Raw genomic sequence first — 56,481 nt, 5'->3', positions numbered from 1 at the left:
CTTCATCGGGCTCGGAACGTCGCCCTTGAGGCGGATGCGCTCGCGCTTGAGCTTGGGATCGGGCACCGGCACCGCCGATAACAGCGCCCTCGTGTAGGGATGCTGCGGATTGCGGTAGAGGTCGCTGGCCTTGGCGAGCTCGACGATACGGCCAAGATACATCACCGCGACCCGGTCGGAGATGTGCTCGACCACCGACAAATCGTGCGCAACGAAGAGATAGGTGAGGTTCAGCTCCGCCTGGAGATCTTCCAGCAAGTTGATGACCTGCGCCTGGATCGAGACGTCGAGCGCAGACACCGGTTCGTCGCAGACGATCAGTTTCGGCTCGACCGCGAGCGCACGCGCGATCACGATGCGCTGGCGCTGACCGCCGGAGAATTCATGCGGATAGCGGCGCATGTGCTCGGCCTTGAGCCCGACCTTCACCAGCAGGCTCGCGACGCGATCCTCACGCTCCTTGGCGGATGAGCCGAGCTTATGGATGACGAGGGCTTCGCCGAGGATGGCGCCGACCGTCATGCGCGGATTGAGGGAGGCGAACGGGTCCTGGAACACAAGCTGCATGTTCCGCCGCATCGCGCGCAAATCGTTGCCGCCGAGCTGGCGGACATCCTGACCGTCGAACACGACCTCGCCGTCGGTCGGTTCGATCAGGCGCAGCACGCAGCGTCCCGTCGTCGACTTTCCGCAGCCGGATTCGCCGACGAGGCCGAGCGTCTCGCCGCGGTTGACCGAGAACGAGACCCCATCGACGGCATAAACGCTGCCGACCTGGCGCGACAACAGGCCGCCATGCACGGGAAAATATTTCTTCAGGCCGCTGACGCGGAGCAGGGGCTCGGTCATGCTGCGCCTCCCAACTGCGTATCTCCCAGATGACAGGCCATACGGTGGCCGGGCGCGATCTCGCGCAGCAGCGGCTCCCTCTCGGTGCAGACGCTCATGGCGTGGCGGCAGCGCGGAGCGAAGCGGCAGCCGACCGGCGGATTGATCAGGATCGGCACCGAGCCGCCGATCGCCTCCAGCCGCACCTTGTGCTCGCTGGCGAGATCGATGCGCGGGATCGAGCGGATCAGTCCCTGGGTATAGGGATGGCCGGGATTGCCAAAGAGGTCGTCGACGGGCGCCTCCTCCACCACCTTGCCGGCATACATCACGACGACGCGTTGCGCGGTCTCGGCGACGACGCCCATGGCATGGGTGATCAGCATCACCGCCATGCCGAAGCGTTCCTTCATGTCCTGGAGCAGGTCGAGGATCTGCGCCTGAATAGTGACGTCGAGGGCCGTGGTGGGCTCGTCGGCGATGATCAGTTTCGGCTTGCAGGCGAGAGCCATCGCGATCATCACACGCTGGCGCATGCCGCCGGAGAACTGATGCGGATAGTTGTGCACGCGGCCTTCGGCGTTGGGAATCTGCACCAGCTTGAGCATCTCGATGGTGCGATCGAGCGCCTGTTTCCTGGTGACATTCTCATGGCGGCGCAGGCTTTCGGCGATCTGCTCGCCGATGGTCAGCACCGGATTGAGCGAGGTCATCGGCTCCTGGAAGATGAAGCCGATCTCCTTGGCGCGGATCTCGTCGAGCTGACTGCTCGTCAGCGGCACGAGATCGCGGCCCTCGAAGATGATCTCGCCTGCCGCGATGCGGCCCGGCGGCATCGCGATCAGCTTCAGGATCGACATCGCGGTGACGGTCTTGCCGCAACCGGATTCGCCGACGACGCAGAGCGTCTCGCCGCGGTTGATGGAGATGTCGACACCGTCGACCGCCTGGAGGATGCCGTCGTCGGTGGAGAAGTGGGTTTTCAGTCCCTTGATCTCGAGCAGCGGCGCCATCAGATCACCCGCCGCGCATCGAGCGCGTCACGCAGGCCGTCGCCGATAAAATTGATGGCGACCACTGCGATGAAGATCGCGCCGCCCGGGAACAGCGCCCAGTGCGGGCCGATGTCGAGAAAGTCTTTCGCGTCATAAAGCAGCCGGCCCCAGGTCGGCGTATCCGGCGGGAAGCCGAGGCCGAGGAAGGACAGCGTCGATTCCGCGATGATGGCTGCGGCCACGTCGATGGTGCCGGCGATGATCACCGGACCGAGCGCATTGGGCAGGATATGGCGCACCACCTGCCGTACCGGGCTGGCTCCGAGAGCGCGCGCGGCTTCGACGAATTCCTTCTCGCGGATCGACAGGAACTGGGCGCGAACGAGGCGGGCGACCGGCATCCAGCGCAAGCCACCGATCACGAGCACGATCAGGATGAAAATGCCGCCCTCGGGGCCGAACGCTGCCTTCAGCCCGTCGCGGAAGAGATAGATCAGCAGCAGCAGCAGGGGCAATTGCGGCAGCGACAAAAAGAGATCGGTGAGCCACATCAGCCCATGGCCGAGCGCGCCGCGCGACATGCCGGCGAGCGCGCCGATCAGCACACCGACAAAGACCGAGACCAGCATCGCGGCGAGACCGACCGCGAGCGAGATGCGCCCGCCATAGATCATGCGGGCGAGGATATCCTGCCCGAGATCGTCGGTGCCAAAGGGATGGGCCAGCGACGGCCCCTGCATGCCCGCCACGATGTCGATGTCGTCGATCTTGACCCGCCAGATAAAGGGGCCGACCACCACCGCCAGGATCAGAACGAGGAGCAGGAACGCGCTGACCACGGCAAGCTTGTGGCGGCTATAGCGCCGCCACGTCTCGCGCCAGGGCGAGTAGACGCGCCGCTCAGCGGAGGGAGATGCGAGGGTCAAGCCAGCCATAAAGAACGTCCGCGATGAGATTGAACAGCACGACCAGGCACGCAAAGACGAAGGTGACGGCCATCACCACCGGCGTGTCGTTGGAAAGGATGGAGGAGATCAGCAGCGAGCCGATGCCGGGGATGCGGAAGATCTGCTCGGTGACGATGGCGCCGCCGAACACCGCCGGGATTTGCAACGCAATCAACGTGACGACCGGGATCATCGCGTTGCGCATCACATGCTTGATGATCACCCGCCTCTGGCCGATGCCCTTGGCGCGCGCGGTGGTGACGTAGTCGAGCCGGATCACGTCGAGCATCGCCGAGCGCACGAAACGCGTCATCGACGCAGCCTGGAACAGGCCGAGCACCGCCACCGGCATGATCGCCTGACGGATCATCTCCAGCACCCAGTGAATCCCCGTGCCCTTGATGTCGGTCGTGTAGACGAAAGGCAGCCAGTCCAGCGTGACCGAGAAGATCAGGATGAACAGGATGCCGGTGAAGAAGGTCGGCAGCGAGAAGCCGACAAAGGCGAGCGTGTTGGCGACCTGGTCGAACAGCGAATAAGGTTTCGTCGCGGCGTAGACCCCGACCGGGATCGCGATCAGGAGCGCAAGGATCTGCGCCGAGCCGATCACGTACAGCGTCGTTGGCAGTCGCTGGAGAATGAGCGTGTCCACGTTCATCCGGCTGACGAAGGAGAAACCCCAGTCGCCGTGCAGCATGGCGTTGAGCCAGTGCAGGTAACGAAGGTAGATCGGATCGTCGAGGCCGAACTTCGCCCGAAGCGCGAGAGCGACTTCGGGCGGCACGTTCGGATTGGTCGCTAGCTCGGAGAAGGGATCGCCCGGGGCGAGTGCGAGCACGACGAACAGCACGAGCGAAATTCCGAGCAGGCTCGGAATCGCGATCAGGAGGCGACGCAGGACATACTGGCTCATGAAGAAGGACCGCTCTAGGCGTGCGTGATCATTCTTCGCGGTACCAGTCGAACAAATTGTCGGTCTCGTTGGCCCAGCCGGAAACGACCGGGCGCAGATTGTTGGCGGCCGCCTCGACCTTCAGACGGTGCTGCACCGGGATGAAAACGATGTCGTGGTACATGAGATCATTGGCCTTGATGTAGAGCGCCGCGCGCTTGACCGGATCCATTTCGCCGTCGGCGGCCAGGATGGTCGCGTCGTACTCCTTGTTGACCCAGCGCGGGAAGTTGGTGCCCTGCCACTTGTTCTCCTTGGTGGCGACGAGGTTCGAAAGGTAACGACGCATGTGCTGCGACGGATCGGGCTGGCTCAGCGGGATCTGGAACATCTCCATGTCGGCGTAGAACTTGGAATAGGTGTCGGGATTGCCGACGTCGGAGGAGAAGAACACGGAGGCGACGACCGATTTCAGCTCGACGTCGATACCCGCCTTCTGGCAGGCCTGCTTGACGATGGCCTGCGTCTTCTGGCGCGGCCCGTTGATCGCGGTCTGGTAGAGGAGCTTCAGCTTCTTGCCGTCCTTCTCGCGGATGCCGTCGGCGCCCGGCTTCCAGCCGGCGTCGTCGAGGATCTTCGAGGCCTTCTCGACGCTGAACTCCCACGAGGTGTTCTTGGACACGAATTTTTCGGGCCCGTTGAGGAAGTTGGCGGTGGTGCGGCCGGCGCGGCCGTAGATGGCCTTCTTGACCGATTCGCGATCGATCAGCAGCGAGAGCGCCTTGCGCACCGCTGGATCAGAAAACAGCGGGTGCTTGGTCTTTATCGAGGAGCGTTCGCCATCGACCTCGGTGTTGGGATCGGTGAAGTTCAGCGCGATGAATTCGGTGTCGCCGCCGACGGCGTAGACGGTTTTTCCCTTGCCGCCCTTCTCCAGGCGCAGCAGCACGTCGTCCTCGACCTGAATGTTCCAGCCGAAATCATATTCGCCAGTCTGGATCACCGCGCGCGCGGCAGAGACGGCGTCGCCGCCGCCCTTCATCTCGATCGAATCGAAATAGGGGCGGTTGGCCATGTGATAATCGGGATTGATCACGCCGCGGACAAGATCGCCCGGCTTGAACTCGACGAACTTGTAGGGGCCGGTACCGACCGGCGAGAGGTTGGTCGGCGCCTCCCGCGACTTGGACCCCATATAGTCCTTGAACAGATGTTTCGGGATGATGGTATTGGGAGCCCCGACAAAAGCGTCGGCCCAGAACGGCGTCGGCTTGTTGAACAGGATGCGGACCGTGAGGTCGTCCACCTTCTCGACGGTGATGTCGCGGAGCGTCGCGATGGTCAGTGCGGAGGTCGCCGGATCCTTGGCATATTCCCAGTTGAAGACGACGTCGTCGGCCGTGAACGGCGTGCCGTCATGCCATTTGACGCCGGGCTTGAGTTTCCAGGTCACCGACTTGCCGTCGGCGGCGAGGCCACCGTTCTGGATCGAGGGAATTTCGGCGGCCAGGACCAGCTTCATGTTGCCGTCGGGATCCCAACAGGCGAGCGGCTCGTAGAACAGACGCGCGCCGTCCTGGTCCTTGGTGCCGGTGGCGAAATGCGGATTGAGCAGGGTCGGCCCCTGCCACCACAGCAGCTTGAGCGCGCCACCGCCGCCGCGCTTGGTCGGCTTGTAGGTCGAGGCGCCCTCGGCCATGGCGACGCCGCCAAGGGCGAGAATCTGGTTGGCCAAAGGCGCGGTGAGACCCACGGCGGCAAGACGCTGAATGAAGCCGCGGCGATCCATCCGCCCGTCCTTCACGTCACCGATCATCGAACGCAGTTGTTTATCCAGCATGGTTGTCCCCGTCTGGTTCCCGTATGGATGCAGGCGGTCGCGCGAGGCGACCACCGGGCTTGGCTGGCGGTAGATGGCACACCGAATGGGGTGCGCGTCAACTGCGACCGTGTGTATGCAAACGGTCTTCTGACTGTCTGTTGGGCAAAACCATATTCCGCAGCCCATCCGATCGGCAATCCAGCATCAAAACACGCTGAATTCCGCGCTGCACTGCAGAAAATTTGATCGCCGCATCAGACGAAGTATCGAGGCGAAATTCTACGCCACGGACATGTCGAGCGGCGGCGCGACGTGGTCTGGCAGCGGACAGACGTAAGGCGTCTTGGCTGTCCGCTTCTGGAGGTCAGCCGTGGCAGCCTTGATCAGCTCCGGGTCCGTCAGCGCCTTGATACCGATGCCGGCCATCGCCTTGGCGGCCTGCACCATGGCCTTGTGCGCATGCGCGCTCTTGCCCTGCGCGACCACCTGCCAGGTGTGGAAGGGCGTACCGATTGCAACCGTGGGTGCGTGGACCTGCACGGTCGGCACCACCCAGCTCACGTCGCCGACGTCGGTCGAGCCGACCAGCGGATTGCGCTTGGCATCCAGTGGCACCAGGAAGTCAGCCAGCGGCCGGTCGGTCGGCTCCATGCCGATCGCGTAATAGACCGACTCGATGTCCTTGTCGCTCAGCGTTGCGCGGATCTCCGTGGCAAAGCCCTTGTCTACGTCGTCGAAATGCGGCGGTCCGAGCTCTTCCATGACCCGATGCAGCGCCTGCTCCAGCGGCGTGTTCGGCAGGATGTTGGAGACCGCGGAGATGATCTTCATCTCGACCTTGGTCTCGGTCATCAGCGCCGCGCCGTCCGCGATCTTGCTCACGCGTCCGACCAGCTCGTTCATGCCGGGCAGATCACGGGCGCGGATCGAATAGCGCACGCGCGCATGCGCCTGCACCACGTTCGGGGCGATGCCGCCGGTGTCGAGCAGCGCGTAGTGCACGCGCGCGTCGCTCGGCATGTGCTCGCGCATATAGTTCACGCCGACATTCATCAGCTCCACGGCGTCGAGCGCGGAGCGGCCGAGATGCGGCGAGGCCGCCGCATGCGAGGTACGGCCGGTGAAGATGAAATCGGCGCGGGTGTTGGCGAGTGACGGCGTCACCGCGACTTCCCAGAAGCTGTGCGGATGCCAGGTGATGGCGATGTCGGCGTCTTCGAATGCACCGGAGCGCACCATGAAGGCTTTTGCCGCGCCGCCCTCCTCCGCGGGGCAGCCGTAATAGCGCACGCGGCCCGGCACCTTGTTCTCGGCAAGCCAGTCCTTCACCGCCGTCGCGGCGAGGAGAGCTGCGGAACCCAGCAGATTGTGACCGCAGCCATGGCCGTGGCCGCCAGTCTCGACCGGACGATGCTCCGCGACGCCGGCCTCCTGGCTCAGGCCCGGGAGCGCGTCATATTCCCCCATGAAGGCAATGACCGGTCCGCCCTCGCCCCATTCGCCCATCACCGCGGTCGGAATGCCCGCGACCTGCTCGGTGATGCGGAAACCCTGATGACGCAACTCGGCGAGATGCTCGGCGGCGGATCGCGCCTCGGTGTAGCAGACTTCGGGCATGCCCCAGACCTTGTCGCTGAGGTCGATGAAACGTGCCTTGATCGTGTCGATGCCACGCCAGATGTCGCTGCGGTTGTCCATGCTTCGGCCCCGTGATCCCTCGGTCAAACGAAGCGGCAATGGTTAGCAGCTTCATTGTACCGCGCCTAGCACCTCGCCGGACAGCAGCCATGCGGCCAATGCCGGAGGCCCGCTCGACCGACCGTGCATCAAGCCTTCCCGCGCCTTTCAAAGATTTCATCCGGTGCCTCGGGAATAGTTGGGGAACGAGGCTTTCAAGACGGCCTCCTCCGGCCTAAATTATCCGTGCTTCGCGCGTCGTTCCGCTAATCGGCGGCGCGATGCTCTCAGCCAGGAGAACTCCATGCCCGCCCTGACCGAATGGAGAGTGCCACCGGCCAATCAGCCGCGTGCGAGCGATTACGGTTTCGATCTCGACCGCGCGCTCGCCTCCGTCGTCGGCCTGCATGCCATCATCCCGCCGGACGCCTTCAGCGCCGAGACACTGGGGACTGAACGCGCCGGCAACGGCGTCGTGATCGACGACGGGCTGGTGCTCACCATCGGCTACCTCATCACCGAAGCAGAGTCGGTGTGGCTGCATGTCGGAGACGGGCGCGTAGTGGAGGGACATGTGCTCGGCTTCGATGCCGTCACCGGCTTTGGCCTGGTGCAGGCGCTCGGCCAGCTCGATGTCGCCCCCTTGCCGCTCGGGATCTCGGCCGAGACCCGGCTCGGCGACCGCGTCGTGGTCGGCGGCGCCGGCGGACGCACGCGTTCGGTCGCGAGCCAGATCGTGGCCAAGCAGGAATTCGCCGGCTACTGGGAATATCTGCTGGACGAGGCCATCTTCACCCATCCCGCGCACCCGAATTGGGGCGGCACGGCGCTCCTCAACGAGCGCGGCGAGCTGATCGGCATCGGCTCGCTGCAGCTCGAACGCGAGCGCGAGGCCAAGGCCGAGCACGTCAACATGATCGTGCCGATCGACCTGTTGAAACCGATCCTGGACGATCTGCGCAAATTCGGCCGCGTCAACAAGCCGGCACGGCCGTGGCTCGGACTGTTTTCGACCGAGATCGACAACCGCGTGGTTGTGATCGGGATCTCCGCCAATGGTCCCGCCGCCCGTGCCGAGCTCAAGACCGGCGACGTCATCCTCGCGGTCGACGGCGAGAAGGTCACGAGCCAAACCGGCTTCTACAAGAAGCTGTGGGGCCTCGGCGCTGCCGGCGTCGACGTGCCGCTGACGGTACATCATGAAGGCGTCACCTTCGACGTCACGGTGACCTCGACCGATCGCTACAAGCTCTTGAAGGCGCCGAAGCTGCACTGACGATCAGAACTGACGCAAGGAAGCGACGATGAGCGAGGCCGTCGTTGACGATATCGTGGCCGTGCTGCCGCCGCTGCTCAATGCGCTGGAGGCGCTCGCCTTTTTTCAGCGCAACCTGCACCCGCCGGCCTTCGGCTCCGTGATGAATGCGATTGGCGCTCCCGACGAGGCGTTGCAAACGGCGCGCGCGGCAATCCGAGAATGGCCGGAGGAGTTCACCGGACTGCGCGAGCGGCTCGATCGTGCCTGCGACGAGACGCTCGCCGCCTTTGCCGGCCTGCGCGAGGTCGAACGTGGCAATGGCGACCTCGTCGCGGTCTTCCGCGCACTACGTCATGTGCCGCGCGCGCAGGAGGCACTCTATCCGCTGGCCGTGCGGTTTCCGCCGGTCAGCAGTTTCTTCCTCAACGCCGCGAATCGCGAGAATGCCGACCTGTTGTCGCGGCTCGAAGCCGGCGCGGACGCGCACACCGGCATCATCCACGATCACAACGAGCCCGGCAGCCGCGGTGGCTTTTCGGTCTACGTGCCCGAATATTATACGCCCGATCGCGCCATGCCGCTGGTGATGGCGTTGCACGGCGGCAGCGGCAACGGCCGCGGTTTCCTGTGGAGCTGGCTGCGCGATGCCCGCAGTCTTGGTGCGATCCTGGTGGCGCCGACCGCGACCGGCCCAACCTGGGCGCTGATGGGTGACGATTCCGACACGCCCAACCTCATGCGCATTCTCGAAACCGTGCGCAGCCGCTGGACCATCGACGCCTCGCGCATGCTGCTCACCGGCATGAGCGACGGCGGCACCTTCTGCTATGTCACCGGCCTCGACGGCGCCTCGCCCTTCACGCATCTCGCGCCGGTGTCGGCGACCTTCCATCCGCTGAGGGTCGAAATGGCTGACGCTGCGCGTCTGCAGCGCCTGCCGATCTTCATCGCGCACGGCAAGCTCGACTGGATGTTTCCGGTGCAGACCGCGCGGCAGACGCAGGCGGCCCTCGCCGCCGCCGGCGCCGACGTCACCTATCGCGAGATCGACGACCTCAGCCACACCTATCCTCGCGAGATCAACGCGGAGCTGGTGCAGTGGCTGAATGGAGAATGAACAACCTCTCCTTCCCTGCGCCCTACTGCCGCGGAACAATCGATCCGGGCCGACGTTATCGCCCGTCATCGGAGGTTTCGCCATGCGGATGTTTCTTGGAATGATTTTGGGCGCGCTGCTGCTTGCCTGCGGCGTGTATGTCTATGACTCCATGCAGACGTCGTCGGTTGCTCATGGCGAGGTCGCGACGACCAATCGCACCATCGTAAACTGGGATGTCGCCAAAGCCGATTGGGACGCGCTGCGCGATCGCGCGCACAAGGACTGGGTCCGCATCTCCTCCAAGTAACGATGTGGTATCATGAATGAGGCGCCGTCGCGGGTCCGCGGCGGCGCCTTCGTATTGCGCGGTGAATATCGCTCGGCTCAGTTCATCTTGGCCTTGCGGGCGTCGGCGATGACCTGCTCGAACTCGTTCATGCTGAGCACGCCGGGCACGCGGTATTTGCCGACGATGAAGGACGGCGTGCCGCGGAAACCGAAGGCTTCGGCCTGCTCGTTGTTGCGCTTGAGCACGGCGTCGATGTCCTTGGCGTGATCGGCGAGATCGCGCTTCAACCGATCCATGTCGACGCCGGCCGCCGCGAGCAGTTCGTTGATGCGCGGCTCCGTCAGGCGCGAGCTGACGCCCATCATGGCGTCATGGGCCTGGTGGTATTTGTCCTGGAATTTCGCCGCCAGCGCGGTCCGCGCGGCCGTGACCGAAACCGGACCGAGAATCGGCCAGTCCTTCATCACCAGCCGGACCTTGCCGTCGTCCTGGATGACCTGACGCAACTCGGGCTCGAGCTTGCGGCAATAGGGGCAGTTATAGTCGGACCATTCGATGATGCTGATATTCCCGTCGGGATTGCCGGCCACGGGAACGTCGGGATCGCGCAGCACCTTGGCTTCGGTCAGCACCTCGTCTTCGTCGGTTGCCGCCCGCGCCGCGGTGATCCCACCGGCGACAAGGGCGCCCGCTCCAATCAGCGTCAGCGCCGCGCGCCGCGTCGGCACAAGGCTCTTATTCCTGAATCCAGCCATATCTCGTTCCATTTCGGTCCCATTTCCGTGGATACGGTCCGAGACTGGGAATTGTTACAGGTCATATAGAGTGTCGCGGCGCCGATGTCATCGCCACGCTATGCCGGTATCGGGGCCGGCGCTTGGGAAGCGGCAACGCGGGGCAGCATTGCCATCAGCGTGCCGGTCATCGTGGCGATCAACGTGACCTTGCCCTCGTGCTCGGCAAACGCCCTGGCCTCGCAAAAGGTCAGCGTGCGGCCGGGCTTGACCACCTCTGCCTTGAAGACGAAACGCTCGCCCCGTGCCGGCGCGAGCAGCGTAGTCTTGAACTCGACGGTGAGGATATCGGCCTCGCGCGGCATCAGGGTGAAGGCGGCGACACCACAGGCATTGTCGAGGCCTGCGGTAATGATGCCGGCGTGGACAAAGCCGTTCTGCTGTGTGAGGGCCGGCGAATGCAGCATGGCTAATTCAGCCTCGCCCGGCGCAAGGCGGACGATCACGATACCGAGCGTGTGCATCGCCGGCTGGCCGTCGAACATGGCGATGCCAGCCGCGCGATAGCCCGGGTTCTTCGGCTCATATGCAGCCATGGCTCAGGCCTCCGCCTTCTCGGCGAGGTGCCTCAAGGCCACCTCGCGGATGGCATCCGTGAACGGCACCGATTTGCGCTGGCTCCGGTCCATGTGCACGCCCGTGATCTCGCAGAACGCGGCGATCTCGCCGGTCTCGGCATTGGTCATGTCGTGCCGGAAGCGGATCGATTTGTCGCGGATCTCAAGCAGATGGCTGCGGATCTCGACGATGTCGCCGGCGCGCAGCTCGCGCTTATAGGTGATGTTCTGCTGCACGGCGGCCATGCCGCGGCCGGAGCCGCGCAGATAGCTCGGCGTCAGCCCGAGGCGAGCGAACAGATTCCAGTTGGCCTCGTCGAATTTGCCGACATACCACATGATGTTCATATGGCCGACGTGATCGCACTGCCATGGATAGACCGTGCCGCGATAGGTCGCCTCCTGCTCCATCGCAATTCTCCCTGGCCTTTTCTGCCTTTGATTGTCGATACGGTAGCGTATCAACCTCCTCCCGCGTTAGCAATACGGCACCGTATCAAGAATCGGCGAGGCTGCCTGCATGAGTGACGGCAAAGGCGATGTCTGGGTCGAGGCAGGGCTCACCGAGCTCGCCCGATCGGGAGTCGAGGGGGTTCGGGTCGAGGTGCTCGCCAAGAATCTGGGCGTCACCAAGGGCGGCTTCTACCGCCGCTTCGCCGACCGTGCCGCACTGCTCGGTGCCATGCTGGAACGCTGGCGCGAGGGGCGCTCAACGGCGATCGCGCAGCAAACGAGTCTCGATGGCCAAGAGCCCCGTGAACGGCTGCGGGCGGTGATCCAGCTCTATTCGGAGCGGCTCAATCCGGACGGGATGGCAATCGAGCTTGCGATCCGGCAATGGGCTCGCTCGGACGAGGGCGCCGCGGCAGCGGTGGCGAACGTGGACGCCGCGCGGCTGAAGCACGTCGCCGAACTCTATCGCGCGACCGGCCTCGATACCGAGGCAGCCGAAGCGCAGGCCTTCCTGTTCTACTGCTTCATCTTCGGCCAGAGCCTGCTGTTCGTCGAGCGCGGCCCGCGCAAGCGATCGCAGCTCGTGGCAAAATCGGCCGAGAAGCTCCTGGATTAAAGCAAGAGGCCGGAGCTTGGCTCCGGCCTCTGCGTCGTCTTGAAGCGTCAGGCGGCGCCCTTCAGCTTCTTGTTGCATTCGCTGTAATAGCCGCCGCCCTTCTCGATCCACTTCATGCCGCCATTGCCGTTGGTGGCCTTGTTGGCGTTGTACTGGTCGACGCAGGTGTGCAGGCGCCCCTTGCCGGGGGTCTCCTTGGCGTATTTCGGATCGACCGCGTTCGGATAGATCGCGGGGCCGGCCGGCAGGGTCGGGGCAGCAGCCGGGGCGGCCTCCTTCTTCGCCTGCTTCGGCTCGGCGGGAGCGGCGGGCGCAGCAGGAGCGGCCGCGGTCGGCGCAGCCGCTGGCGTCGCGTCCGCGCCGCACTGGGCCTTGCGGAAGTCATTCCACTTCGTGGTGCCGAGCGACCCGTCCTTCTTGGCGGCCTGGTATTTCGCGCTGCACTCCTGCGAGGTCAGCGCCTGCGCCGGCGCACTTGCCACCAGCGCGGCAAAGCCCGACAGCGCAACTGCACATAGCAACTTTGATTGAATGGTCATCCTTGGTCTCCTCCTTGATCTTCCCCCGAGGGAAGTGAACCGAGGATTGCTATCCTAGCGTGCCGCCCGCCCGCGACAAGGAAGCGATGGCTGCTGCCGCCAAAATATAGTGATCCTCCACGTTCCAATTATTCATGTCGCGTTCAGCAACGCCAGCCGACTTTCGCGCCCTTCGCAATTCCCGCAAGAAGAGTGCAGCACCATGACCCTCACATCTCGCCTCGCCGTCGTCGCTCTCGCCTCCCTGCTCGCCACCGGCACCGCCTTCGCGCAGACCGCCGCGCCGGCAGCAAAGACCGACACCAAAACCACAACCGCCGCCCCCATGGACAAGAAGGCACCGAAGGAGCACTCGGCCGAGTCGCTCGAATGCTCCAAGCAGGCCGACGCCAAGGGCCTGCACGGCAAGGAGCGCAAGAAATTCCGCTCCGAATGCATCAAGACCGCCAAGGCCGGCATGGCCGCGCCGGCTGCGGAGAAGAAGTAAATCCTTCCCCCCTGCTCGCGGCTTCGGCGAGAGGCGCGCGCATTGCGGTATGACGTGGCCGCAATTGTGCGCCTCTTGTTGATTTGCGATAAGGTGGTGTGAAGCAAATCACCGCCTCCCTGCCGTTCGAATGGCCGAGCCGTGCCAAGATGTTGAGCACGGTGGAAACGCTCGTCATTGGCACCGCCGGGGGCCTCGTGTTTCTGCTCGCGGGCCTTCCGGGGGGATTGATCTCGGGCTCCATGATCGCGGTAGGGATCGCCGCGATCGCCGGTCGCCAGCTGACGCTGCCGCCGATCCTGACCCAGACGGTGCTGGTGCTGCTCGGCATTTCGTTAGGATCAGTCGTCTCTCGCCACCTGCTTCAACAGGTCAGTGCCTATCCGCTCACCATCGGGCTGCTCGCGCTCGCGACCTTCTGCTCGACCTTCGGCTCCAGTTATTATCTCCAGCGCATTCACGGCTGGGACCGCACCTCGGCCTTCCTCGCCGGCAGCCCCGGCGCGCTGTCGCAGATCACGATTTTGGCGGTCGAGCGCGGCGCCGACCTGCCGGGCATCGCGGTGGTGCAGACCATGCGCGTCATCATCCTCACCGCGGCCCTGCCGATGGTGCTGGCGTTCGCCGGCGTCGCGCCCTCCGTCGCGCCATCGCTGACGACGACGATCGCCTCGCCGCTCGACCTCGTCGAGCTGGTCGCGGCCTCGCTGGCCGCGGCACTCCTCCTGCGGCTGATCAGGTTTCCGGCGAGCTGGATGTTCGGTGCGATGATCGGCTCAAGCGTGCTGCATGGCGCCGGTTGGGTCGAGGGCGGCCTGCCGGACTGGGTACGCGGCGTGGCGCTGGTCGGCATCGGCGCCCTGATCGGCAGCCGCTTCGCGCGGATGAGGATCAAGACGCTCGCCGGCCACATCAACGCGGCACTGGGCTCGTTTGCCATCGCCATCGCCGTTTCCGCGATCTTCGTCGGCATCGTGGCGCTCACCACGCAGGTGAAATTCTCCGACGTCGTGGTCGCCTACGCACCGGGCGCGATGGACGCCATGCTGGCGCTGGCCCTGACGCTGCACATCGATCCGATCTTCGTCGGCGCACATCACCTCTCGCGCTTCGTCTTCGTGACGATCGCGACGCCGGGCATTGTGCACCTGTTCGGCCGGACGCAGGACGATGTGGATGATTGAGCCTCAGCGCTTCACCGTCGCAACGAATCCCCACGCGGCGATCGCAGCCATCAAGAGCGAGATCAGCACGTTGTAGCCGGCAAGCGAGAGGCCGAGGAAGCGCCACTGCACCTCGTCGCAGCGGACCACCTTCACGGTGTCGAGCCGCGACAGCAGGTCGGTGGCGCTGCCGAGATTGACGACGGGACCGGAGCAGTCGGTCGGTCCCTTCCAAAAGCCCCATTCGACGCCGGAATGATAGGTGCCGAGCCCGGCATTGGCGATGCTCGCGAGCGCAAGGATCGCCAGGCCCGCGAGCAGCAGCGGTCTCGGCGCACCGCCCCGCGCCGCGAGTGCGATGAGCAGGCCGAGCGGGATCACGAGGTAATAGGCGTAGCGCTGCTCCAGGCAGAGCGGACAGGGCACAATCCCGAGCACCAGCTGGAAGAACCAGGCGCCCGCGATGGTCGCGGCTGCCGTCAGCGCGACCGCGAGCGAAGCGGCCAGCGCAGGGGTCGTGGCCGCCGGTTTGAACGCAGGTATTGCGGCACTCTGGGTTGTCACGGCAGCCTCCTTTCGATGGGTCGCTTTCCAAGGCTGTAACCCCGGCTCATGCGGCTGTCGAGAACGGCCCGGATCACTTTGGCGCGGGTTGACCCCGCTTGGTCCATGGCTATAGTCCGCCGGCTTCGCGACGCCCGCCTAGGGCCGACCGAGGGCCCCTGTGGCGGAACTGGTAGACGCGCTCGACTCAAAATCGAGTTCCGCAAGGAGTGCTGGTTCGATTCCGGCCAGGGGCACCAACTAGGCTGTTCAAGCCCGTTCTAAATCGTCCGCAACCATCCGCAGTACTCCAAACCTGGCGTTGCTCGGTACGTGTCAGGCCCGACTTCCGGCTCGATCTTCAGATGGCCGAGATGTCCAGCTTCGAGCCATCGGTCAGACGCGACAGCCGGAACGGTGCGGGATCGACGCAAGGAGTGTCGTTGACGAGAAGCTGTGCGGCCAGATAGCCAAGGCCCGGGCCCAAACCGAAGCCGTGACCCGAGCAGCCCGCTGCGAGGACGAGGCCTTCCACCCGGTCCACCTTCGACACGACAGGCACTGCATCCGGCGTGCAATCGACGAAGCCGCCCCAAGCGCTACCGAGCTTTATTTCGCCGAGTTGGGGGAAGGTTTTCCGGACACTCGCCACCACTTGGCTCACCAGCCATTTCAAGGGCGGAGGATCCAGCACGCGATTCTGTTCGAAGATCCGATCGTCGTTGGTCAGCAGCGCCGTCATTGAATCCGGCCCCGAAACGAACGATTGGCCGACGCCAATCCTGACGTTCTTCAGGCGACGCAAGAACTGCGGCATGAATTCCCGGCTGTACCGGATAGCCTGGGGCGTGATTTCGAGGTTCGCCTTGCCGCTGATCGCAAGCGTATAGCTGCCGTCCAGTCGACGCGTGATCGTGCAGTAGGGTGTGGAGACCGCCTCGCCTATGTTGATTGTCGGGGTGGAACGCAGCGCGGTCTGACGGATGCTCGCTTGGGGAAAACTGATCCCGAGCGGCCGAAGGAAGCGCGAGGACCAGGCGCCGGCGGCGCAAAGCACCGCGCTGGTTCTGATATAGCCCTTCTCCGTGTGCACGCCTGCAATCTTGCCATTGGCCAAGTCGAGCGCCCGCGCGGCGCATCCCTGGTGGATCGTGGCGCCCAGAATTCTGGCCCCTTCGGCGATAGCCGGCGCGGCGAGCGCAGGTTCGGCCTTGCCGTCCCGAGCCGAATAGGTCCCGCCGACCCATTTGTCGCGCGCTTCGGGGACGCGCTCGGCCACCTCCGCCCGGCTCAGCACGCGGGTGTCGACGTCGTACTCCCTGGCGACCTCGCGCCACCTTTCCCAGCCGGCGAGCACAGCCTCGTCGTGGGTCGCATAGACGAGTCCGCAGCGCCGAAATCCGAGGTCCCGATTGATATCGCGCGTGAGCTCGTCCCACAGCCGCATAGAGATCACCGAGAGTGGCAGTTCGCGGCGATCGCGGTTCTGCTGCCGGCACCAACCCCAGTTTCGGCTCGATTGTTCACAGGCGACGTGACCCTTCTCGAGGAGCGCCACAGAGAGGCCGCGCTTCGCCAGGTAATAGGCGGCCGTAGCGCCGAGGATACCGCCGCCGACTATGACGACATCGGCCTCGGCCGGGAGACGCTCATCGCTGTGAATGCGCTCGACATGGGGCGACATGTTCCAACGAACCTCGGCTGCCAAGAACGCGGAAGCAAAATTCCGATCAACCCTTCATCGCATCAGGCGCCCGATAGAATGTGCTGAAATCATCTAGGACTTCGCAAGATGTTCGGGTTTTTGAGCGCTTGAGCGATACGAGCTGCTCAAGCGCGATCGTCCCAGTTCGGCGCAACGGCGGCGCGACCTGCTTGTCCACGGAGACTGGACCGCTTTTCGATGCCCCAGAAAAATGGACCCAGACCGTCGCGATTGGCTCGGCGACACCGGGACGAGTGATGTCCTGAACCACGAGCGTCGAGAAGGCACCAGCGCGGCGGCAAAGCCCATTTCGGCGCCCGAAGTCATCTTCCGCACTGTCTCGATCGTCTTCCATACGCCGACATAGCCGGGTTTCATCACAAAGCTGTCGCCGGCGCGGAAAATGCGAGGCTCCTTGCCTTCCTCGGTCAGCTCCACCACGCCGGAAAGGATGTGGCAGTACTCAAAGGTCTCGCCCTTGATCGAGCGGTTCTCGCCAGGCGTGGCTTCCCAGACTCCGGTCTTCACCGAGTCGGCGCGGGAGGAGTCCTGCTCCCAGGTCCTGAGGTCATCGAGGCCGGACCGGCGAAGGCCGGTCGACGGCGTCAAGCGTTTGCTCCGATCGCAGGCAGACGGTCTAGCCTTCGAGGTCGTGAGCGGTGCCGGCATCCATGGATGTGCCGGGTTCGAGCAGCACGACCTCGCAGACGTCGTCCAGCGCGACAGGGCAATGCTCTACCCCATGCGGGACCACGATGAACTCGCCTTGCTCGATGATCTCGTCCCGATCACGAAACTTCATCAGCAGGCGGCCTTTGTGCACCAGGAAGAGTTCGTCACCGCTCCTGTGAAAGCGCCAGGCGAACTCGCCCGCGAACTTGGCGAGCTTGATCTGCATGTCGTTAATCTGACCCGCGATCTTCGGAGACCAAGTCTCCTTGAGCTGCCCGAACGAGCTGGCCAGGTTCTTCTTGTGGAGCGGCGAGAGATGCCGGTTCAGAGCGGCCACGTCACGGATGATGGCCCCAAGCTGGCGAGCGACGTCCTTGTCGTCGGCCGGATACTTGCCGTCCAACGCGGCCGTGCCGATAGTGAAGCCGGCGGCTCCTGCGTCCTTCAGGATGGCGATCCGCTCAGGCGTATCAATCGAGCCGGCCACATAGACGGGCTTGGGCACCGCCGCGCACACCGCCTTGATGAGGGCCGGGACGTCTTCCTTGGAGCGATAGGCGAGCAGGTCGAGGCCATACACGCCCTCCCGCACGGCGAGCGCCTGGGCGCTCTCAACGATCTCCTCGATGCTCCCTTCGAGCACGCTCGGATGACCGGTGATGCGACCCGGGAAGGGGCAGTATTGAATGCCGGTGCCAGCAAGGATCGGCAACACGTCGTCAACATGTGTGCCGCCGAGCAAGACGTTGACGCCGATTTCAACCGCCGCTTTCGCCGAAACGATCTCACTTTGCCGGTCGAGTGAGACGACTTCGAGATAGGAGGTGGCGCCGTCTGCCTTGATGACCCGGTTGAGAACTTTGAGTCGATCAATCGGCAGGCCGATGTCCTTGAAACCGATGTGGCGAACGCCAAGCCTCAGGGCGGTCTTGAGTTGTTCAGAGGCGTCCCCGACGGTGCGATCGTTGCGCGTGAGCATGAAGATAAAGCGAAGGCCCATTAGACTACCCCTTCTTTGGTCTTAATTTGCGCGGCGACGAGCCTTCGCGCGTAAGCCAGCGCGGTCTCGAGACTGCCGGTGTCGGCGATGCCTCGACCCGCAATGTCGAATGCCGTGCCGTGATCAGGGCTTGTACGGACGAACGGCAGGCCGAGCGTGATGTTCACACCCTTTTCGAGGCCGAGATATTTCACCGGAATTAGGCCCTGATCGTGATATTGGGCCACGACCACATCGAAGCGGCCCTTGCGGGCCTGCATGTAGACAGTGTCCCCGGGCCAGGGGCCACTGGCGTCGATGCCCTCGGCGCGGGCCGCTTCGATCGCAGGCCGGATGATCTGGATTTCTTCGTCGCCGAAGAGACCACCTTCGCCGGCATGGGGGTTGAGCCCTGCCACTGCAATGCGCGGCGCCGCGATCCCGAGGGCCTTGCCGCCCTCATTTGCGAGCCGGATCGCCGACATCTGGGCATCGAAATCCGCTTGGTCGATGGCTTTGCGCAGCGACATGTGGATGGTGACGAGAACCGTGCGGATATCATCGTTGGCCAGCATCATCGCAACGCGCTCCGCACCACCATAGTCGGCGAGGATTTCGGTGTGCCCGGGATAGCGAATGCCCGCGCTTGCCATCGCTTCCTTGTTGATCGGTGCGGTGACGATGCCGCTGACCTTGCCGGCCTTGGCTGCCGCGACGGCGGCGACGATGGCATCGAAGGAAGCTTGGCCGGACATGGCGCTGACGCTCCCGAGCGGAGGCGGCGCGATGATTTGCGTCGCCTCGACGACTTCGATGGACCGCGGCTCAGAGCGCGCCTCTTCAGGTCGGGCGATACGCCTGACCGTCAGCTCGAGACCCAGACGATGGACGATATTCTCCATCACGACGTAGCTGCCGAATACGACCGTGCCTTCGCCGGCTTTGGCCAATGTCTTCGCCACGATCTCCGGGCCGATGCCGGAGGCATCGCCCATTGTGACGGCGAGGGGAGCGGATTGGGTCATGATACAACCAGTTCTGATACCGAGGTGCCAAGGCGGAGCCGCGTGATCGCACGACGCAGCGTATCGTCGTCGCCAAAGCCGCCTGCCTTCATGGCGATCAGCAGCTCTCGTCCATCTCCGAGGGACGTGCGGCCAAGCGGAAAGCCTGGCTCGAGCTCTTGCAGGATCTCGAACTCATAAATGTCCAGGCCGTCCAGAATCGCCTCCATGGTGTCCCCGCCTGTGGCGATCACCATATCGAAACGCTCGTCGGCCAGCCGTCGAGCCGCATTTTGAGCAATGTCGCGCAGGACGGATCCGGGATCATTCATCCGTTCGATCGGAGCCTGCAGCAGAGCGATTCCAGGCTCCATTGCGATGCAGTCGGCCTGACGATGGCTGCGCGGATTGGCGCTGCCGATCGCAACAAGAATGTCGCCACTAACCGCGGCGGTCACGTCCGACGCAACCGCAAGCGGCGCAAGACGCTTCGCCAGGGCAAGGGCCATGCCCGGAGAGCCCACCCATAGGATCGACTCCGGATCCGGCAGGGCCGCAACTTGTTTGTCGAGATCGGCCTGTGTTGCAGCATCAAGGATGACGACGCTTCCGATGGAGGCCGGAACGAGCTCAGCCAGCCGAGAATGTCGCGCCGGATGGACGGGGTCGCGACCGTATTCGGTCTCCGTTACAGGAATGCCGTCCACAAGCTGAACGCCGTCGACGGTTGTACGCCCAGCGCCAGGGAACGCAGGTGCAAAGACCAGCATCTTGCGGCCGCTTACGGTGAAGGCCGCTTCCATCTCGGCCGTCACGTGCCCGCGAAGAGTCGAGTCGACGGTCTTGTAGAGGACAACCCGCGAAGCGAGCTGCTCGGCAAGTTCTGACTGCCGCCGCGCCGCTTGCGAAACCGGCACTGATCTAGATCCGCTATCAACGGCGACAATCGTGGCCTCCTGGTGCGGCAGCCGGCGTCGGCCGACAACGGCTCGCAAACCGCGCTCGACAAACGGACCGGCCCCATCGGCGGCGCTGGTCAGGTCGTCGGCTAGGATACCGATTGTGTATTCGCCATTGGTTCGCATGGATCAATTATGCTAAGCAAATTCAACATAAAAAGCGATATTTTTTGCGCTACATTGGTGATATGAGATCACCAATGAGGCGATCAGAAATACCTTCATTGGACGACTTGCGTGCGTTCGAGACCGCTGCGCGGCTGGGGTCGGTTCGGCTTGCCGCGAACAGCCTTGCCTTGACCCATGGGGCTGTGAGTCGCCGTATCACCAAACTGTCGGAAGACCTTGGCTTCAAACTCTTCGAAAAAAGCGGACGTGGCTTGAGTCTCACTGCCTCTGGAGAAGTGCTCAACCTCACACTCGGCCGTTTCTTCACCGAGCTGGCGACAACCGTTGAGAGCTTGCGTGCTGCCAACGCACAGCAGAACTCCCTCGTTCTCTCATGCGAGCCTTCAGTCGCTATGCGCTGGCTTATTCCACGGCTTGCAAGCTTTCAGGCCGTCCATCCCGACATCGCTCTACATCTGTCAGTCGCCGGCGGCCCCGTCGAGTTTCGCCGCGATCGGATCGATCTGGCTATACGTCGGCTCGACTTTGCGCTCCCAGAGGCGTGGCACGTCCGGCGCCTTTTTCCTGAAAGGGTAGGACCGGTCATGAGCCCTCAGCTCGCAGCGGTGTTTGCCTCAGGAAACTACATCGCCCTAGGTTCGAAGACTCGGGCGGACGCTTGGTCGCGATGGCTTTCCACCCACCCGTCGGTGCGGCGCCCCGCGGAGATACGCTTCTACGATCACCACTTCCTCATCGTCGAAGCAGCATTGGCGGGATTGGGCGTTGCCCTCAGCCCGCGGGTCCTTGCAACGGACGACGTAGATAGAGGGCGGCTCATCGCACCTGCCGGTTTCGATCCGGACGAAAGCCACTATGGCCTCATCTGGGCGGGAGAAACTGAACTGTCTGGGAAAGCGAACTATCTTGCTTCATGGCTGCAGGAACAGTGCAATCTGATCTAATGATTCAACTTCGCGCTCCTCAAGGGCTCGGCGCTATCAGGCGTTGAACCCGACTTGAGAAGGTGTTCGTCGATTCGACGCGTGTGCGATCACCGCCGGAAACACTTCCGCGTCAGCGGAAGCCGATTCGCTTTCCGAGATGAATTTCATCGATAGAATCCGAGAACGGCCTTGGTCTCGAGATATTCTTCCATGCCCTCGCGGCCGTATTCCCTGCCGTTTCCGGAACGCTTGTATCCGCCAAAAGGTGCGTTCGGGTCCCAGTCGGGATAGTTGAGATGAACTTGACCAGACCGGATCTGCCCGGCGACCGCCTGCATCGTTTCAATATCCGTGCCCTGCACATGCGCGCCGAGGCCGTAGACGGTATCGTTGGCAATCTCGACCGCCTCGTCGACCCTATCGTAGGGAATGATCGACAGCACCGGGCCGAAGATCTCCTCCTGCGCAATTCTCATGTCGCGATTGACGTTCGAGAAGATGGTCGGCCGCGCATAGAGGCCGACCTGAAGGTCGTTGGGCCGCCCCGGCCCGCCAATGACAAGCTTGGCGCCTTCCTCCAGGCCGATGCCGATCATGGCCTGGATACGCTCGAACTGCGGCGGGTTGGCGATCGGACCATGGGTCGTGCTTTCCGCAAGCGGATCGCCGACCACCAATTCAGAAGCGGCCGCCGCCGCCAGGATCTCGACCTTTGCCATCTGTGAGCGGGACACAAGCATACGCGTCGGTGCGCTGCAGGATTGGCCGAGATTGCGGAAGGCGGCGGCGACACCGAGCGGAACAGCCCGGCTCAAATCCGCATCCGGCAAGATGATGTTCGGTGACTTGCCGCCGAGCTCCTGTGCGACGCGCTTGACGGTGGGCGCCGCTGCTTGCGCGACGAGAACGCCTGCCCGCGTCGAGCCGGTGATCGAGATCATGTCGACTTGCGGATGCGACGCCAGACCGGTCCCCACGACTGGACCTGTCCCGTTGACGAGGTTGAAGACGCCGGGCGGACAGCCGGCATCGTCCATCACCTTGGCGAACAACAGGGCACTCAGCGGCGAAAGTTCGCTCGGCTTCAACACCACCGTGCAGCCAGCTGCCAGCGCCGGAGCGACCTTGGCCGTAATCTGGTAGAGGGGCCAATTCCAGGGGGTGATAAGACCACAGACGCCGATTGCCTCGCGCATAATCGCGGTGCTGCCGCGCGTGGCGATGAACGGATAGGTCGCGAGATTGTCACGCGCGACGCGGATATGTTCGGCAGCGAGCGGCACCTGGGCGCGGCGCGCGTAAGTGATGGCGGCCCCCATCTCGCACGTGATGGCCTGCGCAAACAGCTCCAGTCTATCGAGCAGCAAACCGTGAACCCGGTCGAGCAGCGCCGCCCGCTCGGCAGCCGGCTTACGGGACCAGCCGGTAAAGGCTTTTCTCGCGGCTACGACCGCGCAGTCTACATCCTCGTCATCGCCGAGCGCGATTTCTGCGACCGGCTGCTCGATCGCCGGATTGACGACGATCGCCGTCGCCAACCCTGTCGGCTTCCGCCATTCTCCGTCGATGTAAAATTTGCCGAGGAAGCCGGCTTCCGTCAGGTGTCGAACGGCCGAGGTCATTGGAAGCGATCCTTGATCCGGTAATAGACGCCGACCAGCGGAAGCTGGGCATGCGCAAATCGCCGCCCGATTCTGTTTCAGATCTACCAGCCGCGCATCCGCGGCCACTGAGCTTCGATTGCGTCACTTCCCGCCGAGATGACATTGTAAAGTTCGTGCTGTGACGCCGTCGCGCAGGCATGATTGGGCAGAATCCTGACCTTCGCGCCGATCGGGATATGCGGGAGGGCTGCAGCCGATCTGGACCTTATGGCGAGGATGCCGTGCTCCTGGCTCGCCTGCGCGACGATCAGATTCGGATAGAGTTGGCCGGACAGATCGCAGACGAGACCGTAACCTTGGTCGACCCGCTGCGCCGCGGTGCCGCGATCACGTGACAGTGCCATCCAGCCCGCATCGACCAAAATCCATCCCTTCTCCGGCTTCGTGCCGATGACGGTGGCGAGAACCGAGATCGCGATGTCGTCGGTCGTGCAGACACCGACGCCGTGCATCACCAGATCGAAGAACATGTAGACGCCGGCCCGCATCTCCGTGACGCCGGTCAGGCCTTCGGCGAAATGGGCGGTCGGCGTCGAACCGACACTTACGACCGGGCATTCATGCCCCGCCGCCCGCAATGTCTCCGCGGCCGCCACGGCCACGGCCCTTTCGTTCTCTGCGGCCGCGACGAGGGCATCGGACGAGCAAAGGCTGTAGGATTCGCCGGCATGGGTGAGAATGCCGGCGAGCGTGACGCCGGCCTCGGCCAGGGCCGCCGCGACGGCGATGAGCTTGGGATCGGTGGCGGTCAGCCCGCCGCGATGGCCGTCGCAGTCGATCTCGATGAAGGCGGAGGGCGTCACGCCGGCGGCACGCGCTGCCGTGCCCAACATCGCCGCCTGTTCAGGCGAATCGAGCAGCACCTTAAGGTCAACGCCGGCTTTGCGGAGACGCATCGCCCTTTCAGCGGTGTGCGGTGCCACGCCGACGGCATATGTCACGTCACGGAAACCGTACTGCGCGAAGTACTCAGCCTCCGCCAAGGTGGAGACCGTGATCGGCCCCGGCCCGGAGGGATAGGCGCGCTGGGCAACCTCGATGGATTTCGCGGTTTTCATATGGGGGCGCAGCACGACGCCAGCCGCGGCCATACGAGAGGACAGACGGGCGAGATTGCGATCCAGCCGGTCTTTGTCGAGCAGGAGGGCCGGCGTCGCCAGTGCGCCGACCGTCGCGGTTATCTCGCGTGGCGCGGCGTTCTGGCTATCCGTCCGGCGCATATCGGGGCGTTGCATCTCAAGGTCTCCTAGCCGAACGACTGGTTGGCGACCGCGAACGTGCGCGCCGGCCCGGTCCATGGCATCTGCGTCCCCAAGACCATGGTGGTGGCGTCGCTGACCTTCTGCAGGCCGATGTTTCCAAGCCAGTCACCGAGTTGCGAGGAGGCGGAGGTGTCGATCCGGACGAAAACACTCCCGAGGGGCGCGAGCGCGGCCTCGATCAATGCGCGCGCATCGGTCGGGCTTTCGGCGATCACAGGGCCGATGACATGCCCGCGGCCGAAGAGACGGGAAATGGCGTAGCCGCGGGGTATGCCGTCACGCAGCAGGACATAGCCGCAACCGACCTCGATCAGCCGGTTCAGCATCTCGCGCCTCATCCAGCCGGTGGCCTCGTGATCGAGACCGACTATGGCCTCGAAGTCCGACGGAACCATCGCTCTGACGTTTCCGACCGGCGGCATGTCGCGGCCCTGGCCAGGAACGCCATGATGCTGGTGCAGCATGCCGATGCTGGCGAAGCCGCGGCGTGCGTAAAGCGCAAGGCCTTCGGCGGTCGAATTCAGCGTGACGATTCGTGGTCGTGCCGCCGCGAGCAGCGCGTCCATCAGCCGGGCCCCGTACCCCCGTCCCTGAACGGCTTTCGAGACGATGACCATTCCGGCGGAAGCATGGGTGTCGCCGTAAGGCCACCACAGCGCGGTCCCCACCACAGCACCCGCACTCGTCACCACGAAACCGCGGCCAAGCTGCAGCGCAAATTCCCAATCCTTGAGCAGATACGGCCAAGACATCTCCTGCGAGAGCTTCAAGGCACCTTTCAGATGCGCTCTCGCGAAAGGGACTAGGGCCACGTCTTCAATCTCGCGTTCTCCGGCTTGGGTAGCTTCGGTTGCCATGATGCGTCGACGTCTCATGCTTGGGTTAGCGGACTAATCGTCAGTGCCTGACACGGCGAGGTCCATCTGACGATGTTCCCGCGAATTGCAGCGTATCTTGGCTGCGACAGCATTACGCGATCAGGCTGACGCAGAGTTCGGCAGGGAATTGCATTGATGATCCGATAGAAGGGACGATGTGCTGTCAGCGTCTCGCCACGCCGCAGCGCGATCCCGTTCCGGCATCCGATGGCCCGGAACGATACCGGGCATCAACCGCGGATCGCTCCGATAGCGCGCTTGAACGAACGCTGCGACCTCGTCGGGTGACAGCACCGTAAATACAGCCACGGCTGAAACACTCTTCGATCCGGAATCGACCCTTCAACAGGTTGCACCCTGCGTGATGTCCGCAATGTAGTTCTTTATAGCTTGTGCATTCGGGGGAAGGACTTTGAATCGCCTCGGCAGCCCTTCTAGTCCATCGAACCGTTGCGGACGATCTGGTTGCCGGCCTAACGCTTCCTTGATCGTCGTAGCGAATTTGATTGGCTGTGCAGTTTCGAGCACAAGCATCGGCGTCTCGGGGCTCGCATGCATGCGCCCGACCGTCACACCATCCGCAGTGTGAGGATCGATCATTGTGTTGTAGCGCTCCCACGTGTCACGGATCGTCGCCAGTCGATCGGCATGAGTGCTCCTGCCGCTGCGGAATCCGAAACGCGCCGCCGCCGTTACGAAGCTGGGATCACCGCTGAGGTCAAACGAACCGCATTCCCAAAGTTGGTTCTCAAACAGCGATTTCGTCCGACGGGCGTCGCGACCGAGCAAGTCGAACACGAAACGCTCGAGATTTGACGCCTTGGAGATGTCCATGGAAGGACTCGATGTTTCAAGCGTGTCAGCTCGGCTTCTGACGCGATAAATGCCGCTGCGGAAAAACTCGTCGAGCACGTCGTTTTCGTTGGTCGCAAGGACGAGACGGGATATTGGAAGTCCCATCATGCGCGCAACATGACCAGCGCAGATGTTTCCGAAGTTTCCTGAAGGCACGGAAAAGTCAACGCCTGCTGACCTCCCTTCGGAGACTTGAAAATAGCCGGAGAAGTAATAGACGACCTGCGCGACCAGTCGGGCCCAGTTGATCGAATTCACCGCACCTATCTTATATCGTCGTTTGAATTCCAGATCGCTGGACACACATTTGACGATGTCTTGGCAGTCGTCGAACACGCCATCTATGGCGATGTTGTGGATGTTGTCGTCCTGCAGGCTGAACATCTGAGCTTGCTGAAAGGAGCTCATCCGTCCGAGGGGCGACATCATGAAGACCCGCACCCCTTTCTTGCCGCGCATTGCGTATTCCGCAGCGCTCCCGGTGTCGCCACTGGTCGCCCCAAGAATGTTCAATTCGTCGTGCCGCCGTGCCAGTTCGTACTCGAGCAGATTGCCGAGCAACTGCATGGCCACGTCCTTGAACGCCAGCGTAGGACCGTTCGACAATTCCTGGAGGTAAAGCCGCGTCTCGAGCTTTCGAAGCGGAACGATGCTCGAGGTTCCAAAGATCTCGGGCGTGTAGGTCTTTTCGCAGATTGCCTTCAGGTCAGCGGGCGGAATATCGCTGACGTAGAGCGACAGGACCTCGAAGGCCAGGCTGGGATAGGACAAGGCACGCCACGCATCCAATGTAGCGGCGTCCACACGCGGGTAGGTCTCAGGTACGTACAGCCCGCCATCCTCGGCGAGGCCTTCAAGCAATGTTTCGCAGAACTGTCTGCGACCTGAATGTCCGCGCGTGGATACGTAGTGCATCGATGCTCTTCTTTCGAGAGGCGGCAGTGCCGCCAGCTCCATGACCTGAGTTGTACCTTTGGGAATGCCCGATGGAGTTTCCAGCCGTCAGCGGCGGTCGCGCCACAGCGCAAAACGATCCTGCATCCGATATCCCCAGATCATGGCGGGCATGAACCAGGGATCGCCACGATAGAGCGGGATGGAGTCCGGCGGACGGAAGTCAAAGGCGGTGCGCGCCCGTTCGTGGTTTCCGATCAGCTTGTGGGCCGCGTGCATCCCGATCCAAGGCGCCCAGACGACGCCTGAACCGCAGAAGCCAGTGGCATAAACCACACCGTCCTCTTCGAAGATGCGCGGGAGCATGTCGCGATTCATCGCCACATTGCCGAACCAGCTGTGCGAAAGGTGAACATTCTCGAGTTCGGGGAAAAGGTTCACCAACCCCTTGCGCAGCAGGAGCTTTGGAGCCACCGGGTTACCGACACGAGAGCTGTCGCGCCCCCCTAACAGGATACGTTTGCCGTCGGGCGATGGGCGGTAATAGAACCCGACCTGGCGGTTCTCGGTCATCATCATGCGTTTGGGCATCAGCCGCGCCATGACGTCAGGTGCGAGCTCCTCGGTTGCAATGATCCGGCTGCGAACCGGGACCAGCCTGCGGCGCAGGAAGGGAACGGCGCTATCAGTATAGCCATTCGTGCAAACCAGCACCTGACGCGCCTGCACCGAACCGGCCGAGGTCACGATACGGAATCCGGAACCATCTCTCTCGATGGAGATGACGGGCGTATCCGCATGAACCGCGACGCCCGAAGCGAGCGCCACGCGAAGCAGTTCAGCGTGAAACTTCGCCGGTTGTAGCCCTCCGATATCCATCCGGACTGTTCCACCCCGGTAGACATCGGTGCCGATGTAGCTGTGCTGCTCGGCATAAGGTACGGCGTGAGACTCGATCCGCAGCCTCTTCGCTAATACTTCCGCGCTACGCGCCATCGTGTCGTACTGCTCATATCCGAACGCGCCCTTGAACTGCCCGACCAGCTGGAAATCGCAGGCAAGCCCCTCGGTCTTGATGAAATCGTAAAGGAACTCGCGGGCGATCTTGCCTTCCGCCTCGATTGCCAGCGCCTTGTCTGCGCCGAAGCGTCGGGAGATCGCGGCGTAATCCGGCCGTATGCTCGCGCTGGTTATTCCACCGTTGCGCGTCGAGGCTCCCTCGCCCGGACTCATCGCGTCAAAGGCCGCAACCGAGCGTCCCTCGCGCGCCAGCACCAGCCCGGCCGAAAGAGAGGCATAGCCAGCGCCCACGATCAGCACGTCAAGTTTCTTGGGAAGAGTCTGTTGAGGCAGCGACCTAAGTGGTGCGGCTTCCCACCAATAGGGCGTGTCCTTCTCTGCGGCTCTGGGCTCGTGCATGTCGCTGACTTCTCGTGTGTTAAAAGTGGCCTTGGATTACTGACAAGACGGATTCTGATCAGCCAACGCGATGCTTGCGACGTCTACGCTATCAAGAGGTTCTGCTGGATAGCCTTCAACGCTGTCCGCTGCCTGCCACCTGGGCTCAAGCCGTCAAATGTGGTCATCTCTAACGTCAAGCGCATCGCGCAGCCCGTCGCCGATGAAGTTGAAGCTGGTCACTGCGATCGTAATCGCAGCGCCTGGAATGATGGCAAGCCAGGGAGCGCTGGCCAGATATTGCTGGGCGCCGTTGAGCAGATTGCCCCAGCTGGGCAGCGGTGGTTGGATGCCGTAACCAAGGAAACTGATATAGGCCTCCAGAAGAATCGCACGGGCGACGGTGAGGCTTGCGGCCACGATGATCGGACCCGTGGCATTGGGCAGAATTTCGCGAAGCATGATGTGCCTGCCGCTCAGACCGACCATGCGCGCGGCCTGGACAAACTCGCGCTCGCGCAGCGAACGGACCTCGGCTTCGACGATCCTGGCAACCTCCATCCAGCTCGTGACAGCAATGATGACAGTGATCATCATCGGGCTGGGCCGGAGCGTCGCGGCCAACGCCAGCACGAGGAAAATCGAGGGGAAGGAAAGAAAGCCATCCACCGTGCGCATCAGCGCGGCTCCGATCCAGCCCCCGCGATAGCCTGCGGTCACGCCGACGAGCGTTCCGATCAGCGTTGACAACAACATCGCGGAGAATCCCACCAGTAGCGAGACACGCCCGGCCATCAAGAGTCGCACGGCCAAGTCTCGCCCCAACGGGTCGGTGCCGAAATAATGATGACCGCTCAAGGGAGGAGCAAAGCGGGCGCGCAGATCTATATAGAGCGAATCGTAAGGCAAGGCGTAGGGGCCCACGACGCACGCCAACACGAGCAGGGCGATCATCGCGAACCCGAGCAGCGCCAGATGGTGTCGCATGAACCGGCGCACCCCGCGGCTGTGCCACCAGCGAATTGGAGGGAGGTGGGCGGAGATGTCAGTCATAACGGGGGACTCCTGTTGACGGCACGAACCGGCGTCTTCAGCTGAGACGAATGCGCGGATCGACGAGTGCGACAAGGATGTCTGCGACGAGATTGCCCAGCACGACAAGGATGGCTGAGAATATCAACAGCCCCATGACCATCGGATAGTCACTGTAGCCGAGGCTGTCGAGAAACAGCCGCCCCATTCCCGGCCAGGTAAAGATGGTCTCAGTGACCAACGCGCCGGTCAGAATGCTCGGCAACTGCACCCCAGCCAGGGTGATCATCGGCAACAGCGCATTGCCGACGACATGCTTCAGCAGGATGCGGCGCTCACTTAGGCCCTTGGCACGAGCCGTCTTGACGAAATCCTGGCTCAGCGCATCAAGGGTCGCGGTGCGCATGTAGCGGCTCCAGACCGCGACATGGACCAGCGACAACACCAAGCTTGGCAAGATCAGGTGATGCAAGTAGTCCAGCACCGATCCGTCGCCGATCGTGTACATGTTCCCTGCAGGCACCCAACCGAGCTTCAACGTGAAGATATAGATGCCGACGAGGCCGAACCAGAAGGTCGGGACCGACAGCGCGACCATGGCGCCAATCGTCGCGCAATAATCGAACAGGGAATAGCGGTGGGTGGCACCGCGGATCCCGATCCAGGAACCAAGGGCGATGGCCAGTGCCGTGGAAGTCCCCATCAGCAGCAGCGTAGCGAAGAGGTGACGCCCAATCACCGCCAGCACCGGCGTTCCGTCGCGGAAAGAGTGACCCCAGTCGCCCTGAACCAACCGCCAGGCCCAATCAAAATACTGAATCCACAACGGCCGGTTCAGCCCGAGCTGCTCTGCCAGTCGCTCAATGTCCTTCTGGGTCATGCCGGGATCCAGCCCGAACTGCGCGAGAGGACCGCCCGGCATGAAGTTGAGCACCGTGAAGCCGATGATCGAGACGATCACCAACAGCACGATGCTTTGCGAAAAGCGATTAAGCAGGAACCCGGGCATTCGAGTCTCCATGTTAGCTTGACAGCGCCTAGGCGCCGCCCTGCGCCTATACGGGCCTCGGGCGGCGATACGTCAACTCGCCCAAGACCAAGCCAGCGCGTTCCAGGATTCGGTGCGCGTGTTGACGTTCGGCACGACGCCGGAAATGCCCTTCTTGTTACCCTGGACCGAATTGGTCTGGTACAGCGGCAGGAAGGGCAGGTCGCGGCGAACGAGCTCTTGTACGCGACGGTAGATCGAGCGCCGCGCGTCCGGATCGAAGCTGCGAGCGCCTTGGTCGAGCAAGGCATCGACCTCTGGATTTGAATACTGCGCATTATTCGAACCACGCCCGCCCTTCGCTGCAATCGCACGCGAGTGCAAGCGATTGGTCACGTCCGGGTCGGCGCCGATCAGATACGTGCTGCCGACGATCACGGAATCGAATTGCGATTGCTGCCAGAACTCGCCCCACATCACCGCGGCGGGCAAGTTCGATATCTTCATCTCGACGCCCAACTGAGCAAATGTCTGCTGCAAGAACTGCTGCACCTGCTCGCGAAGCGGATCGCCTGACGTGGTCGAGCTGGCAAAGGACAGACGGACGCCGCTTTTGGCACGAACGCCATCCCGCCCGGGCGCCCAGCCGGCTTGGTCGAGGATCTGGCGCGCGCGGTCCAGATTGTATGCGTGTGCCGGAAGATTGGGGTTATAGTAGGTGGACTGCCTCGGCATGAAGGTCTCCGTCGGAGTCGGCACGCCGTAATAGAGCCCCTGGATGATCGATTCCTTGTCGATGGCTGCGTAGAGCGCCTCACGGACTGCAAGTTCCTTGAACTGTGGACGCTCCAAATTCAGGTAAAAGGACTCGAATGAAGCCTTTGGGACCAGTGTCACCACTCGGTTCGCCAGCGCCTTGGCTTCCTCGTAATGATCAGCTGTGATGTACGGCTGCCCCATCAGGTCCACATCACCGCTCTTGAACTGAGTGTAGAGGACGGTGAGATCGGGAATGTATTTGAAGATCAGCTTCTCGATGTGTGGGCCTTCTCCGAAATATTCGGGGTTAGCCACGAGTTCGAGATGATCGCCTGCAACCCGCTTACCCCATTTGAATGCGCCGGTGCCGACCGGCGCCTGGTTGAAGGCGGCGTTGTTTGGATTGGCCTCCTTCTCGAGGATGTGCTTGGGCACGATGAAGGTTTCGGTCAGGAACGAAAGATAAGGCGCAAAAACCTGTTCCATTCGCCACGAGATCTCCGTGGGCGAGATCACCGTGATGTCGCGCACGAGGGCATGGCCAGCTGTGCGCCAACTCCGGAAGGCGGGATTGGTGATCAGTTCGAGGGTGAATTTCACATCCTCGGCCGTGAAGGGTTTGCCGTCGTGCCAGCGCACACCGTCACGCAGACGGATGCGCCATTTGAGGCCGTCCTCCGAAATGCCGCCGTTCTTCTGGTTCGGTACTTCGACGGCAAGGTTGGGCTCAATCTCACCCTTTGGGTCGATCCGGAAGAGCGCGTCGAAAACCGAGAAATGCACACCATCATCGACTTCAATGTGCGCCATCAGCGGATTGAAGACGGTCGGCTCTTGTCCAAGTCCGACGACGATGCGACCGCTCGGTTTGGCGGGGGCCTTCTGAGCGAAGGCGGGCGTACCCAACAGGCCTGGTGCAGCGAGGCCGGCAGCCCCGGCCACCATCAATCGAAGTGCATTGCGCCGTGAATAGCTCGAGTCAAAATAGGCTTCCGTCATGACCTCTCCTCGTTCTTGGCTGTGTCCCGCCGGTATTCATTGACTCCCGCGAGCGCGCGAGCGCCCCTTGGCTGCTCGCCGGGGATGGCAGCGACGAGCTCGCGCGTGTAGGCGGATTTCGGGTCCAGGAAGATCTGCGACGGCGGTCCGCGTTCGATGATCTGTCCTCGATGCATGACGGCGATCTCATCGCAAATCTGGCTGGCAACGCGCAAATCATGCGTGATGAAGATCATCGAGACGCCGGTCTCCCGCTGAATCTGATCCAGCAGCTTCAGGATTTGGGCCTGGATCGAGACATCAAGCGCGGAGACGGCTTCGTCGGCGATCAGCAGTTGTGGTTTGAACATCAGCGCACGGGCGATGCCGACGCGCTGGCGCTGACCGCCGGAAAATTCGTGCGGATAGCGGTCGAAGGCGCCTGAATCCAGGCCGACATGGGACAGAAGCTCCCGCGCCCGCTCACCAGCCTCTCTGTGCGGCACGCCATGCGCGACCGGCCCGACTGTGAGAATTTGCCCGACCGTCGAGCGCGGGTTGAGCGACGCAAAAGGATCCTGGAAGATCATCTGGATTTTTGGCCTTAGCGGCCTAAACTCGGCCTCGGTAAGCCGGGCGACGTCGCGGCCTTCGAAGAAAATCGAGCCACCGTCGCTCTCCATGAGCTTGATCAGCAGCCGCCCGAGCGACGATTTGCCCGAACCGCTTTCTCCGACAACGCCTAGCGTGCGGCCCTGCGTGAGATCGAACGAGACACCATTGACCGCAGGCACGATGCGCTGCGTACGGAAAAGCGCACTGCCGCTACGATAGGTCTTGACCAGACACTCGACCTTCAGGATTGACGCCCTGTCGGCGGCTTCCAAGGGATTGCGGTCCTTGCCGGTCAGGTGCGGCACGGCCGCGATCAGGCGGCGCGTATAGAGGTGACTGGGCGACTTGAGCACCTGCTCGGCACTGCCTTGCTCCACGCAATGACCCTTCTCCATCACCACAACGGAATCGGCAATCTCCGCCACGACTCCAAAGTCATGGGTGATGAACATCACGCTCATTCCCTTGCGGCGCTGAATGTCGCGGATCAGTTTGAGGATCTGCGCCTGCGTCGTCACGTCGAGGGCGGTCGTCGGCTCGTCCGCAATCAGGATCGCGGGCTCAAGAGCCAGAGCCATGGCGATCATCACCCGCTGCCGTTGCCCGCCCGAAAGCCGGAATGGATACTGGTGATACATGAGTTGCGGATCGGGAAGGCCGACCTCAACCAACAAGTCTATGGCGCGGCTGCGACGGGATTTCGCGGTCCCAACGTCGTGCGCTGCCATCACTTCCTCGATCTGCGCGCCCACGGTCATCAGCGGATTGAGCGCTGAGAGCGGATCTTGAAAGATCATCGAGACGACGCGGCCGCGAAGGTTGCGGAGCTTATCGGGCGAGATGGCTACGATGTCGGTCCCATTCAGGTCGATCGAACCCGAGGCAACACGTATCGCCTTGGGCAGAAGCCCCATGATCGCATTGGCTGTGACCGACTTGCCCGATCCGGACTCTCCAATGATGCACAGTATCTGACCCCGCTTCAGATCAAAGGAGACGTTCTCGACGGCGTGAGCCCGCTCCATCCCGGCCGGCAGGCTCACGGTCAGTTCGCGCACCGAGAGTGCCACATCTTCCGAAGCTACAGCCTGAGAGGCAGAGGCCATTTGAACAGTCTCCCCTTTCAACGGCGTTGGGTCATTCTGCTGCGGATTGGCTCTTCGGCCATTGTTGCCGCCGCGACGATCGGACAGGTCGAAAATTCGCCGCTCATTTTGCCATTCCCTGTTCGGAGAGTGCGACATGATTCAAAGCTTGGTGCTCGACAGGAAAAAGCTGTCGCTCAAGCCAAAACATCGGACGAGCGGCCAACTCGATCACTGAATCGAAGTTCGTGGAGCTAACAGTCCCATCCAGCTTGATTGCTCTTGTGGAGGTCTGTTCCTGGACAAGGCTCATCCAGCGTCCCTTTAGAACTTCTGCCACTGATCGACATTGACCCGGCATTCGCGAGTTTGACTGCTTCAATCACCCCAGAGTCGCCGAAACGCGCCGTATGGGCAGCAGGAAGTTCTGAAAACGAAGTGCCATCTGGCATTTCAGTCTGCGCCGCGACGAGAGAACTCTCAGGCGGCCTGCCTTGTGCACGGCACGGCTGCACGCGCTCAACGCCTGATGCCCTGGTGCTTTGGCGAATGAGGTGGGCGCGAGCAACGTGTTCTCGCAATAATAGCTTGAACAGTAGTCGGCAAACCGCAGAATATTCCGTCTAATCACAAATTCCCGCAGAGCACCTGCCGCGAATGCTCAGCTACGATAGGTCAAACGCCGGGAGTCCTCGCTTCATGAGTGCGCCGCTCATCCATATTGAATCAAGCCCGTCTCTGCCTCAAGAGGCTGACGTCGTCGTCATTGGCGGCGGCGTGGTGGGCGTGTTCACGGCTTACTATCTCGCCCGCCGCGGCGTTAAGGTCGCCTTGCTAGAGAAGGGGCGTGTCGCCGCCGAGCAGTCCAGTCGCAATTGGGGATGGTGCCGTCAACAGAATCGCGACGCACGCGAGCTACCGATCGCCACCAAGAGTCTCGATCTTTGGGAGAGAGTAGCACAGGAGACCGGGGAAGACACGGGCTTCCGCCGCTGCGGGCTTCTCTATCTGTCGAATGACGAGAATGAGCTGACCTGCTGGGCGAAATGGCGCGATTTTGCAAAGACGGTCGGCGTTACGACACACATGTTGAGCACGAACGAAGCTAGCGAGAGAGGCAAAGCGACGGGCCGCAAATGGAAAGGCGGCGTCTCCTCTCCAACCGACGGAACGGCAGACCCTTCGAAGGCTGTGCCCGTGGTCGCGCGTGCGATGATGACGGCGGGCGGCACGGTGCACCAGCACTGCGCCGCTCGCGGCATAGAGCTCCGTGCCGGCCGGGTGAACGGCGTAGTGACCGAAATGGGCACAATCCGGACCAACACGGTGGTCATGGCAGGAGGGGCCTGGGCCTCTTCGTTCTGCAACCAGCTCGGCATTCGCTTCCCACAGGCGTCCGTGCGCCAGTCCATTCTCGCCGTGGCTCCTGGCGCGGCGGGTCTGCCCGACGCCCTGCACACTGCAGTCGTGTCGCTCACGCGGCGTAGCAGCGGCGGGTACACGCTGGCGATAAGCGGGCGCGCGCGAGTCGATCCAACGCCGCAGCAATTCAGGTTCGCCCGCGAATTCGTGCCGATGTTTGCTCGCCGCTGGCGCAGTCTCGCCCCTGGAGCATTCGAGGGCATGCGCCAAGGTCATGAATCCTTGGCGAAGTGGGCGCTCGATGAGACGACCCCGATGGAGCTGAACCGGACACTTAATCCCCGTCCCGACATGCGGCAGATTCGGCTGACACATAAAAGAGCTTGCGAATTGCTGCCTGAACTCCGTCGCGTCGCAATCTCCAATGTCTGGGCCGGCTATATTGACAGCACACCGGATGGCGTTCCCGCCATCGGTGAGGTGGGGGCGATTCCGGGCTTTATCCTTGCGGCCGGGTTCAGCGGACACGGTTTCGGGATTGGTCCCGGCGCAGGGCACCTGATGGCGGACATCATTACTGGTACTGCACCGATCGTCGACCCGCGTCCATACAGGCCGGAGCGGCTGAAAACGGGTGCCTGGGGCAAGGTCGCCGAGTTCTGAAAAGCAATCTCTCCGCCCGGTGGGAAAGGATGCTGGTTGGTGCTATGACAGTGCGTATGACGCTGAAGCCTCAAAGCCTTGACGCCGCTATGGCTCCCATCTCATGGCATTGCCTATGAAGCTCGATAAGATCGACATCAGGATTTTATGCGAACTGCAGAAGAACGGGCGGACTTCCAACGTCGAGCTCGCAGAGCTGATAAACCTTTCCCCGAGCCCGTGCCTGATGCGCGTCAAGAGGCTCCAGACGGAGGGCTTCATCACCGGCTATTCCGCCCAGATCGACGTCTCCAAGCTCGGACAAACTCTGACTGTGTTCGCCGAGATCACGCTCAAAAATCATCGCCAGATCGATTTCGCGCGCTTTCTCACGACCATCGAAAAGATAGATTCGGTCGTCGAATGTCATCTGGTTTCGGGCGGATATGACTACCTGGTGAAGTTTATCACAGCGGGAATCAGCGAATATCAAGCGCTGATGGAACGTCTCGTCGAGATGGATATCGGAATCGACAAATACTTCAGTTTTGTCGTGCTGAAGTCCCCGATCGTGAAATCCCATCTGCCTCTCGAAAGCATATTCAATAGCTGAAGAACAATCCTCCACCCCGGGGAGCATGGGCAGATCGCCGGGCCGGCGCTACGGCTCAGGCTTTTTCTGGCCTCGGAATGACAGGCGCAGTGATTATCCTTTCATCGCCGCGCGGACGTCCCTGTCTTCGAGGGTTTGGTCGAGCGTCATGCGAGTTCGTTCGATGATGCCGTCGATGTCCGCATCCGTGCAGCAGAGCGGGGGCGCAAGACCCAGCACGCCCTGGGCAAAGGCGCGGATGACGAGACCGTTGTCCCATGCGCGGTCGAATATGCGGCGCGCGGCGTCAGCTTCCGCCGGCAGGGGCGTCTTGCGCTCCTTGTCCGTGACGAGCTCGATTGCGGCCAGCATGCCGCGACCACGGACATCGCCGACAAGTGGATGATCGGCAAGCGCGCGAAGGCCTTCCATCAGGCGGTGCCCCGCCTTTCGGCCGTTTGCCAACAAGCCATTTTCGTAAAGATCCAGGCACGCGAGCCCGACCGCTGCACTGACGGGATGCGCGGAATAGGTGTAGCCGTGGCCGACGGCCGTCTTGCCGGCTCCGTCCGCAATCGTGTTGTAGACGCGGTCGGACATGAAAACGGCTCCCATCGGCACATAGCCCGACGTCAGACCCTTTGCGGTGGTCATGAAATCCGGCACGACGTCGTCTTCTTCGCAGGCGAAAAATGGGCCGACACGACCAAAGCCAGTGATGACCTCATCGACTACGAACAAAATATCGTTCTCCTTGCAAACGGCGTGCATGGCTTTCAACCAAGATGGCGGTGGCACGAGGACACCCCCTGATCCCTGAATTGGCTCGACGTAAAAAGCCGCAATGCGATCTGCGCCAAGTTCGGCGATCTTGGCTCGCAGGGCCGCGACCGACGCAGCAATGATAGCCTGAGGATGGGAACCGACAGGATTACGATAGGTATAGTGCGACGGAATTTTGTGCTGCCAGCTATAAGGTACCCCAAAGCCCGCATGAAAGGCGGGGATCGCGGTCAAGCCGGACCCTGCCGTCGACGATCCGTGGTAGCCATGCTCGACGGAAATGAACTGATCCTTCTGCGGCGTACCCTTGGCATGATAATAGTACCGAATAAATCGGATTGTGCTGTCGACGGCATCGGAGCCACCTAGCGTGAAGTAAACATGGTTCAGATCGCCAGGCGCCAATTCGGCCAACCTGGCGGCCAGCCGGATGGCCGGATCGGAGCCCAACCCGAAATAGCCCGTCGCGTAAGGCAGCTCGCGCAACTGCTTCGTGGCAGCTTCAACGATGCTCTCTTGTCCGTACCCGACGTTGACACACCACAGACCAGCAAACCCGTCGAGCAATTGATGTCCCGATGCATCGGTCAGGGTCGCGCCCTTCGCTGATCTTAACACCCGCACACCCAAGGCCTCGTGACCGCGATAGGATGAGACCGGGTGAACCAGATGTGCGCGGTCCAGCTCGATCAGCGAATTGCTCAACATTTCGGCCTCCATATCAACCCGAAACGCAAAGTAGGATATCGACGACAGCAGTTCCTCCCAAGCTGCGCCTGAGCCAAAGGAGTTTTGACTTTCGTTTTTGATCGACGCCGCATCTTATACCGCGGCGGCGTCCGCCGCGTGGCGGTGCTGTTCAACTCGAAAGGTTGCTTGGCGCAACTCTCTGCCAAGGCTTCGAGCCGATACGACACAATCTGCTTCCGGCTCCAGCGAAAGCGGCGCTTTATCTTACGCGATGCTCATTATGATGCTTGTCGTTGGCACGCGGTGCCGAGAGGATTGGAGGATACCACGACATGACCGAGTTCCGACCGAAATATATCACTTTCGATTGCTACGGCACGCTGACGAATTTCGACATGGCCGGTGCGGCAAGGCGAGTCTACGGCTCCCAGCTTTCTGCCACGACGATGGCAAGTTTCATCAAGGATTTCGCCGCCTATCGCCTGGACGAAGTTCTTGGCGCGTGGAAGCCATACTTCGAGGTCGTGCATAATTCGGTAGAGCGCGCGTGCAAGCGCAACGGTGTCGTATTTCGGCCGGAGGATGCCCAGCGCATCAATGAAGAGATCCACACATGGGGTCCACACCCCGACGTCCCGGCGGGTCTGGCCAAAGTTGCCAGGGAGATTCCGCTGGTCATCCTGTCGAATTCCATGAAGAACCTCATCATGTCGAACGTCGAGAAGCTCGGCGCGCCCTTCCACACGGTCATCACGGCCGAGGAAACCGGCGCCTACAAGCCGCACATGAAAGGCTTTGAATACATGCTGGACAAGCTTGGCTGCGGTCCGGAAGATATCACCCACGTCTCATCCTCCTTCCGCTACGACCTGATGACAGCCTACGACCTGGGCATCAAGAGCAAGGTGTGGGTGAACCGCGGTCATGAGCCCGCGAATCCCTTCTATGAATACACTGAGGTCGCTGACATCGGCGGGCTCGCCGCCGCAGTCGGCTTGGAGCCCCTTCGAAGAAGTGCGTGAAGGCGTATCCTTTTCGGGCTCTTTCGCGGCACGTAGACCTTCGAAAATTTCAGTAGAGACTGTTGCGTGATGAATAAAGGGGGCGGTTCAACCGCTCCCTTTTTCTGTGTTCGAACTACTCATCCGACAGAATTGTGTTACTTCGCTGTCGAGGCATCATGGTGTTGTCGCGCGGATGCGGTCCGCCGCAAAATCGGAGAACCCTTCGATTCCTCTCCTGAAACCAGGAATCGCCCCCTTATTCCAATCCGCCGACATGAAGCGTTTTGATCTCAAGATATTCATCTATCCCGAGCTGGGATCCTTCGCGCCCCAGCCCGGACTGCTTTACACCGCCGAACGGCGCGACCTCGGTCGAGATCAGGCCGGTGTTCAGGCCCACCATGCCGAATTCCAGCGCCTCGGCAACGCGCCACGAGCGCTTGAGGTTTTCAGTGTAGAAGTAGGCGGCAAGGCCGAAGGGCGTGCCGTTCGCGATCGCGATCGCTTCGTCCTCCGTCTCGAAGCGGAAAAGCGGCGCGACTGGTCCGAACGTCTCTTCTGAGGCCAAGAGCATGTCAGTCGTTGCCTCACCGAGCACGACGGGGCGCGCATACTGCCGACCTTCCGGCATACGTTCGCTCTGCGAGATGATCTTCGCGCCTTTGTCCAGGGCGTCTGTGACGTGCCGCTTGATCTTTTCTATCGCCGCGCCATTGATCATTGGTCCGATTTCGACACCTTCTTCGGTGCCGGCACCGACCTTCATTTTTGCGACCCGGCTGGCGAGCCTTTTCGCAAAGGCATCGTAAACGCCGGATTGCACCAGAATGCGATTGGAGCAAACGCAGGTCTGTCCGCCATTACGAAACTTCGACGCAATCGCGCCCTCGACGGCCCGGTCAACATCGGCATCATCAAAGACGATGAACGGCGCGTTGCCGCCGAGCTCGAGGCTGAGCTTCTTGATGTTGGCGGCGGCGCCTTTCATCAGCAATGCGCCGACGCGAGTCGACCCGGTAAACGAGATCTTGCGGACAGTTTCATTGTCCATCAGTTCCTGGCCGATTTCCGCGGGCATGCCCGTCACGATATTAATCACGCCCGCCGGGATCCCTGCCCGCTGCGCAAGAACGCCGATCGCGAGCGCCGAAAATGGCGTAAATTCAGATGGCTTGATGACCACGGTGCAGCCCGCAGCAAGCGCAGGTGCCACCTTGCGCGTGATCATGGCGTTAGGAAAGTTCCAGGGGGTGATGATCCCGCAGACGCCTACCGGCTCTTTCAGCACCAGAATGCGGCGATCGGCAGTGGGTGAAGGGATGGTCGATCCGTTGATCCGGCGTGTCTCTTCCGCAAACCATTTTACGAAGGATGCCCCATAGCGGATTTCTCCGAGCGATTCAGCAAGCGGCTTACCCTGTTCCAGAGTCAGCAAGAGCGCCAGATCCTGCTCATGCTGCCGCATCAGCTCATACCAACGCTCCAAAAGTGCCGCGCGTTCTGCATGAGTAGTCTTCTTCCAAGCTTTGAACGCATCAGCCGCAGCGTTGATTGCAGCCGCAGTCTCGTTACGCCCCATATCGGGGATGGTACCAAGGACGTTCTGGCTGGCAGGATCAATGACATTGGCAGTGGCTTTCGCGCTCGCATCTCGCCAATTGCCGCCGATCAGCCCTTGCTGGCGAAACAGATCCTTGTCCTTCAATGCAATCATCTACATGTTCCTTTGCCTTCGGGCCCAACTCCGCCATTCCTGCTTGCCAACCGAGCAGGTCTGCACTACGAGAACGCTCTTGGATTTGCGACTGGCGAGCAAAGCCGGCTCATTTGAGCAATAAAGGCCGCACACCGCATTTTTTCATCGAGAATTGCCTGACGGCGCTGAAGCCGGTCAGGCGCGACTTTGAAAGTCGATTGTTCTGCCAAGCCAGATTTCGACCGCTCTGAGCATTGCGCTCAGTCATAAGCGCTGACGTAGATCTTTCGCACGGTCTCGATCGTGCGCCAGACGCCGACAAAGCCCGGTTTCATCACGAAGCTGTCGCCGCCGCGGTAAGTCCTGGTCTCACCACCCTTTTCCTCAATTTCGATGAGACCCGAGATGATGTGGCAGAACTCGTAAGTGGTGCCTTTGATGGAATGGGTCTCGCCGGGCGTTGCTTCCCAGACGCCGGTCAGCACCTTCTCGGCTTTGGAGGCGTCCTGCGCCCAGGTCTTGAAGGATGGATTGCCCGAAATGAGTCGTTCCGGAGCAGGCAAGGTGTTCTTTGGTGCGAAGTCCGGATTGGTATCGATAGTAATCAGAAGTGACATGGCATTATCCCTGGTTAATAGCCGAGTGTTCGATCGACAAGCCCGATCGGATTTTTTCCCGCGCGGTGGCGCCTGATGTTTTCTACGACGGATTGTGCCGCCGTATGCGGTTGCGTCACGGATGCGATGTGCGGCGTTATCATGACCTTCGGATGTGCCCAGAGCGCATGGCCTTCCGGCAGCGGCTCGGGGTCAGTGACATCGAGCATAGCTGCCGCGAGGCGGCCGCTGTCGAGCGCCTCGATGAGTGCGGCCTGATCGAGCTGCGGGCCGCGGCCGAGATGCAGCAGTCGCGCTCCCATCGGCAAAAGCGAGAAGAGTTTTGCGTTCAGGAGGCCGCGGGTTTGCTCCGTCAGGGGCAGAAGACAGACGAGAATATCCGTTCCTCTCAGGAAACTGCCTAGCCGATCGTCGCCATGAAAGCAGGTGACGCCCTCGACTACCTTTTTGCTGCGGCTCCATGCGGCAAGGGAAAATCCAAAGGGCTTGAGGCGATCGATTGCCGCTTGCGCCAGCATCCCAACGCCCAGGAAACCCACGCGGCGTTCGGTCGCCTGTGGAGTGACAATATCTTGCCACTCGCCCCTTCTCTGCTGCTCCCGATATGCGAGCATCTCGCGATGGAGCGCCAGCACGCCAAGCACGACGTATTCCTGCATCATGCGTATGATGCCATCCTCGACCATACGCACCAGCATCACATGATCGGGTATGATCTCGGGCACGAACTGGTCGACTCCGGCACCGATCGAAAAGAGCACCTCCAAATTGCGATAACGCGAGACGTCGTCCGGCACGTTCCAGGTCAGCAGATACCGCACCTTTTCCGGGTCGATGCTTTTCCTACCCTGGTAGAATTCAAGATCGGGGAGCTCGCGCGCAAATATCTGGCGGAAAATTGCGCCCCGAGCGGCATCGGAATTGAAAAGAAACCCCATCTAGGGACCCTTCGTGTCACGCGGCGAGATGCTCGATGACTTGTTGGCGCGCAGCGAGCTCGCCGGGCATCTACAGCCTAGCGGCAAGCAGAAGCTTTCTCTGCCGAATATCGGTGCGCTATATGCCGAACATTTCGAACACTTGCACCAAAACAGGTGAAACCTGCTGGCTTTCCGTGCAATGCTGCGGCAAACACGTCTGCTGTCGCAACTGGGCAGCTAAAGCACGACAAGCCATAGACGTTGGCATTCCGCGAAGGAATGAACTGAGATGGGACGATCCGTACGCCTGAAGTCCTTCGAATTGGTCGCGCGCGACATTCGAGACGTTGATGTGAAGCTGCTCCACGCGCTCTCGATTGCCGTCGGCTGGCCGCATCGGCCAAAGGACTGGGATTTCCTGCGCCGCGCCGGTCAGGGCATCGTCGCTGTTGACGGCATCGGGCGCGTTTTCGGAAGTGCGATGTGGTTCCCCCACGGACACGAATTCGCCACCATCGGCCTGGTACTCACATCGCCGCGCACCCAAGCACAAGGTACCGGCCGATGGCTGATGGAACAGGTGTTCGAACGGTGCGAGGATCGGAGTCTTGCCCTGAACTCGACCGATGCTGCCTATCATCTTTATCTGTCGCTGGGCTTCACCAAGGAAGCGGTCGTGTATCAGTGGCAGGGAGAGATCGTATCACCCCTTCCACCGACATCAGTTCTGGATGGCGAATTGAGGTCGGCGTCAGCCGAAACTCTCAATGAGATTGCGGCGCTGGATGAGCGCGCATTCGGCACGAGCCGCCGGGAGCTGCTTGCTCTGCTTTCGGAAGGTGCGTCAATCTGTGTACTGCGCCGCGACGGCAAGACCGTCGGCTACTCCATGAAGCGCGAATTCGGGCGTGGTCACGTGATCGGTCCCATTGTCGCCAGCAATGATTATGACGCGATCCATCTCACGGCCGTGCATCTTAAGGATCTCACCGGCCGTTTCGCCCGCGTCGATACCCGGGAGCAAACGGGCCTGTTTGCTGACTATCTTCAGCAGAGCCGCCTCGCGATCAGCGAGACGGTCACAACCATGTCCAAGGGGCGGCGATTCCTCAACCGAAAGGAAAACGAGCCGTGGGTCTACGGATTGGCCGCTCACGCGTTGAGCTGAGCTGTGAAGCGAATTGTTAGTGGCGCCTGTCCCACGAATATAAATGATAACGACCACTTATTCGGCAACTTCGATTCCGGAGTGTCAGAAAAATTTTCGCGGCGAATTTCGATATTCCGAGCAACAAAACTAAACCGCTGAATGTTGCGACTATTCCCTACGTGGCCGCTCCCTCCCCATTCAAGCTACGGCCCGAAACGGTTTCCGCCCATGCGTTGTTCCGCGATGCCGGCAGCCGCTCAAGTGGCCGAACTCTGGATGATACCCATGCAGAGGTATTTGATTTCCAGATAGTCCTCGATGCCGTATTTCGAACCCTCACGGCCGTTGCCGCTCTCCTTGACGCCGCCGAACGGTGCAACCTCGGTCGAGATCAGGCCTTCGTTGATACCGACGATGCCGTACTCGAGCGCTTCGGCAACGCGCCAGACCCGTCCGATATCGCGGCCGTAGAAATAGGCCGCAAGTCCGAACTCGGTATCGTTCGCAAGGCGGATCGCTTCCTCTTCAGTCTTGAAGCGGAATACGGGCGCGACCGGGCCAAAAGTTTCCTCCCGGAAGATCAACATGTCCGGCGTGGCGTCCGCCAATACCGTCGGTTCAAAGAACGTGCGGCCAAGCGCATGGCGCTTCCCACCGATGGCGACGCGCGCTCCCTTGGAAACCGCATCGGAAACATGCTCTTCGACTTTCTCCACGGCGGCGATGTCGATCAGCGGACCAATCGCGACGCCGGGCTCGAACCCGTCACCGATCTTGAACGCACTAACCGCCTCAGCCAGACGCGAGACAAACAAATCGTAGATCTTGTCCTGCGCAAGGAAGCGATTGACGCAAACACAGGTCTGGCCGGCATTGCGGTATTTCGAAGCCATCGCGCCCTTGACCGCGGCATCGATGTCCGCATCGTCGAAGACGATGAACGGCGCGTTGCCGCCGAGCTCCATCGATGTCCGCTTCACCGTCGACGCGCTCTGCGCCATCAGCTTCTTGCCGATTTCGGTCGAACCCGTGAATGTCACCTTGCGTACGATCGGATTGGAGGTCATTTCGCCGCCGATCGCCGACGCCGAACCTGTGATGACGGACAGCACACCTTGAGGGACGCCTGCCCGCTCCGCCAGCAGCGCAAGCGCCAGCGCGGACAGTGGTGTCTGGCTTGCCGGCTTGACGACCATGGTGCAACCCGCCGCCAGGGCCGGGCCCGCCTTGCGCGTGATCATCGCGGCCGGAAAATTCCACGGGGTGATTGCGGCACAAACGCCGATCGGCTGCTTTAGCACGATGATGCGTCGGTCGGCCGTGAACCCCGGGATCGTATCGCCATAGACGCGTTTTGCTTCCTCGCCGAACCACTCGACGAAGCTTGCGGCATAGGCGATCTCGCCCTTGGCTTCAGCAAGCGGCTTGCCCTGCTCCGCCGTCATGATCGCACCGAGATCGTCCTGGTTCGCCATCATCAGATCGAACCAGCGTCGCAGGATCACGGCGCGCTCTTTCGCGGTACGGGCTCGCCACGCCGGTAGCGCAGCGTTGGCGAATTCGATCGCCCGCCGGGTCTCGGCCATCCCCATGTTGGGGACATGTCCGACCACGGCGCCGGTCGAGGGATTATCGACCGTGATGGTGGCGCCGTTATCGGCGGCTACCCACGCACCTGCCACCGGACAGGCATCGCGCAACAGGGTCGGATCTTTGAGCGTGAGTTTCGAAGCCATGATGAAGACAGCCAGGTTGGAATTAACACGTTATAATGCAGTTCGGCATGAAGCATTCAGCGCTAAGTGGAGTCGTGGCCGCTCAGAAACTGCGTCACGACCTCGATCTGTTCGTCAGCGATCAGGGCCGGCGCATGCCCGCAGTCCGCGACGGTGTGAACGCGGACATTGCGATTGCGCCGCATCATGTCCTTGAGGACGCCTTCGGAAAGCAAATCCGATTGCTGCCCGCGTATGACCAGAATGGGGACATCGATCGCATCCCAGTATTTCCAGAGATCGACGCTGTAGTGCCAAGGGTTTCGAAAGGCCTGAGCGATGTTCGCATCGCACAGCGGCTTGAAGCAGCGCCCCTCCACGCTCCAGGCCACGCTATGCGTTGTCAGATGCCGCCAGTGCACATCCTCCAATCGCCCGAAAGGCGCCAGAACCCGCCGGTAGTAGCCTTCGGCCTGTTCGATCGTCTCAAACGATTTGGGCGCCTCGTTGAGATTGGCACCGAGACGAAGCAATCCGGTCCAGGGCAGATAGGGTCCGATGTCGTTGATGACGATGCGACGGATCGGACTGCCCGGAAGGGCAGCCAGCACCATCCCGATCAAGCCGCCCAGCGACGTTCCAACCCAATCGATCTCCGTTGCACCAAGAGCTGCCATCAACACGGTCATGTCGCTGCAATATTGCGGCAAGGCATAGTCGCTGCTGTCGTGCAGCCGTTCGCTTTGTCCGCGGCCCGGCAAGTCCGGGCAGACGACCTGCCGCCCTGCCATTGCGAGAACTGCGGCGAGGTGATCGAAGTCCCGGCCGTTTCTGGTCAAGCCATGGACGCAGAGCACCGGCCGCACCGCGGGCGCGGGCCCCCAATCCGTGAATGCGATACGATGGAAGCTGCGCCGGGTCAGCCCGCGCACCGATCCGGTGCGGTCGGGCGCCCTCTGCCGTCCTTCAGGCCAGTCCGTGGGGCGCAACTCGGTGGATTTCAGCCCCATCGGTCTATTCGACAAACCGGTGGGCGTCGGCCGAGGTTTCGAAGATATGCGGCGCGACGTCGCGGCGGGCCAGCGCGTCGCCGAGCTTCAGGCGCATGAATGCGCTGGTGGTGTAGCGCGAGGCATGATCGTAGCAGGTCCGCTCGACCTCGGCGGCCATTGAAAACCATTTCTCCGTCATGTCGGGAGCGATGTAAGACGAATCGTAGTTGACGACTGCGGAAAACCGGCGTCCGACACGATGGAAGAGTTCGAGGATCGACGCCCGGATTACCTCGACGTCGGCATCTCTATGGACCCGATAGCCGTCAAGTCCGAGAAAAAGCGTGTTGCGATCGGCATCGTACGACAGCCGCTCCGCCAGCGGCCGATTGAGCAGCCGGTCGTCGAGCTGCATCAGGGCCTCGCTGAACAGCGAAACATCCATGGATTTCGGCGCGCGGATGATGGGCCGAAAGCCCATGAGCGCGAGAATGTCGCGCTCCATATCGACACCCGGCGCGATCTCGATCAGTTCGAGACCCTCGGGAGTGAGGCGGAACACGCATCGCTCCGTCACATAGAGAACGGGCTGCCTGTTGGTTGCGGCAAGCTGGCCCGAAAACGTGATCTGATCCACCTTGTCGATGAATTTCGAGGACTTGCCTTCGCTGAGGATCTTGAGCTGACCATCCACGACCGACGTCTTGAGCCCACCGGTGGTGAAGGTGCCTGCGAAGATCAGCCGGCGCGCATTCTGGGATATGTTGATGAAGCCGCCGGCGCCGGCCAGACGGCCATTGAACAGGCTGACGTTGACGTCGCCGCGGCCATTGACCTGAGCCATGCCGAGACAGGCCAGATCGAGCCCGCCGCCGTCGTAGAAATCGAACATCTGGTTCTGGTCGATGATCGATTCTGCATTGATCGAAGCACCGAAATCGAGACCGCCTTGCGGAATACCGCCGATGATGCCGGGCTCGGCAGTCAGCGTCACAAAGTCGAACAGCTTTTCTTCGGCGGCAACCGAGGCGACTCCCTCCGGCATGCCGATGCCGAGATTGACCACGCCGCCCATCGGCAATTCCAGGGCGCAGCGGCGCGCAATGATCTTGCGGTTATCCAGCGCCATCGGAACATTGCGATCGGCCGGCGCGCGCAATTCGCCCGAAAATGCTCCGTTGTAACCCGTGGCATAGGTCTGGACATGGTTTTCGGGCTGCGCAACGACGACGCAGTCGATCAAGACGCTCGGAATTTTGACGTGACGCGGATTGAGCGAGCCGGAGGCGGCGATGCGCTCCACCTGCGCGATGACGAATCCCTTGCAGTTCTTGGCGGCCGTTGCCAGCGCCAGATTGTCGAGGGTCAACGCCTCTTTTTCCATCGAGATGTTGCCGTTGTGGTCGGCGGTGGTACCTCTGATGATCGCAACGTTGATGGGAAATGCCTTGTAGAACAGCCATTGTTCGCCGTCGATTTCGATCATCCGCACCAGCTCTTCGGTGGTGCGCGCATTCAGCTTTCCGCCACCATTGGCCGGATCGACGAAGGTGCCGAGCCCGACCTTGGAGAGAAGCCCGGCCTTGCGCCCCGCAATTTCACGAAACAGATGCGATACGCATCCGAGCGGCAAGTTATAGGCCTCGACGTGATTGTCGACCGCCATCCGGGCGAGCTTCGGAACCAGGCCGAAATGTCCGCCGACCAGGCGTTTGATCAGGCCGGGATGCGCCAGGCGGTTGAGGCCGCGATCGGCGCCGTCTCCCGGCGCCGCCGCGAACACCAGCGAAAGGTCCCGCGGCTCTCCGGTCTGCACGAAACGCCGCTCCAGCGCCTTGATGATTTCATCGGGCGTTCCCACGCCGACGAAGCCGGACGAGGCGACGGTGTCACCGGAACGGATGATGGCAACCGCCTCGGCGGCGTCGACGATCTTGTTGCGCATCAGGCTTCACTTCCGGGATTGGCGTCGCGGGCGACCAGCCAGTCGGCAATGCTCTGGCTCAGCTTGCCCTGCGATTTGCTGGAGACGAACAGGCCGACATGGCCGCCGGGCAGCGGAATTTCGGTGTAATCCGTGCTGCCTATCTTCGCTCCGAGCGCGCGCGAGCAGTCCGGCGGAATGATATGGTCATCCAACGCAAAAACATTCAGCACGGGAGCCGTGATAGACTTCAGATCGACCCGACGGCCGGACAGTTCAAAGCTGCCATCGACCAGGCGGTTCTCCTGGTAGAGATCCTTCAGCCACTGCTTCGCCGCTCCGCCAGGATGATGCGGACGGTCCGCGAGCCACTTTTCCATGCGGAGGAAATTCATGAACTTGGCCTCGTCATCGACGACGTCGATGAGATCGACATTGTATTTCGTCAGTGAGCGCATCGGCGTCATCATCGAGAACACCGAGCTCATGAACTCGCCCGGCAGCACGCCGTAAGTATCGACCAGCTTGTCGATGTCATCAGGATCGAGGCTGCGGGTCCAAAGGTTGAGGAAGCCGTGGTGCGCGGCCTTGTCCTTGACATCGGCATGGAAGTCGATTGGGGTAATGGTGATGACGAGATTTTTGACCTTTTCCGGATGCAGAGCGGTGTAGCACGTCGTAAAGACGCCGCCTTCGCAGATGCCGAGCAGCGTGATCTTGTCATGGCCGGTTTCCTGCGCGATGCGGTCGACTGCGGCATCGATGTAGTCATCGACGTAATCATCAATTTTCAGCCATCGCTCGGTTCGGCCCGGCTGGCCCCAGTCGATCAGCCAGAGATCGAGCCCTTTTGAGAGAAGGCTGCGCACCAGCGAGCGGTCAGGCTGTAAATCAGCCATGGTATACCGCCCGATCAGGCCGTAGGCCAAAAGGACGGGCGTCTTCGCCGTCGCTTCCGCCATCGGCTCATAATGGAACAGCTCGACCTTGTCGCGGCGCATCATGAGATGCTTCGGTGTCGTGCCGATGGCGACGTCTTCATCCCGCGTATTGGCGATCAACTGTGTCGCCTTGAACATCTTCTCGGCGTTGGCCGCCATGTCCCGGGCGAAGCGCGAGGTTTGGTTCTCCTGATCGCTCATCGTGCGGCTTCGCTCTTCTGGTCGCGGATCTGGCGGGCGAGCGTACGGACTTCTCGGCGGAGTTCGGTCAATTGCTGCGTCACGTCGTCGAAATCCTTGCGGGTCGGCAGCCCCAACATGGCTGACGCGGCCTCAGCGACATCATCCTGCCGGCTCCGTAACTTCAATCCCGCCTGCAGCAGTTCCTTCTGAGCTTGCAAGAAGCCGTCGGTGCGCTGATTCCGGATCAGTTCCTCGTTGGAGATTTCGCTCCATTTGGCGAACGCCTCGCGCCACTCCGGATGCGGGGAGCCATCGCTACCGGTGGCGGACATCGTCTCGTAAAACCGCTTCGACGCTTCAGGCCATGGAGCGGCAGCAACCGCATTGTAGCTCGCAAGCCGCTGGCGCATCTCGATCCAGGCCCCAAAGGCCAACGCCATTTTCCGGTCGATGTCCCAGACGTCGGCCAGCCGCGGCCCCTGCGCCATCCGCTCGATCGCTGCCGACAGTTCGTTGCCGTCGCCAAAACCACCCGGCTTTTCCGACAGACGCGCCAGCATGAACGGTGCCATCGACCCCGACCACGCCTCGACCATGCGGTTCGAGGATTCGGCCATCGTCTGCCACAGCTTCGCCCATTCGAGGCCGGGATCGGAATCAGCGGAAGCCGATTTGTCGTTCTCGCTCATGCTGCTCACTCTTTGTGCCGCTCAGGCCGCCGCGCGGTTGCCGAACGCCTCGGTGTAGATCGCCAGCGCATCGTCGAAGCTCAATTCCCGCGGATTGTTCACGAGAAGCCGCGTCTGCTTCATCGCATCCTCGGCGAGCTTCTTCAGGTCGCCCCTCGCAATGCCGACATCGGCCAGCGAGGCCGGCACGTTGCAATCCCGGCAGATCGCCGCGATCGCATCGACGAACAGCCGTGCCCGCTGGCTGACGCTCATTCCTTCCGATTTGGGATCGACGATCGGCGCCAGTTCGGCGTAGAGGCCTTCCGCCTCCGGCAAATTGAACCGCAGCACCTGGGTCAGCACCAAGGCATTCGACAGGCCATGCGGCACGTGGAACAGCGCGCCGATCGGATAGGCCAGCGCGTGCACGGCGGCGACCGGGGAATTGGCGAACGCCATGCCGGCCAGCATCGAACCCAGCAGCATTTGCGACCGCGCTTCGAGATTAGATCCGTCCGCACAGACCGTCCGGACATTCGCCGACAGCAGGGCGAGAGCCTGCCGTGCCAACTGGTCCGACATCGGATTCTTCCGGTGCTTGCTGGTATAGGCTTCGATCGCATGGACCATGGCGTCGATGCCGGTCGCCGCGGTGACATGCGGCGGCAGGCCGAGCGTCAGCTCCGGATCGAGGATCGCCCAGTCCGGGAGCAGGCGGGGCGCAACGACGCCCTTTTTCTCGGTCGTCGGCGTGGTGACGATCGCAATCGGGGTCACCTCCGAGCCCGTTCCGGCCGTTGTCGGCACCAGCAGCAGCGGAAGGCGTTCGCCCTTGGCAAGGCCGACGCCGTAGATATCTTCGAGGCGATCAGGCGTTTTGGCCAGATAGGCCACCAACTTCGCGGTATCGAGCGCGCTGCCGCCGCCGATTGAGGCAACCAGCTCGATGTCCTTGTCACGACACAGTGCGACCGCCCGCTCGATGATATGCGACGGCGGATCCGCCTCCACATCTTCGAATATCGTCAGTTCGCAGCCGCCCGCAACCAGGCCAGCCTCGGCGTTTCTGGTCAGGCCTGCATTGCGTACGCCCTTATCCGTGACCAGCAGAACACGTTTTGCCCCGTATCCAGCGACCAACTCCGCCAGCTTTTTCGATGCGCCTGCCTCGAACAGGATGTTGGGGGGTGCCTGGAAGGTAAACGCTTTCATCTGACATCACTCCTGATCTGATCGGACGTTACTGCCGCAAGCGCCGCGGCGAGCTGTTCGGTCACGGCGTCAATCGGCTGCAAACCGTCGACGACGTTGAGCAGTCCCTGCGACCGGTAGTATTCCGTGACCGGCGCGGTTTGCTCGCGATAAACGCCGAGCCGGGTCTTGAAGACCTCGGGATTATCGTCGCGGCGCACCGGCTCGCCTCGGCTTGCCGCATCGTCGGCGCGCCCTTTGATGCGGTCGAGCAGCGCATCTTCGTCGACCTCGAGCTCAAGCACCGCATCGAGCTTGATGCCCCGGGTGGCGAGTTCCTGATCGAGCGCTTCGGCCTGCGCGACCGTGCGCGGGAAGCCGTCAAGGATAAAGCCGCTTACCGCATCGGAATGGTCGATACGATTAGCGATCACCGATACCACGACGTCGTCGGGCACAAGTTCACCCCGATCCATGATGTGCTTGACGCGCAATCCCGCAGCCGTGCCTTCCGCAACCGCCTGGCGCAGCATGTCGCCGGTCGACAATTGCGGGATCGCAAATCGAGTGACGATCCTCGTCGCCTGCGTGCCCTTACCTGCGCCTGGCGGCCCCAACAGAACCAGTCTCATATCATTGCCCATATCTCGGTTTCAGCTCTTTGCCCGCGCGATGGCCTCGACGATCAGCCGGCGCGCTTCGGCACTGTCGCCCCATCCGATCACCTTCACCCACTTCCCCGGCTCCAGATCCTTGTAGTGTTCAAAGAAGTGCTGGATCTGCTCGATCGCGATCTGCGGCATGTCGGCGATCCCGTTGACGTGTGCGTAGCGCATCGTCAGTTTCGGCATCGGCACGGCGATGATCTTCTCGTCGCCGCCGCCCTCGTCATCCATCTTGAGCACGCCGATCGGCCGCACATTGATTATGGCGCCAGGAGCGATCGGCCGCGAATTGGCCACGAGCACGTCGATCGGATCCCCATCGTCCGAAAGCGTGTGCGGAACGAAGCCGTAATTTCCGGGATAGCGCATCGGCGTATACAGGAAGCGGTCGACGAACAGCGCGCCCGCCGCCTTGTTCATTTCGTATTTGATCGGTTCACCGCCGATCGGAACCTCGATGATGACATTGACGTCCTCCGGGGGATTGTCGCCGATCGAAATCGCGTCGATATTCATTTCCGCGCCGCCTTTTGGCTATGGCGGTTTTTGATGAGATCATCGACCACCGCCGGATCCGCCAGGGTTGAGGTGTCCCCGAGCGCGCCGACTTCGTCCTCGGCGATTTTGCGCAGAATACGACGCATGATCTTTCCAGAGCGGGTCTTGGGCAGGCCCGGCGCAAACTGAATGACATCGGGTGCGGCGATCGGTCCGATCTCCTTGCGGACCCAGGCCACTAGTTCCTTGCGCAACTCTCCGGAGGGCTCCGCATCCGACATCAAGGTGACGTAGGCGTAGATGCCCTGCCCCTTGATGTCGTGCGGAAAACCGACAACAGCGGCTTCGGAAACCTTCTGATGTGCGACGAGCGCGCTTTCGACTTCGGCTGTCCCCATGCGATGACCGGATACGTTGATGACGTCGTCGACGCGGCCGGTGATCCAGTAGTAGCCGTCGGCGTCGCGCCGGCAGCCATCGCCGGTGAAATACTTGCCCGGATAGGTCGCGAAGTAGGTCTGCATGAAGCGCTCGTGGTCGCCGTAGACCGTGCGCATCTGGCCTGGCCAGGAATCGGCAATGACGAGATTGCCTTCGCATGCGCCGGTCAGCACGGCACCACTTGCGTCCACCACTTCCGGCATCACTCCGAAAAACGGCAGGGTTGCCGAACCGGGCTTCAAAGCCGTCGCGCCGGGAAGCGGCGAGATCAAGATGCCGCCTGTCTCGGTCTGCCACCAGGTATCGACGATCGGACAACGTCCATCGCCGACCACGCGGTGATACCAATCCCACGCTTCCGGATTGATCGGCTCGCCCACCGAGCCGAGCAAGCGCAGCGACGCACGGCTGGTCTGTTTGACCGGCTCTTCCCCCGCACCCATCAACGAACGGATCGCGGTCGGCGCGGTGTAGAAGATGTTGACCTTGTGTTTGTCGACGACCTGCCAAAAGCGCGATGTTGAGGGATAGTTCGGGATCCCCTCGAACATCAGCGTGGTCGCGCCGTTGGCCAGCGGCCCATAGACGATGTAGCTGTGGCCGGTGACCCAGCCGACATCGGCGGTGCACCAGTAGATGTCGCCGTCGTGATAGTCGAACACATACTGGTGCGTCATCGACGCAAAAACGAGATAGCCACCCGTGCTGTGAACGACGCCCTTTGGAGCACCGGTTGAACCCGACGTGTAAAGAAGGAATAGCGGATCCTCCGCGTTCATTTCGACCGGCGCGCAGTCGGCCGAGGCCTTTGCCACCTCGTCCGCGTACCAGACGTCGCGGCCGTCGACCCAGTCGATGCCACCGCCGGTGCGCTTGACCACGATCATCGTCTTCACGATGCCGGCCACCTTCTTCAGCGCATCGTCGGCATTGACCTTCAGCGGTACCTTGCGCCCGCCGCGCAGCCCCTCATCGGCGGTGACCAGGACTTTGGACTGGCAGCCCTCGATACGTCCGGCCAGGGCATCCGGCGAGAACCCGCCGAACACGATGGAATGGACCGCCCCGATTCGCGCGCAGGCGAGCATGGCATAGGCGGCTTCCGGAATCATGGGCAGGTAGATCGTGACGGTGTCGCCTTTCTTCACACCGTGACTTTTCAGGACATTCGCGAAACGACAGACCTGATCGTGCAACTCCGCGTAGGTGATGTGCCTGGATTCGGCGGGATCGTCGCCCTCCCAGATGATCGCGACCTGACCGGCACGCCGGGCAAGATGCCGGTCGATGCAGTTCATCGCCACATTCGTGGTGCCGTCCTCGAACCACTTGATCGAGACCTTGCCGGGCGCAAAGGAGGTATTCTTCACCTTCGTGAACGGCTTGATCCAGTCGATCCGCTTGCCATGCTCCGCCCAGAAAGCATCCGGCGTCGACACCGACGAAGCATACATGCTGCTGTATTTCGCAGCGTCAGCATGAGCCCGCCGTGCCCAGCCGGCCGGCACGTCATGGATCAGCGTATCTGACTTTTCCGTGCCCACCTTGGAGCCTCCCCGACGCACTGCGATGCGATTGTCTTGATCGGATGATGCATCGTCCGCGCTCGGAACGCGTGCAGGCAACATCCTGTGATCAGCGATTTGATTTCGCTCTGAGGCGACCGGCGCTACTTATTCAGGTCAACAGTCGACGGCTGGTTCATTGCACTTGCAAGCTCGCGAAACTGCGCGTTCATTTTTTCCATCTGCTCCTTGAGATGGCTCTGATAAACTGCACCCATTTCCTGCGGGTCCTTGGCATGCAACAGCCGTTGCGCAAGCTCGAAGCCCGAAGCCACATTTTCCTCGGCGAACGCGACGGCTCTTTCGTTCATCTCCTTCGCCGCCGAATAGGTTGAGCGAACGCTGGAATCGGCCTTCTCTCTCAACTTCTGGGATTCGGTTATGTATTTCGACACAGCCTCTTTCGCCTTGTCCAGCGTGGTCTGCGCCATTTCCCGCATCTTCTCAGCCTGCTCGTTGATCTGCTCACTCATTGCACTCTCCATTGCCGGCGCTTGCGACCACGCCAATTTCAGCTCAGCTCATCAATCGGCCCTCGCCGACGGCTCACACGGTCGGCTCAATAACCTGCTTCAGCTTCTCGCGAAGTTCATCCACGAGCACGCGGGTATTTTCGCTGTAGTCGATCGGCACGACGACGAGGTGCACACCGCCACCTTTGAAAGCGTTTTCGAGCGTCGGAATCAACGAATCCGTGCTTTCGACCCGCGAGCCTTTCGCGCCGTAGCTCTCGGCGTATTTGACGAAATCCGGATTCCCGAACGTGAGGCCAAAGTCCGGGAAACTATCGACCGCCTGTTTCCAGCGGATCATGCCATAGGCCGAATCTTCCAGGATCAGCACGACGAGATTCAATTTAAGGCGAACCGCGGTTTCCATCTCCTGCGAATTCATCATGAAGCCGCCGTCGCCGCAGACCGCGAGCACGCGGCGTTCCGGATGCAGCATCGCCGCCATCATGGCGGATGGCAGCCCGGCGCCCATTGTCGCGAGGGCATTGTCCAGCAGCAGCGTGTTCGCCACATAGGTGCGGTAGTTGCGGGCGAACCAGATCTTGTACATCCCGTTATCCAGCGCGACGACGCCGTCTTCAGGGATGACCTTTCGCACATCGTGCACGATGCGTTGCGGCGTCGGGGGCCAACGGTCCTCGGTCGCGCGATCGCCGATCCGGGCCAGGATACTTTCGCGAAGGCTTAACAGCGCGCCGGCATGATGCAGCCGCCCCTCGAGACGATCGGCCAGCAACTCCAGGCTCGGTCCAACATCGCCGACCACTTCGCACTGCGGAAAGTAGACCCGCTCCACGTTGGCCGGCGTGTAGCTGACGTGGATGACTTGAGGACCTTTGGGGCCCATGATGAAGGGCGGCTTTTCGATGGTGTCGTGACCTATGGCAATAATCAGATCGGCTCGGTCGACCGCTTCATGAACGTAATCGCGCTCGCTGAGTGCAGCCGTCCCCATGTAGAGGTTGCTGCCGCCGGGTACCGTTCCCTTGCCCATTTGTGTGGTGAAGAACGGAATTTTCGTGCGGCGGACGAAGCCGCCGATGCCGGCCGTGCTGCGCGGCCGGGACGCGGCGGCGCCGAGCATGATCAAGGGCCGCTTGGCCTTGAGGATCATGTCGGCAGCGCGATCCAGCGAGGCACGATGGGCGACCGGGATCTCGATCGGATGCGGCGCCACCATCGCGACGTCTTCGGATTCCTCGCCCGCGATGTCCTCGGGCAGTTCCAGAAGAACCGGACCCGGACGCTCTTCCATGGCGATCCGGAAGGCATCGCGAACGATTGTCGGAATGCCGCTTGTGCTGACGATCTGGAGCGACAGCTTGGTCAACGGTTTGAAAGCGCTAACCACATCGACGATCTGGAATTTGGCCTGTCGGCTGCTCATGATGCCCTTCTGGCCCGTGAGCATGATCATGGGCATGGCGCCGAGCAGCGCGTAGGCGGCGCCAGTCGTCAGGTTCAATGCGCCAGGGCCAAGCGTGGTGATGCACACGCCGGGCTTGCCGGTCAGCCGTCCATAAGTCGCGGCCATGAAGGCCGCGCCCTGCTCGTGGCGTGTCAGGATCAGCTTGATCGACGAGTTGCGCAAGCTTTCCACGACATCGAGGTTCTCCTCGCCGGGAACGCCGAAAATTCGGTCGACGCCCTCGTTCTCGAGTGCGGCAACCAACAAATCTGATCCCTTGGCCATCAGCGCGTCTCTCCCATTCGAATTCAATGCTCTCCGGACGCCGTCGCAGGCATGACGGGGCCGTCGTGTTTCAGTTCAGATCCGGCCATCGCCGTCGAGATAGCCTCGCGTCCGCGTATCCGGCATCCAGAGCGACGCGACCAGGGCGACCAGCGCCATCGCCGCGACGTACCAGAAGAACAGGGTTTCGTATCCGGACGATTTCAGCGACAATGCAACATATTCCGCCGTTCCGCCGAACATCGCATTGGCAATCGCGTAGGGAAGTCCGACGCCTAGGGCGCGCACCTCGG

The 56,481-nt window shown here is 61.9% G+C and carries 51 protein-coding genes, 1 tRNA gene and 1 pseudogene (2 of these 53 running past the window's edge); 12 read left to right on the top strand and 41 right to left on the bottom strand.

The window, feature by feature from the left end:
* The 6 genes from IVB50_RS33275 to IVB50_RS33250 all read right to left on the bottom strand — a co-directional run.
* On the bottom strand, positions 1–849 hold the 5' portion of the coding sequence (locus tag IVB50_RS33275) for a dipeptide ABC transporter ATP-binding protein (protein WP_007597389.1). It extends 120 nt beyond the left edge of the window; the window shows 849 of its 969 coding nt (coding positions 1–849); the start codon lies at positions 847–849; its stop codon lies off the left edge, out of view.
* The gene (locus tag IVB50_RS33270) at positions 846–1,841 is read right to left on the bottom strand and encodes an ABC transporter ATP-binding protein (protein WP_085350758.1); all 996 of its coding nucleotides are present in this window, start codon (positions 1,839–1,841) and stop codon (positions 846–848) included. Before IVB50_RS33270 ends, IVB50_RS33275 begins: the two co-directional genes overlap by 4 nt.
* Positions 1,841–2,758 carry an ABC transporter permease subunit gene (locus IVB50_RS33265; protein ID WP_007597392.1) on the bottom strand — a complete coding sequence of 306 codons (918 nt, stop codon included), beginning with the start codon at positions 2,756–2,758 and terminating at the stop codon, positions 1,841–1,843. The genes IVB50_RS33270 and IVB50_RS33265 overlap by 1 nt, the downstream gene beginning before the upstream one ends.
* Positions 2,724–3,683 (bottom strand): ABC transporter permease, encoded by a 960-nt coding sequence (locus IVB50_RS33260; protein WP_007597394.1) that lies wholly within the window; start codon positions 3,681–3,683, stop codon positions 2,724–2,726. The genes IVB50_RS33265 and IVB50_RS33260 overlap by 35 nt, the downstream gene beginning before the upstream one ends.
* A 28-nt stretch (positions 3,684–3,711) precedes the next feature.
* Entirely contained in the window at positions 3,712–5,502 is a 1,791-nt protein-coding gene (locus tag IVB50_RS33255; protein WP_026232487.1) for a peptide ABC transporter substrate-binding protein, read from the bottom strand.
* Positions 5,503–5,763: 261 nt separating this feature from the next.
* The gene (locus tag IVB50_RS33250) at positions 5,764–7,182 is read right to left on the bottom strand and encodes a M20 family metallopeptidase (RefSeq protein WP_018453219.1); all 1,419 of its coding nucleotides are present in this window, start codon (positions 7,180–7,182) and stop codon (positions 5,764–5,766) included.
* A 283-nt stretch (positions 7,183–7,465) separates the two neighbouring features.
* On the opposite strand from IVB50_RS33250, the gene IVB50_RS33245 reads away from it, so the two are divergent.
* From IVB50_RS33245 to IVB50_RS33235, 3 genes are all read left to right on the top strand, one after another.
* On the top strand, positions 7,466–8,437 hold the full coding sequence (locus IVB50_RS33245; RefSeq protein ID WP_018453218.1) for a S1C family serine protease: 972 nt from the start codon (positions 7,466–7,468) through the stop codon (positions 8,435–8,437).
* 28 nt (positions 8,438–8,465) lie between these two features.
* Positions 8,466–9,536 (top strand): phospholipase, encoded by a 1,071-nt coding sequence (locus IVB50_RS33240; protein ID WP_018453217.1) that lies wholly within the window; start codon positions 8,466–8,468, stop codon positions 9,534–9,536.
* Positions 9,537–9,618: 82 nt separating this feature from the next.
* The gene (locus tag IVB50_RS33235) at positions 9,619–9,825 is read left to right on the top strand and encodes a hypothetical protein (RefSeq protein WP_018453216.1); all 207 of its coding nucleotides are present in this window, start codon (positions 9,619–9,621) and stop codon (positions 9,823–9,825) included.
* A 77-nt stretch (positions 9,826–9,902) separates the two neighbouring features.
* Here IVB50_RS33235 and IVB50_RS33230 read toward each other — a convergent pair whose 3' ends face one another.
* The 3 genes from IVB50_RS33230 to IVB50_RS33220 all read right to left on the bottom strand — a co-directional run bounded on the left by IVB50_RS33230 (position 9,903) and on the right by IVB50_RS33220 (position 11,569).
* Complete coding sequence (locus IVB50_RS33230; RefSeq protein ID WP_026232486.1) at positions 9,903–10,562, bottom strand: DsbA family protein; 660 nt, start codon at positions 10,560–10,562, stop codon at positions 9,903–9,905.
* A 98-nt stretch (positions 10,563–10,660) separates the two neighbouring features.
* A complete protein-coding gene (locus IVB50_RS33225; protein ID WP_018453214.1) occupies positions 10,661–11,137 on the bottom strand; it encodes a PaaI family thioesterase in 477 nt (158 codons plus the stop codon).
* A 3-nt stretch (positions 11,138–11,140) separates the two neighbouring features.
* Positions 11,141–11,569 carry an acyl-CoA thioesterase gene (locus tag IVB50_RS33220; RefSeq protein WP_018453213.1) on the bottom strand — a complete coding sequence of 143 codons (429 nt, stop codon included), beginning with the start codon at positions 11,567–11,569 and terminating at the stop codon, positions 11,141–11,143.
* Positions 11,570–11,678: 109 nt separating this feature from the next.
* On the opposite strand from IVB50_RS33220, the gene IVB50_RS33215 reads away from it, so the two are divergent.
* Positions 11,679–12,227: a TetR/AcrR family transcriptional regulator gene (locus IVB50_RS33215; RefSeq protein ID WP_018453212.1), complete on the top strand. Its 549-nt coding sequence runs from the start codon at positions 11,679–11,681 to the stop codon at positions 12,225–12,227.
* Between the two features lie 47 nt (positions 12,228–12,274).
* Here the strand turns inward: IVB50_RS33215 and IVB50_RS33210 are convergent, their stop codons facing one another.
* Positions 12,275–12,766: a hypothetical protein gene (locus tag IVB50_RS33210; RefSeq protein WP_085361101.1), complete on the bottom strand. Its 492-nt coding sequence runs from the start codon at positions 12,764–12,766 to the stop codon at positions 12,275–12,277.
* A 202-nt stretch (positions 12,767–12,968) separates the two neighbouring features.
* Between IVB50_RS33210 and IVB50_RS33205 the strand changes: the two genes are divergently transcribed.
* On the top strand, positions 12,969–13,253 hold the full coding sequence (locus tag IVB50_RS33205; protein ID WP_018453210.1) for a PsiF family protein: 285 nt from the start codon (positions 12,969–12,971) through the stop codon (positions 13,251–13,253).
* A 98-nt stretch (positions 13,254–13,351) separates the two neighbouring features.
* Positions 13,352–14,437 (top strand): AbrB family transcriptional regulator, encoded by a 1,086-nt coding sequence (locus IVB50_RS33200; protein ID WP_085350767.1) that lies wholly within the window; start codon positions 13,352–13,354, stop codon positions 14,435–14,437.
* Between the two features lie 3 nt (positions 14,438–14,440).
* Here IVB50_RS33200 and IVB50_RS33195 read toward each other — a convergent pair whose 3' ends face one another.
* Positions 14,441–14,980, bottom strand: a complete 540-nt coding sequence (locus IVB50_RS33195) for a disulfide bond formation protein B (RefSeq protein ID WP_018453208.1) — start codon at positions 14,978–14,980, stop codon at positions 14,441–14,443.
* A gap of 154 nt (positions 14,981–15,134) precedes the next feature.
* Here IVB50_RS33195 and IVB50_RS33190 point away from each other — a divergent pair.
* Positions 15,135–15,219 (top strand) — tRNA-Leu (locus IVB50_RS33190).
* Positions 15,220–15,320: 101 nt separating this feature from the next.
* Here the strand turns inward: IVB50_RS33190 and IVB50_RS33185 are convergent.
* From IVB50_RS33185 to IVB50_RS33160, 5 genes and pseudogenes are all read right to left on the bottom strand, one after another.
* Positions 15,321–16,643, bottom strand: a complete 1,323-nt coding sequence (locus tag IVB50_RS33185; RefSeq protein ID WP_018453207.1) for an FAD-binding oxidoreductase — start codon at positions 16,641–16,643, stop codon at positions 15,321–15,323.
* Positions 16,644–16,988: 345 nt separating this feature from the next.
* Positions 16,989–17,228, bottom strand: a pseudogene (locus IVB50_RS33180) (cupin domain-containing protein); the annotation flags it as partial.
* Positions 17,229–17,301: 73 nt separating this feature from the next.
* Positions 17,302–18,336, bottom strand: a complete 1,035-nt coding sequence (locus tag IVB50_RS42820) for a cupin domain-containing protein (protein WP_345946341.1) — start codon at positions 18,334–18,336, stop codon at positions 17,302–17,304.
* A complete protein-coding gene (gene pdxA, locus IVB50_RS33165) occupies positions 18,336–19,340 on the bottom strand; it encodes a 4-hydroxythreonine-4-phosphate dehydrogenase PdxA (RefSeq protein WP_026232485.1) in 1,005 nt (334 codons plus the stop codon). The genes IVB50_RS42820 and pdxA overlap by 1 nt, the downstream gene beginning before the upstream one ends.
* Positions 19,337–20,404 carry a four-carbon acid sugar kinase family protein gene (locus IVB50_RS33160; RefSeq protein WP_026232484.1) on the bottom strand — a complete coding sequence of 356 codons (1,068 nt, stop codon included), beginning with the start codon at positions 20,402–20,404 and terminating at the stop codon, positions 19,337–19,339. The genes pdxA and IVB50_RS33160 overlap by 4 nt, the downstream gene beginning before the upstream one ends.
* Here IVB50_RS33160 and IVB50_RS33155 point away from each other — a divergent pair.
* Positions 20,380–21,351, top strand: a complete 972-nt coding sequence (locus IVB50_RS33155; RefSeq protein WP_240543311.1) for a LysR family transcriptional regulator — start codon at positions 20,380–20,382, stop codon at positions 21,349–21,351. The genes IVB50_RS33160 and IVB50_RS33155 overlap by 25 nt on opposite strands.
* Before the next feature lie 146 nt (positions 21,352–21,497).
* Here IVB50_RS33155 and IVB50_RS33150 read toward each other — a convergent pair whose 3' ends face one another.
* The 9 genes from IVB50_RS33150 to IVB50_RS33110 form a co-directional block, all read right to left on the bottom strand.
* Positions 21,498–22,955, bottom strand: a complete 1,458-nt coding sequence (locus IVB50_RS33150) for an aldehyde dehydrogenase family protein (protein ID WP_018453200.1) — start codon at positions 22,953–22,955, stop codon at positions 21,498–21,500.
* A gap of 83 nt (positions 22,956–23,038) precedes the next feature.
* Positions 23,039–24,232 (bottom strand): alanine racemase, encoded by a 1,194-nt coding sequence (locus IVB50_RS33145; protein WP_198293338.1) that lies wholly within the window; start codon positions 24,230–24,232, stop codon positions 23,039–23,041.
* 11 nt (positions 24,233–24,243) lie between these two features.
* Positions 24,244–25,029 carry a GNAT family N-acetyltransferase gene (locus tag IVB50_RS33140; protein ID WP_018453197.1) on the bottom strand — a complete coding sequence of 262 codons (786 nt, stop codon included), beginning with the start codon at positions 25,027–25,029 and terminating at the stop codon, positions 24,244–24,246.
* Positions 25,030–25,479: 450 nt separating this feature from the next.
* Positions 25,480–26,907: a threonine synthase gene (thrC, locus tag IVB50_RS33135; RefSeq protein WP_247299262.1), complete on the bottom strand. Its 1,428-nt coding sequence runs from the start codon at positions 26,905–26,907 to the stop codon at positions 25,480–25,482.
* Positions 26,908–26,994: 87 nt separating this feature from the next.
* Positions 26,995–28,305 carry an FAD-binding oxidoreductase gene (locus tag IVB50_RS33130; RefSeq protein ID WP_026232480.1) on the bottom strand — a complete coding sequence of 437 codons (1,311 nt, stop codon included), beginning with the start codon at positions 28,303–28,305 and terminating at the stop codon, positions 26,995–26,997.
* A 153-nt stretch (positions 28,306–28,458) separates the two neighbouring features.
* Positions 28,459–29,337 (bottom strand): ABC transporter permease, encoded by an 879-nt coding sequence (locus IVB50_RS33125; RefSeq protein ID WP_026232479.1) that lies wholly within the window; start codon positions 29,335–29,337, stop codon positions 28,459–28,461.
* A 37-nt stretch (positions 29,338–29,374) separates the two neighbouring features.
* Entirely contained in the window at positions 29,375–30,325 is a 951-nt protein-coding gene (locus IVB50_RS33120) for an ABC transporter permease (RefSeq protein ID WP_018453192.1), read from the bottom strand.
* Between the two features lie 72 nt (positions 30,326–30,397).
* Positions 30,398–32,062: a peptide ABC transporter substrate-binding protein gene (locus IVB50_RS33115; RefSeq protein ID WP_085361104.1), complete on the bottom strand. Its 1,665-nt coding sequence runs from the start codon at positions 32,060–32,062 to the stop codon at positions 30,398–30,400.
* Positions 32,059–33,762, bottom strand: a complete 1,704-nt coding sequence (locus IVB50_RS33110; RefSeq protein WP_039798616.1) for an ABC transporter ATP-binding protein — start codon at positions 33,760–33,762, stop codon at positions 32,059–32,061. Before IVB50_RS33110 ends, IVB50_RS33115 begins: the two co-directional genes overlap by 4 nt.
* 678 nt (positions 33,763–34,440) lie before the next feature.
* Here IVB50_RS33110 and IVB50_RS33105 point away from each other — a divergent pair.
* On the top strand, positions 34,441–35,766 hold the full coding sequence (locus IVB50_RS33105; RefSeq protein ID WP_247299260.1) for an FAD-binding oxidoreductase: 1,326 nt from the start codon (positions 34,441–34,443) through the stop codon (positions 35,764–35,766).
* Positions 35,767–35,881: 115 nt separating this feature from the next.
* A complete protein-coding gene (locus IVB50_RS33100; RefSeq protein WP_018453188.1) occupies positions 35,882–36,358 on the top strand; it encodes an Lrp/AsnC family transcriptional regulator in 477 nt (158 codons plus the stop codon).
* 93 nt (positions 36,359–36,451) lie between these two features.
* Here the strand turns inward: IVB50_RS33100 and IVB50_RS33095 are convergent, their stop codons facing one another.
* Positions 36,452–37,828: an aspartate aminotransferase family protein gene (locus IVB50_RS33095; RefSeq protein ID WP_026232478.1), complete on the bottom strand. Its 1,377-nt coding sequence runs from the start codon at positions 37,826–37,828 to the stop codon at positions 36,452–36,454.
* A gap of 314 nt (positions 37,829–38,142) precedes the next feature.
* Between IVB50_RS33095 and IVB50_RS33090 the strand changes: the two genes are divergently transcribed.
* The gene (locus tag IVB50_RS33090; RefSeq protein ID WP_018453186.1) at positions 38,143–38,832 is read left to right on the top strand and encodes a haloacid dehalogenase type II; all 690 of its coding nucleotides are present in this window, start codon (positions 38,143–38,145) and stop codon (positions 38,830–38,832) included.
* Positions 38,833–39,070: 238 nt separating this feature from the next.
* Here the strand turns inward: IVB50_RS33090 and IVB50_RS33085 are convergent, their stop codons facing one another.
* The 3 genes from IVB50_RS33085 to IVB50_RS33075 all read right to left on the bottom strand — a co-directional run bounded on the left by IVB50_RS33085 (position 39,071) and on the right by IVB50_RS33075 (position 42,065).
* Positions 39,071–40,528: an NAD-dependent succinate-semialdehyde dehydrogenase gene (locus IVB50_RS33085; RefSeq protein WP_018453185.1), complete on the bottom strand. Its 1,458-nt coding sequence runs from the start codon at positions 40,526–40,528 to the stop codon at positions 39,071–39,073.
* A gap of 242 nt (positions 40,529–40,770) precedes the next feature.
* Positions 40,771–41,127: a cupin domain-containing protein gene (locus tag IVB50_RS33080; RefSeq protein WP_018453184.1), complete on the bottom strand. Its 357-nt coding sequence runs from the start codon at positions 41,125–41,127 to the stop codon at positions 40,771–40,773.
* A 14-nt stretch (positions 41,128–41,141) separates the two neighbouring features.
* Complete coding sequence (locus IVB50_RS33075) at positions 41,142–42,065, bottom strand: glyoxylate/hydroxypyruvate reductase A (protein ID WP_018453183.1); 924 nt, start codon at positions 42,063–42,065, stop codon at positions 41,142–41,144.
* 271 nt (positions 42,066–42,336) lie between these two features.
* Here IVB50_RS33075 and IVB50_RS33070 point away from each other — a divergent pair, with 271 nt between their 5' ends.
* The gene (locus IVB50_RS33070) at positions 42,337–43,215 is read left to right on the top strand and encodes a GNAT family N-acetyltransferase (protein ID WP_018453181.1); all 879 of its coding nucleotides are present in this window, start codon (positions 42,337–42,339) and stop codon (positions 43,213–43,215) included.
* A 239-nt stretch (positions 43,216–43,454) separates the two neighbouring features.
* Here IVB50_RS33070 and gabD read toward each other — a convergent pair whose 3' ends face one another.
* From gabD to IVB50_RS33010, 12 genes are all read right to left on the bottom strand, one after another.
* On the bottom strand, positions 43,455–44,933 hold the full coding sequence (gene gabD, locus IVB50_RS33065) for an NADP-dependent succinate-semialdehyde dehydrogenase (RefSeq protein ID WP_018453180.1): 1,479 nt from the start codon (positions 44,931–44,933) through the stop codon (positions 43,455–43,457).
* A gap of 62 nt (positions 44,934–44,995) precedes the next feature.
* Positions 44,996–45,922, bottom strand: a complete 927-nt coding sequence (locus tag IVB50_RS33060) for an alpha/beta hydrolase (RefSeq protein ID WP_085361111.1) — start codon at positions 45,920–45,922, stop codon at positions 44,996–44,998.
* A gap of 4 nt (positions 45,923–45,926) precedes the next feature.
* Positions 45,927–47,849, bottom strand: a complete 1,923-nt coding sequence (locus IVB50_RS33055; protein WP_247299258.1) for a CoA-transferase — start codon at positions 47,847–47,849, stop codon at positions 45,927–45,929.
* A complete protein-coding gene (gene phaC, locus IVB50_RS33050; RefSeq protein WP_018453177.1) occupies positions 47,849–48,970 on the bottom strand; it encodes a class III poly(R)-hydroxyalkanoic acid synthase subunit PhaC in 1,122 nt (373 codons plus the stop codon). Before phaC ends, IVB50_RS33055 begins: the two co-directional genes overlap by 1 nt.
* Positions 48,967–49,641: a poly(R)-hydroxyalkanoic acid synthase subunit PhaE gene (locus IVB50_RS33045; RefSeq protein ID WP_039798611.1), complete on the bottom strand. Its 675-nt coding sequence runs from the start codon at positions 49,639–49,641 to the stop codon at positions 48,967–48,969. The genes phaC and IVB50_RS33045 overlap by 4 nt, the downstream gene beginning before the upstream one ends.
* 21 nt (positions 49,642–49,662) lie before the next feature.
* Entirely contained in the window at positions 49,663–50,835 is a 1,173-nt protein-coding gene (locus IVB50_RS33040) for an iron-containing alcohol dehydrogenase (RefSeq protein WP_018453175.1), read from the bottom strand.
* On the bottom strand, positions 50,832–51,446 hold the full coding sequence (locus tag IVB50_RS33035) for an adenylate kinase (RefSeq protein WP_026232477.1): 615 nt from the start codon (positions 51,444–51,446) through the stop codon (positions 50,832–50,834). The genes IVB50_RS33040 and IVB50_RS33035 overlap by 4 nt, the downstream gene beginning before the upstream one ends.
* 21 nt (positions 51,447–51,467) lie before the next feature.
* On the bottom strand, positions 51,468–51,995 hold the full coding sequence (ppa, locus tag IVB50_RS33030; RefSeq protein ID WP_018453173.1) for an inorganic diphosphatase: 528 nt from the start codon (positions 51,993–51,995) through the stop codon (positions 51,468–51,470).
* Positions 51,992–54,046 carry an acetate--CoA ligase gene (gene acs / locus IVB50_RS33025; protein ID WP_240543312.1) on the bottom strand — a complete coding sequence of 685 codons (2,055 nt, stop codon included), beginning with the start codon at positions 54,044–54,046 and terminating at the stop codon, positions 51,992–51,994. Before acs ends, ppa begins: the two co-directional genes overlap by 4 nt.
* 41 nt (positions 54,047–54,087) lie before the next feature.
* Positions 54,088–54,456: a phasin family protein gene (locus IVB50_RS33020; RefSeq protein WP_143273907.1), complete on the bottom strand. Its 369-nt coding sequence runs from the start codon at positions 54,454–54,456 to the stop codon at positions 54,088–54,090.
* Positions 54,457–54,529: 73 nt separating this feature from the next.
* Positions 54,530–56,188 (bottom strand): acetolactate synthase large subunit, encoded by a 1,659-nt coding sequence (locus IVB50_RS33015; RefSeq protein WP_018453170.1) that lies wholly within the window; start codon positions 56,186–56,188, stop codon positions 54,530–54,532.
* A gap of 75 nt (positions 56,189–56,263) precedes the next feature.
* Positions 56,264–56,481, bottom strand: partial view of an MFS family transporter gene (locus IVB50_RS33010; RefSeq protein WP_018453169.1) — the final stretch only. Its footprint extends 1,105 nt past the window's final position; only the last 218 of its 1,323 coding nucleotides appear in the window; its start codon lies off the right edge, out of view; its stop codon occupies positions 56,264–56,266.

Origin of the sequence: Bradyrhizobium sp. 87 (assembly GCF_023073015.1) — a bacterium.
GTDB classification, from domain to species: Bacteria; Pseudomonadota; Alphaproteobacteria; order Rhizobiales; family Xanthobacteraceae; genus Bradyrhizobium; species Bradyrhizobium canariense_D.
Note: the sequence above shows the minus strand (reverse complement) of the source record. Positions and strands in the feature narration are given on the sequence as shown.

What these genes read in the sequence shown, in the direction of transcription:
- IVB50_RS33270 (WP_085350758.1), bottom strand. Translation starts at nt 1,841, where the DNA reads ATGGCGCCGCTGCTCGAGATCAAGGGACTGAAAACCCACTTCTCCACC.
- IVB50_RS33265 (WP_007597392.1), bottom strand. Translation starts at nt 2,758, where the DNA reads ATGGCTGGCTTGACCCTCGCATCTCCCTCCGCTGAGCGGCGCGTCTAC.
- IVB50_RS33260 (WP_007597394.1), bottom strand. Translation starts at nt 3,683, where the DNA reads ATGAGCCAGTATGTCCTGCGTCGCCTCCTGATCGCGATTCCGAGCCTG.
- IVB50_RS33255 (WP_026232487.1), bottom strand. Translation starts at nt 5,502, where the DNA reads ATGCTGGATAAACAACTGCGTTCGATGATCGGTGACGTGAAGGACGGG.
- IVB50_RS33250 (WP_018453219.1), bottom strand. Translation starts at nt 7,182, where the DNA reads ATGGACAACCGCAGCGACATCTGGCGTGGCATCGACACGATCAAGGCA.
- IVB50_RS33245 (WP_018453218.1), top strand. Translation starts at nt 7,466, where the DNA reads ATGCCCGCCCTGACCGAATGGAGAGTGCCACCGGCCAATCAGCCGCGT.
- IVB50_RS33240 (WP_018453217.1), top strand. Translation starts at nt 8,466, where the DNA reads ATGAGCGAGGCCGTCGTTGACGATATCGTGGCCGTGCTGCCGCCGCTG.
- IVB50_RS33235 (WP_018453216.1), top strand. Translation starts at nt 9,619, where the DNA reads ATGCGGATGTTTCTTGGAATGATTTTGGGCGCGCTGCTGCTTGCCTGC.
- IVB50_RS33230 (WP_026232486.1), bottom strand. Translation starts at nt 10,562, where the DNA reads ATGGCTGGATTCAGGAATAAGAGCCTTGTGCCGACGCGGCGCGCGGCG.
- IVB50_RS33225 (WP_018453214.1), bottom strand. Translation starts at nt 11,137, where the DNA reads ATGGCTGCATATGAGCCGAAGAACCCGGGCTATCGCGCGGCTGGCATC.
- IVB50_RS33220 (WP_018453213.1), bottom strand. Translation starts at nt 11,569, where the DNA reads ATGGAGCAGGAGGCGACCTATCGCGGCACGGTCTATCCATGGCAGTGC.
- IVB50_RS33215 (WP_018453212.1), top strand. Translation starts at nt 11,679, where the DNA reads ATGAGTGACGGCAAAGGCGATGTCTGGGTCGAGGCAGGGCTCACCGAG.
- IVB50_RS33210 (WP_085361101.1), bottom strand. Translation starts at nt 12,766, where the DNA reads ATGACCATTCAATCAAAGTTGCTATGTGCAGTTGCGCTGTCGGGCTTT.
- IVB50_RS33205 (WP_018453210.1), top strand. Translation starts at nt 12,969, where the DNA reads ATGACCCTCACATCTCGCCTCGCCGTCGTCGCTCTCGCCTCCCTGCTC.
- IVB50_RS33185 (WP_018453207.1), bottom strand. Translation starts at nt 16,643, where the DNA reads ATGTCGCCCCATGTCGAGCGCATTCACAGCGATGAGCGTCTCCCGGCC.
- IVB50_RS42820 (WP_345946341.1), bottom strand. Translation starts at nt 18,336, where the DNA reads ATGGGCCTTCGCTTTATCTTCATGCTCACGCGCAACGATCGCACCGTC.
- pdxA (WP_026232485.1), bottom strand. Translation starts at nt 19,340, where the DNA reads ATGACCCAATCCGCTCCCCTCGCCGTCACAATGGGCGATGCCTCCGGC.
- IVB50_RS33160 (WP_026232484.1), bottom strand. Translation starts at nt 20,404, where the DNA reads ATGCGAACCAATGGCGAATACACAATCGGTATCCTAGCCGACGACCTG.
- IVB50_RS33150 (WP_018453200.1), bottom strand. Translation starts at nt 22,955, where the DNA reads ATGACCTCGGCCGTTCGACACCTGACGGAAGCCGGCTTCCTCGGCAAA.
- IVB50_RS33145 (WP_198293338.1), bottom strand. Translation starts at nt 24,232, where the DNA reads ATGCAACGCCCCGATATGCGCCGGACGGATAGCCAGAACGCCGCGCCA.
- thrC (WP_247299262.1), bottom strand. Translation starts at nt 26,907, where the DNA reads ATGCACTACGTATCCACGCGCGGACATTCAGGTCGCAGACAGTTCTGC.
- IVB50_RS33130 (WP_026232480.1), bottom strand. Translation starts at nt 28,305, where the DNA reads ATGCACGAGCCCAGAGCCGCAGAGAAGGACACGCCCTATTGGTGGGAA.
- IVB50_RS33125 (WP_026232479.1), bottom strand. Translation starts at nt 29,337, where the DNA reads ATGACTGACATCTCCGCCCACCTCCCTCCAATTCGCTGGTGGCACAGC.
- IVB50_RS33120 (WP_018453192.1), bottom strand. Translation starts at nt 30,325, where the DNA reads ATGCCCGGGTTCCTGCTTAATCGCTTTTCGCAAAGCATCGTGCTGTTG.
- IVB50_RS33115 (WP_085361104.1), bottom strand. Translation starts at nt 32,062, where the DNA reads ATGACGGAAGCCTATTTTGACTCGAGCTATTCACGGCGCAATGCACTT.
- IVB50_RS33110 (WP_039798616.1), bottom strand. Translation starts at nt 33,762, where the DNA reads ATGGCCTCTGCCTCTCAGGCTGTAGCTTCGGAAGATGTGGCACTCTCG.
- IVB50_RS33105 (WP_247299260.1), top strand. Translation starts at nt 34,441, where the DNA reads ATGAGTGCGCCGCTCATCCATATTGAATCAAGCCCGTCTCTGCCTCAA.
- IVB50_RS33100 (WP_018453188.1), top strand. Translation starts at nt 35,882, where the DNA reads ATGAAGCTCGATAAGATCGACATCAGGATTTTATGCGAACTGCAGAAG.
- IVB50_RS33095 (WP_026232478.1), bottom strand. Translation starts at nt 37,828, where the DNA reads ATGTTGAGCAATTCGCTGATCGAGCTGGACCGCGCACATCTGGTTCAC.
- IVB50_RS33090 (WP_018453186.1), top strand. Translation starts at nt 38,143, where the DNA reads ATGACCGAGTTCCGACCGAAATATATCACTTTCGATTGCTACGGCACG.
- IVB50_RS33085 (WP_018453185.1), bottom strand. Translation starts at nt 40,528, where the DNA reads ATGATTGCATTGAAGGACAAGGATCTGTTTCGCCAGCAAGGGCTGATC.
- IVB50_RS33080 (WP_018453184.1), bottom strand. Translation starts at nt 41,127, where the DNA reads ATGTCACTTCTGATTACTATCGATACCAATCCGGACTTCGCACCAAAG.
- IVB50_RS33075 (WP_018453183.1), bottom strand. Translation starts at nt 42,065, where the DNA reads ATGGGGTTTCTTTTCAATTCCGATGCCGCTCGGGGCGCAATTTTCCGC.
- IVB50_RS33070 (WP_018453181.1), top strand. Translation starts at nt 42,337, where the DNA reads ATGGGACGATCCGTACGCCTGAAGTCCTTCGAATTGGTCGCGCGCGAC.
- gabD (WP_018453180.1), bottom strand. Translation starts at nt 44,933, where the DNA reads ATGGCTTCGAAACTCACGCTCAAAGATCCGACCCTGTTGCGCGATGCC.
- IVB50_RS33060 (WP_085361111.1), bottom strand. Translation starts at nt 45,922, where the DNA reads ATGGGGCTGAAATCCACCGAGTTGCGCCCCACGGACTGGCCTGAAGGA.
- IVB50_RS33055 (WP_247299258.1), bottom strand. Translation starts at nt 47,849, where the DNA reads ATGCGCAACAAGATCGTCGACGCCGCCGAGGCGGTTGCCATCATCCGT.
- phaC (WP_018453177.1), bottom strand. Translation starts at nt 48,970, where the DNA reads ATGAGCGATCAGGAGAACCAAACCTCGCGCTTCGCCCGGGACATGGCG.
- IVB50_RS33045 (WP_039798611.1), bottom strand. Translation starts at nt 49,641, where the DNA reads ATGAGCGAGAACGACAAATCGGCTTCCGCTGATTCCGATCCCGGCCTC.
- IVB50_RS33040 (WP_018453175.1), bottom strand. Translation starts at nt 50,835, where the DNA reads ATGAAAGCGTTTACCTTCCAGGCACCCCCCAACATCCTGTTCGAGGCA.
- IVB50_RS33035 (WP_026232477.1), bottom strand. Translation starts at nt 51,446, where the DNA reads ATGAGACTGGTTCTGTTGGGGCCGCCAGGCGCAGGTAAGGGCACGCAG.
- ppa (WP_018453173.1), bottom strand. Translation starts at nt 51,995, where the DNA reads ATGAATATCGACGCGATTTCGATCGGCGACAATCCCCCGGAGGACGTC.
- acs (WP_240543312.1), bottom strand. Translation starts at nt 54,046, where the DNA reads ATGTTGCCTGCACGCGTTCCGAGCGCGGACGATGCATCATCCGATCAA.
- IVB50_RS33020 (WP_143273907.1), bottom strand. Translation starts at nt 54,456, where the DNA reads ATGAGTGAGCAGATCAACGAGCAGGCTGAGAAGATGCGGGAAATGGCG.
- IVB50_RS33015 (WP_018453170.1), bottom strand. Translation starts at nt 56,188, where the DNA reads ATGGCCAAGGGATCAGATTTGTTGGTTGCCGCACTCGAGAACGAGGGC.